At 64.9% G+C, this 45192-nt stretch carries 37 protein-coding genes and 1 pseudogene; 22 read left to right on the top strand and 16 right to left on the bottom strand.

What is annotated here, in order from left to right; translation table 11 throughout:
* The 3 genes and pseudogenes from A5906_RS44580 to A5906_RS18245 all read right to left on the bottom strand — a co-directional run.
* Nucleotides 1-592, bottom strand: a pseudogene (locus A5906_RS44580) (S8 family serine peptidase); the annotation flags it as partial.
* A 15-nt stretch (nt 593-607) separates the two neighbouring features.
* Entirely contained in the window at nt 608-1303 is a 696-nt protein-coding gene (locus A5906_RS18250; RefSeq protein WP_080136767.1) for a hypothetical protein, read from the bottom strand.
* Nucleotides 1300-1869 carry a sigma-70 family RNA polymerase sigma factor gene (locus A5906_RS18245; RefSeq protein WP_018647974.1) on the bottom strand — a complete coding sequence of 190 codons (570 nt, stop codon included), beginning with the start codon at nt 1867-1869 and terminating at the stop codon, nt 1300-1302. The genes A5906_RS18250 and A5906_RS18245 overlap by 4 nt, the downstream gene beginning before the upstream one ends.
* 437 nt (nt 1870-2306) lie before the next feature.
* Here A5906_RS18245 and A5906_RS18240 point away from each other — a divergent pair, with 437 nt between their 5' ends.
* Both A5906_RS18240 and A5906_RS18235 read left to right on the top strand, forming a co-directional pair.
* Nucleotides 2307-3464, top strand: a complete 1158-nt coding sequence (locus A5906_RS18240) for a GGDEF domain-containing protein (RefSeq protein WP_080136766.1) — start codon at nt 2307-2309, stop codon at nt 3462-3464.
* Nucleotides 3465-3524: 60 nt separating this feature from the next.
* A complete protein-coding gene (locus A5906_RS18235; protein WP_080136765.1) occupies nt 3525-4625 on the top strand; it encodes a DUF2336 domain-containing protein in 1101 nt (366 codons plus the stop codon).
* An 11-nt stretch (nt 4626-4636) separates the two neighbouring features.
* Here the strand turns inward: A5906_RS18235 and A5906_RS18230 are convergent, their stop codons facing one another.
* Together A5906_RS18230 and A5906_RS18225 are read right to left on the bottom strand one after the other, a co-directional pair.
* Nucleotides 4637-5275, bottom strand: coding sequence for an NrsF family protein (locus A5906_RS18230; RefSeq protein WP_080136764.1), 639 nt, complete (start codon nt 5273-5275; stop codon nt 4637-4639).
* A gap of 2 nt (nt 5276-5277) precedes the next feature.
* Entirely contained in the window at nt 5278-5823 is a 546-nt protein-coding gene (locus tag A5906_RS18225) for a sigma-70 family RNA polymerase sigma factor (protein ID WP_080136763.1), read from the bottom strand.
* Here A5906_RS18225 and A5906_RS43080 point away from each other — a divergent pair.
* The 5 genes from A5906_RS43080 (at nt 5777) to A5906_RS18205 (ending at nt 10521) form a co-directional block, all read left to right on the top strand.
* On the top strand, nt 5777-5950 hold the full coding sequence (locus A5906_RS43080) for a hypothetical protein (protein WP_167523642.1): 174 nt from the start codon (nt 5777-5779) through the stop codon (nt 5948-5950). The genes A5906_RS18225 and A5906_RS43080 overlap by 47 nt on opposite strands.
* A 162-nt stretch (nt 5951-6112) precedes the next feature.
* A complete protein-coding gene (locus tag A5906_RS18220; protein ID WP_080136762.1) occupies nt 6113-6817 on the top strand; it encodes a hypothetical protein in 705 nt (234 codons plus the stop codon).
* A 147-nt stretch (nt 6818-6964) separates the two neighbouring features.
* On the top strand, nt 6965-7744 hold the full coding sequence (locus A5906_RS18215) for an enoyl-CoA hydratase (RefSeq protein WP_080136761.1): 780 nt from the start codon (nt 6965-6967) through the stop codon (nt 7742-7744).
* A 221-nt stretch (nt 7745-7965) separates the two neighbouring features.
* Nucleotides 7966-9363, top strand: coding sequence for a TolC family outer membrane protein (locus A5906_RS18210; RefSeq protein ID WP_080136760.1), 1398 nt, complete (start codon nt 7966-7968; stop codon nt 9361-9363).
* A 195-nt stretch (nt 9364-9558) separates the two neighbouring features.
* On the top strand, nt 9559-10521 hold the full coding sequence (locus A5906_RS18205) for an amidohydrolase family protein (protein WP_080136759.1): 963 nt from the start codon (nt 9559-9561) through the stop codon (nt 10519-10521).
* 13 nt (nt 10522-10534) lie between these two features.
* On the opposite strand, the gene A5906_RS18200 is transcribed toward A5906_RS18205, so the two are convergent.
* The 3 genes from A5906_RS18200 to A5906_RS18190 form a co-directional block, all read right to left on the bottom strand.
* Nucleotides 10535-13651: an efflux RND transporter permease subunit gene (locus tag A5906_RS18200; RefSeq protein WP_080136758.1), complete on the bottom strand. Its 3117-nt coding sequence runs from the start codon at nt 13649-13651 to the stop codon at nt 10535-10537.
* 51 nt (nt 13652-13702) lie between these two features.
* On the bottom strand, nt 13703-14947 hold the full coding sequence (locus A5906_RS18195; protein ID WP_080136757.1) for an efflux RND transporter periplasmic adaptor subunit: 1245 nt from the start codon (nt 14945-14947) through the stop codon (nt 13703-13705).
* Nucleotides 14948-15092: 145 nt separating this feature from the next.
* Nucleotides 15093-16493, bottom strand: a complete 1401-nt coding sequence (locus tag A5906_RS18190; protein WP_080136756.1) for a CoA transferase — start codon at nt 16491-16493, stop codon at nt 15093-15095.
* Between the two features lie 56 nt (nt 16494-16549).
* Between A5906_RS18190 and A5906_RS18185 the strand changes: the two genes are divergently transcribed.
* Nucleotides 16550-16837: a hypothetical protein gene (locus A5906_RS18185; RefSeq protein ID WP_080136755.1), complete on the top strand. Its 288-nt coding sequence runs from the start codon at nt 16550-16552 to the stop codon at nt 16835-16837.
* Nucleotides 16838-17012: 175 nt separating this feature from the next.
* Nucleotides 17013-17783: an SDR family NAD(P)-dependent oxidoreductase gene (locus tag A5906_RS18180; RefSeq protein ID WP_080136754.1), complete on the top strand. Its 771-nt coding sequence runs from the start codon at nt 17013-17015 to the stop codon at nt 17781-17783.
* 249 nt (nt 17784-18032) lie between these two features.
* Here A5906_RS18180 and A5906_RS18175 read toward each other — a convergent pair whose 3' ends face one another.
* The 3 genes from A5906_RS18175 to A5906_RS18165 are packed head-to-tail and all read right to left on the bottom strand — an operon-like array spanning nt 18033 to nt 23930.
* Nucleotides 18033-21572 (bottom strand): error-prone DNA polymerase, encoded by a 3540-nt coding sequence (locus tag A5906_RS18175; RefSeq protein WP_080136753.1) that lies wholly within the window; start codon nt 21570-21572, stop codon nt 18033-18035.
* Nucleotides 21569-23227, bottom strand: a complete 1659-nt coding sequence (locus A5906_RS18170; RefSeq protein ID WP_080136752.1) for a Y-family DNA polymerase — start codon at nt 23225-23227, stop codon at nt 21569-21571. The genes A5906_RS18175 and A5906_RS18170 overlap by 4 nt, the downstream gene beginning before the upstream one ends.
* Nucleotides 23124-23930, bottom strand: coding sequence for an ImuA family protein (locus A5906_RS18165; protein WP_080136751.1), 807 nt, complete (start codon nt 23928-23930; stop codon nt 23124-23126). The genes A5906_RS18170 and A5906_RS18165 overlap by 104 nt, the downstream gene beginning before the upstream one ends.
* 163 nt (nt 23931-24093) lie before the next feature.
* Here A5906_RS18165 and A5906_RS18160 point away from each other — a divergent pair, with 163 nt between their 5' ends.
* The 3 genes from A5906_RS18160 to A5906_RS18150 all read left to right on the top strand — a co-directional run bounded on the left by A5906_RS18160 (nt 24094) and on the right by A5906_RS18150 (nt 28498).
* Nucleotides 24094-25329, top strand: a complete 1236-nt coding sequence (locus A5906_RS18160; protein WP_080136750.1) for a putative DNA modification/repair radical SAM protein — start codon at nt 24094-24096, stop codon at nt 25327-25329.
* A complete protein-coding gene (locus A5906_RS18155; protein WP_080136749.1) occupies nt 25329-26771 on the top strand; it encodes a UdgX family uracil-DNA binding protein in 1443 nt (480 codons plus the stop codon). Before A5906_RS18160 ends, A5906_RS18155 begins: the two co-directional genes overlap by 1 nt.
* Before the next feature lie 98 nt (nt 26772-26869).
* Nucleotides 26870-28498: an inorganic phosphate transporter gene (locus A5906_RS18150; protein WP_080136748.1), complete on the top strand. Its 1629-nt coding sequence runs from the start codon at nt 26870-26872 to the stop codon at nt 28496-28498.
* Nucleotides 28499-28571: 73 nt separating this feature from the next.
* Here A5906_RS18150 and A5906_RS18145 read toward each other — a convergent pair whose 3' ends face one another.
* Nucleotides 28572-29744 carry a M20 aminoacylase family protein gene (locus A5906_RS18145; RefSeq protein WP_080136747.1) on the bottom strand — a complete coding sequence of 391 codons (1173 nt, stop codon included), beginning with the start codon at nt 29742-29744 and terminating at the stop codon, nt 28572-28574.
* A gap of 173 nt (nt 29745-29917) precedes the next feature.
* On the opposite strand from A5906_RS18145, the gene A5906_RS18140 reads away from it, so the two are divergent.
* From A5906_RS18140 to A5906_RS18110, 7 genes are all read left to right on the top strand, one after another.
* Nucleotides 29918-31537 carry a GMC family oxidoreductase gene (locus A5906_RS18140; protein ID WP_080136746.1) on the top strand — a complete coding sequence of 540 codons (1620 nt, stop codon included), beginning with the start codon at nt 29918-29920 and terminating at the stop codon, nt 31535-31537.
* A gap of 57 nt (nt 31538-31594) precedes the next feature.
* On the top strand, nt 31595-32425 hold the full coding sequence (locus A5906_RS18135; RefSeq protein ID WP_430642399.1) for an alpha/beta fold hydrolase: 831 nt from the start codon (nt 31595-31597) through the stop codon (nt 32423-32425).
* Nucleotides 32426-32648: 223 nt separating this feature from the next.
* Nucleotides 32649-33593, top strand: a complete 945-nt coding sequence (locus A5906_RS18130; protein ID WP_080136744.1) for a metallophosphoesterase family protein — start codon at nt 32649-32651, stop codon at nt 33591-33593.
* Nucleotides 33594-33612: 19 nt separating this feature from the next.
* The gene (locus A5906_RS18125; RefSeq protein ID WP_080136743.1) at nt 33613-33942 is read left to right on the top strand and encodes a cupredoxin domain-containing protein; all 330 of its coding nucleotides are present in this window, start codon (nt 33613-33615) and stop codon (nt 33940-33942) included.
* A 139-nt stretch (nt 33943-34081) separates the two neighbouring features.
* Nucleotides 34082-34630 (top strand): sigma-70 family RNA polymerase sigma factor, encoded by a 549-nt coding sequence (locus tag A5906_RS18120; RefSeq protein WP_080136742.1) that lies wholly within the window; start codon nt 34082-34084, stop codon nt 34628-34630.
* Nucleotides 34627-35394: an anti-sigma factor family protein gene (locus A5906_RS18115; protein ID WP_080136741.1), complete on the top strand. Its 768-nt coding sequence runs from the start codon at nt 34627-34629 to the stop codon at nt 35392-35394. The genes A5906_RS18120 and A5906_RS18115 overlap by 4 nt, the downstream gene beginning before the upstream one ends.
* 106 nt (nt 35395-35500) lie before the next feature.
* On the top strand, nt 35501-35686 hold the full coding sequence (locus A5906_RS18110) for a hypothetical protein (protein WP_080136740.1): 186 nt from the start codon (nt 35501-35503) through the stop codon (nt 35684-35686).
* Nucleotides 35687-35704: 18 nt separating this feature from the next.
* Here the strand turns inward: A5906_RS18110 and hpnO are convergent, their stop codons facing one another.
* Nucleotides 35705-37096, bottom strand: a complete 1392-nt coding sequence (gene hpnO, locus A5906_RS18105) for an aminobacteriohopanetriol synthase HpnO (RefSeq protein ID WP_080136739.1) — start codon at nt 37094-37096, stop codon at nt 35705-35707.
* A gap of 141 nt (nt 37097-37237) precedes the next feature.
* On the opposite strand from hpnO, the gene A5906_RS18100 reads away from it, so the two are divergent.
* On the top strand, nt 37238-37900 hold the full coding sequence (locus A5906_RS18100; protein ID WP_080136738.1) for a DUF2147 domain-containing protein: 663 nt from the start codon (nt 37238-37240) through the stop codon (nt 37898-37900).
* On the opposite strand, the gene hpnN is transcribed toward A5906_RS18100, so the two are convergent.
* On the bottom strand, nt 37868-40456 hold the full coding sequence (hpnN, locus tag A5906_RS18095) for a hopanoid transporter HpnN (RefSeq protein WP_080136737.1): 2589 nt from the start codon (nt 40454-40456) through the stop codon (nt 37868-37870). The genes A5906_RS18100 and hpnN overlap by 33 nt on opposite strands.
* Before the next feature lie 464 nt (nt 40457-40920).
* Between hpnN and ispH the strand changes: the two genes are divergently transcribed.
* The gene (gene ispH, locus A5906_RS18090; protein WP_080136736.1) at nt 40921-41847 is read left to right on the top strand and encodes a 4-hydroxy-3-methylbut-2-enyl diphosphate reductase; all 927 of its coding nucleotides are present in this window, start codon (nt 40921-40923) and stop codon (nt 41845-41847) included.
* A gap of 36 nt (nt 41848-41883) precedes the next feature.
* Nucleotides 41884-43044, top strand: a complete 1161-nt coding sequence (gene hpnH / locus A5906_RS18085; protein WP_080136735.1) for an adenosyl-hopene transferase HpnH — start codon at nt 41884-41886, stop codon at nt 43042-43044.
* Between the two features lie 227 nt (nt 43045-43271).
* Here hpnH and A5906_RS18080 read toward each other — a convergent pair whose 3' ends face one another.
* The gene (locus A5906_RS18080) at nt 43272-44621 is read right to left on the bottom strand and encodes a carbohydrate porin (RefSeq protein WP_080136734.1); all 1350 of its coding nucleotides are present in this window, start codon (nt 44619-44621) and stop codon (nt 43272-43274) included.
* Between the two features lie 151 nt (nt 44622-44772).
* Nucleotides 44773-45192, bottom strand: a 420-nt coding sequence (locus A5906_RS44575; protein WP_430642398.1) for an ABC transporter permease, incomplete at its 5' end; no start/stop codon positions are given.

The raw sequence follows: 45192 nt of genomic DNA, 5'->3' as shown, positions 1-45192 counted from the left end.
GCCGGCCGTCGGTGATGCGGAACAGGCCGAACGTCGCCCCGATCAGCGGAAAATTCTCGGATGCCACGCGCGCAAGGCCATGGCGGCGCGCAAGCTCGTCGGCCTCCGTCACCGACAGGGCGCCGTCGATCTCGGCGACGAATTCGCCTCCGAAGAAGCGCTGGTTCACCGCAACCGGCGTGTTGTTGCCGCGGCCCTTGCTGGCAGCCTTCTTGCCCGATTTTCCGCTGCCCTCGCCGCCAGCGTTCGGCTGCGCCAGGCATTCGCCGTCGGCATCGCGATAGGGCGCCGAGCAGCTCGGGTAGAGGTTGGGCGAGTAGCGCGCATAGGGCAGCACCGGCGTCGACCCGATCCGCGGCGAAGGGATCCGGGCGGTCGTCATCGGGCGCGAGCCGCGGTCGATGCTCACCGCCCGCGCGGCAATGCTGGGAGAGATCGTGGGCGTGCGCGAGGGGACGCTGATGGTGGGCGTGCGCATGATCGCCTGCGCCTGCGCGACCTCGACGCCGAGGCAGGCGGCGAGCAGCACCGCGGCCCCGACCGACGAGGCGTAGGCCCCGGCCCGCAACTTACTCTCGGACTTGCGCGTCATCGGATCAGAGGCGCCTTACGGCGCCGCGACGGCGAGGTTGACGAACTTCTCGCGCTGCATCCTGGCGAGCAGCGAGGCGAGTTCGTCCTGGCTCATCGCCTTGTCGAACTGGAGGCGGAACATGCCACCCTTGGCATCGCCGATGATGGACGCCTGGTAGCTGTCGAGCAATGCGGTGATGTCGGCAACCCGGGCCTCGGGCGTGAAGCGCACCAGCGCGCGGGCCGGCGCTGCGGATGCCCCGAGCTCGCGCGTGATCGGCGCGCCGGTCGAGAGCGAGGCGGTCTGGAAGGTCGCGGTCTGGGTCTTCATCAGCACCGCGCCGATGATGCCGGCCTGCAGCAGCAGCGCGATGGCGCCCAGGCTCGCCGACCAGGCGAGCGTCCGCGGCGACAAGCTCGCGAAGAAGGTCGCAATGCGCGCCGACAGCGGCAGCGAGCCGACAGCACGCGCCGGCTCGGCGTCGATCGCGGCGAACAGCTTCTGCATCGCGCGCGCCGACGGAGCGCCCAGGCTCTCGTTCAGATGGATGGTCTCTTCATACTCGCCGCGGATCGCGGCATACTGCCTGGCCAGCTCCGGGTCGCGCGCCAGCGCTTCCTCGACGCGGCGGGCATCGCGCGCGTTCAGCGTGCCGGCGGCGTGCCAGGGCAGCAGCAGTTCAATTTCACTGGGCTCTTGCTCCAGCATCTTCTTGCTCAAAGCCATCATGGCCAGCCTCGCTCAACGCCGGCTGCTTTCAGCAGTTCGGCCAGTTTCTTGCGCGCATAGAACAAGCGCGTCTTCACAGTGTTTTCCGGTATCCCGACGATTTCGGCGACTTCTTCCACGGATTTCTCGTGGTAGTAGACGAGATCGACGATTTCCCGATGTTCCGGCGAGAGGCCCGTCAGACACTCCCGCAACGCCGCACTGGTATCCTTCTTCTGCACCACCGTTTCCGGATCGTCGGACTGGTCCTCGATCGCGTTCGCGGCGTCCTCGTCCAGTTCAAAATCCTTCCTGCGCCGGAGCGCCGAGAGGGCCTTGAATCGGGTGATTGCCAGCAGCCAGGTGGAAACGGCGGATCGGCCCTCGAACTTGCCGGCTTGACGCCAGACGTCGAGAAAAACCTCGCTGATGAGGTCTTCCGCCGCCTGCTCGTCCCGCACGAGCCTCAGCCCGAACCTGTAGACCCTGACATGGTGCCGCCCGTACAGCACCTGCATGGCGAGCCGGTCACCTTGTGCGATCCTGGCGATCAGGACCTCGTCCGAAGCCGCCTGTGTCACGCTCAAAGCCCGTCTCGCAAGGTTGGTCGGGTCGATGCGGCGGAGGGTTCGACGGGAGGTGCAAAATTGTTCAACCTACCGCAGTCACACCGGAACCCATGTGATCTGCCCCACATACATGCGCTTTTTCTGCCCCGCCCGTGGCGGGNCCGCCTCAGTCCAGATCGGTAACATAATACTGAAACACTTTCCTGGGGACCGCCTGCCCGGCACGGGCGGGCTAATCAAGTCCGGTTCCATAGCAGTCCTGCACGACGTATGTCTCACGAACCCCCGCTTCGGCTCGACCGCATCGCAAACGATGCCTAATCGCCGGCAAATCCCCCCGTCCGGCCAATGTGATCCTGTTCTGCGCTGCACGCTTCGGATTCGATTTCCAAGGATACCAAACCTAAAGGCTTGCCACTTAGATTTTTGGGCTGACATCCACCATTGGCGGGACCATGAACACGGTCGCGACGTCGCTGCCCGAGAGGAATGCCGCTGAGGTCGCGGATCTCGTCCTCATGCCCGAGGCAGCGGCGCCGGAGGTCCGGGCGCGCCGGGCCTGGCAGCGCCGCCAGATGTATATCGGCCAGGTGGCGAGCTACTCGCTCGGCGCCTCCGTCCTCCTGCTCTATGCCCATGACGGTGTGATCTCGATCGACATTGCCTCGTTGTTCTGGGTCGGCGGCCTACTGATCATCGGCACCTTCACCGTGCTGTCAGAAGCCGGCGTCGGCGACAAATTCAGCGACCACTATCTCACCGTCTTCCAGATCTCGGCGCACATGGCGCTGCAATTCGTGTTCCTGCTGTCGGCCCCGACCATCGGCATCGCCTTCATCTGCGTGCTGTTCCTGATCTTCGCTTTCGGCACGCTGCGCATGACCTCGCCCCAGGCGATGCTGACCTGGGCCCTTGCGACCGCCGGCCTTGCCGCCGTGTTCCTCGCCTCCGACCTGCCGATCGGGATGCCTGTTGCGACCAGGCTGCAGCGGACCGCCTCGATGCTGTGCTTCGTGCTGGTGATCGGCCAGTGCGCCTTCCTCGGCTTGTTCGGCGCCACGCTGCGCAAGATCCTGTACCGGCGCAGCATCGAGCTGAAGGCCGCCTATCGGCGCATCGAGGAGCTGGCCGAGCTCGACGAGCTGACCGGCTCCTATAACCGCCGCTGCATCATGCGGCTGCTCGACACCGAGATCGAAAAGTCGAGGCGGACATCGACGCCCTGCGCGATCGCGCTGATCGACCTCGACTGGTTCAAGCGCATCAACGACGCTCATGGCCATCCCGTCGGCGACGAGGTACTGCGCACCTTCGCGATTACCATTTTCGCCAACATCCGCCCGGCCGACAGCTTCGGCCGCTACGGCGGCGAGGAGTTCCTGCTGCTGCTGCCGGACACCGACGGCGACGCCGCCTCGCGCATGCTCGAGCGCCTGCGCCGCGTCGTCGCCGACCTCGATTGGAGCGCATTTTCTCCGGGCATGCTGGTGACGATTTCAGCGGGCGTCGTGACGCTCCGCGACGTTGATACTGCCGACACCTTTCTCGCGCGCGCCGACAGCGCGCTTTATTCCGCCAAGGCGCAAGGGCGCAACCGCATCGCAACGAACTGACCAATCCATTTTCTCCCGGTGCGCCAGAGGCCGCCGGACCAAACGCTCCAGGACAGGGCAATGAGATCCAAACCCGAGAAATCATCCGAGAATCTGCTCGAGGAATTGCAGGCTGCACTCTCGCACGGCACCGTTGCGCGCCGGGTCGAAACGCTGCGCCGCGTCACCGATCTCTTCGTGGGCAACGCGGTGGATTATTCCGACGACCACATCCGCGTGTTCGACGATGTGTTCGAGTGCCTGATCGAGCAGATCGAGACATCGGCCAAGGCGCTGCTTGCCGACCGCCTCGCGCCGATCGCGGCCGCGCCGCCGAAGATCATCCGCACGCTCGCACTCGACGAAGTCATCGAGGTCGCAGGACCCGTTCTGTCGCAATCGGAGCGGCTGGACGAAGCCACCCTGATCGAGATCGCGCGCACGCAGGGCCAGGCCCATCTGAAGGCGATATCGCTGCGGCGGGTGCTGTCGGAAGCGCTGACCGACGTGCTGGTGACACGCGGCAACGAGGACGTCGTGCAATCAACCGTCAGGAATCCGGGCGCACGGCTCTCCGAGGAGAGTCTCACCGACCTCGTCACGCGCTCCGAACGCGACGACGACCTCGCCAGCTGCATCGGCCTGCGGCCCGACCTGCCGCGCCATCACTACCTGAGGCTGGTTGCGAAGGCCTCCTTGAGCGTGCGCAGGAAGCTCCAGGCCGCGCATCCGGAGCTCGCGGACGAGGTGTCGAGCGTGGTGCAGGAGGCGGCCCAGCGGATCCGCGCCGCCGCCATGACCAGGCAGACCGAGATGGCGCGCGCGCTGGTGAAGTCGCTGCACGAGGACGGTCGTCTCAACGAACTTGAGATCGCAAGCTTCGCCGAACAGGGCAAGTTCGACGAGACCAATGCCGGGCTCGCGGCGCTCGCGGGCGTTGCGGTCGAGACCGCCGAGACCATGATGATCGAAAGCCGAACCGAGGGCGTGATGATCCTCGCCAAGGCCGCGGGCATGCAATGGCCGAGCGTGCGCGCGATCATCGCCATGCGCGAGAAGCTTTCGGGCGGCTCGCCGGCCGACATGCTGGCGCTGCGCGACAGCTACGAGAGCCTGCGCTCATCGACCGCACAGCAGGTCCTGCGCTTCCACCGCATGCAGAGCGCGACGCCGGCGGCGTGATGCCGCCGGGTTTAATACCGCAAAACCCTCGATCCGACAGCCGCGCCGATCGCTGTCACCGCCGCGGTCGCGATGGTGTACCAGGTCGCGACGAACAGCGGCGAGTCGTCGGTGCAGTGCGAGGCGTAGAGCGTCGCGGCAAGCCCCGCCGCGACCAGGCCGGCAAGGGCACCGGCGAGCGCAGGGCGCGACGGGGCGCCGTGGCGCAGGCCGAACAGCGCGCCCGCAAGCAGCGGCAGCGACATCGCGGGGATCGCCATCAGGCAAGACCTGGAGTTCTTGCCCATCAGCCGCATCGTCATCGGCATGGCCGGCGCCATCATCGCCTCGCTGCCGATCGCAACTGCAAGCAGGCCGACGGGGAGCAGGAGCAGCCAGCCCCAGCCACGCAGCAGGGCTTCGGGCCGCGACAGATGCAGGCTGACGATGATCGCGGGGATCGCGAGCGACAGCGTCACCGCGAACTTGGTGTCGAAAAACGGGTTGTGCATGGCCGTCATCACGTCCGGCCGCACGCCGAGAAAGGTGGCGAAGATCAGGATCGAGAAAGGTGCCGCCACCAGCAGCGCCATGGTCAGCACGGCGCCGACGCGGGGGGCGCGATGGGCGTTGTCGGCGGCGAGCGTGCGAATGAGTTGGTCGGTATCCATGACTACTGGTCCCGCAGTTTGGCCGTCAGTGCTGCAAGGCCGCGATGCAGTGCGACACGCACCGCGCCTTCGCTCATCGAGAACTTCGCCGCCGTGTCCTTGATCGAGGCGGCCTCGACCGCGATCGACTGCAACACATCGCGCTGGCGCTGCGGCAGCGTGCCGAGCTGCGCGCTAACCTCTCCCGCCGAAGCCGTCTCTTGCGGCGCTTCGCCGGGCAGCGTCTCCGCGAAATCGTCGATGTTGACGAAGACGCGCCTGCCGCGTCGCCTGAGCGCATCGATCAGCTTGTTGCGGGCAATCGCAAACAGCCAGGGCGCGAAGGGCGCCTCGCTGTCCCAGGTGTGCCGCTTCAGATGCACCGCCAACAGTATCTCCTGCACGATATCCTCGGCCTGATCGGGAGGCTGCCCGGCTCGGGCCAAGCCTCGCCTTGCGGCAGCGCGCAGCACCGGCGTGACCGCCTTCAACAGGCGATGATACGCCGCATCATCGCCTGTCATGGCCGACCGCATCAGGCCGGTCCATTCATCCTCACGTCCGCGCACGCGCGCCCTCACCAAGCAATTCGGCCGCTTCTTCAATTTGTTACGCCGGCGCTTGCATCATCACGAATTCGTGATCGACGCCATGCCGGCCTCCGATGCGGCCGCGGAAATACGCGACGGCTCTTAACACCGATCGTTCCCCTCCGCACCCGGCGGCGGGCCGCGAGGGGACGGCTTGCCCCGCTTTTGGCCCGGTGTGGCCCGAAGATTCCCCTTTTCTGCCCCGCTGTCGTCACCTCGCGGCGTCTCTGTTCGGTCCGGGGATGGGCGAATTGGGGAGATCGTCAACATGATGAAAGCCAGCGGGCGCGCTGCCCTGATTCTTCTTGCCGGGCTTTTCCTGCTGTTCGGAAGCGCTGCACAGGCGGCGCCGGCTTCGGCTGCGGGCAGCCAATCGGACAGCGCCGGCAAACAGGCCGATGCGGTCAAGCCTAGCAAGCACCGATACCATTCTTCTCGCCGAACCAGCAGCAAGACGGCGCGGAAGTCGTCCGGCGACAACGCCGAGGGCAAGGACACCGCGGCCAAGGCCGGCGAGGCCAAGTCTGGCGAGGCCAAGTCTGGCGAGACCAAGACTGGCGACAAGGCCGATAGCGGCTTGCCCGCTTCGAGCCAGATGCCGTCGGAGGTCGCCAACGCCAATGCGCAGCTTGCCGCCGCCGATACGCCGCCCGCAGCCGCGGCCTCCGCCATGACCGGCCGCGCCAACAACAACGTCCAGGCGGCGGCCGATAATGCCGCGGCCCCGAATGCCGAGAGCCAGATCGTCGAGCCCGACCAGCCCAACGATCTCGACCGCGCCTTGCAACAGGACAATCCGCCCGGCCAAAAGGCGGTGCTCGCCGCGGCCGAGGCGCAGCCGCGTCCCGCGCCGGTGATGGCCAGCAGCCAGCAGAGCTCGGCCTGGGACCAGAGCTCCCTGATCGGCAAGATCTTCATCGGCGTCGGTACGCTGCTGACGCTTGCGTCCGCCGCGCGGATGTTCATGGCCTGATTTCGTTGCCTTACGTCCTGCCTGACGATTCGTCCGGAACGCGCGCTTCGCCTGTTCCGGACGGCCTGTTCCGGCAGAAACTTCGCCCCTTGAAGCCCACCGCGCCAGCGGGCACATTGCCCTCCCAATCAAAAGCGTGGGTGGAGCATGAGCACGTTCGAACACATCATCGTCGAAAGCACCGGTGCGGTCGGCATCATCAAGCTGAACCGGCCGAAGATGCTCAATGCGCTCTCCTTCGGCGTCTTCCGCGAGATCGCCGCGGCGGTCGACGATCTCGAGGCCGATGACGCCATCGGCTGCATCGTCGTGACCGGCAGCGAGAAGGCCTTTGCCGCCGGCGCCGACATCAAGGAGATGCAGCCCAAGGCCTTCATCGACATGTTCTCCGAGGACTTCGCCGCGATCGGCGGCGACCGCATCGCGCGCTGCCGCAAACCGACGATTGCGGCGGTTGCAGGCTATGCGCTCGGCGGCGGCTGCGAGCTCGCCATGATGTGCGATTTCATCATCGCCGCCGACACCGCTAAATTCGGTCAACCCGAAATCACGCTCGGCACCATCCCCGGCATCGGCGGCACCCAGCGCCTGACCCGCGCCATCGGCAAGTCGAAGGCGATGGATCTCTGCCTCACCGGCCGGATGATGGATGCAGCGGAAGCCGAGCGCTCTGGCCTCGTCAGCCGCATCGTGCCCGCTGACAAGCTCATGGACGAGGTCATGGCCGCGGCCGAGAAGATCGCCTCGATGTCTCGTCCTGCGGCCGCGATGGCCAAGGAAGCAGTGAACCGCGCCTTCGAGACGACGCTGGCCGAGGGCATGAGCGTCGAGCGCAACCTGTTCCACGCGACCTTCGCGCTGGAGGACCGCTCCGAGGGCATGGCCGCGTTCATCGAGAAGCGGAAACCGGTGAACAAGAACCGGTAACGCGGGCGAGCGGTCAGGCTGGTGTAAGGCTCTGCCGTCTCCCTGCAAAAATGCTGTGACGCCCCTGCAACAAGCACGGAATACATGGGGGTTTTCCCCGCGGCGGTTTGCCTGCGGGACCTCGGCTGGTTAAACAGTTAAGAGGCCACCGTCGGCGGGGGCGGACAGCCGGGGTTTAGCGGGACTACATGATTGGGCGTACCGCCAGAGCTGGTCGCGTGATGACGCGACGTCGATCGGGCGTGGGTCCTGTGCTTGCGACATGGACCACGCTGGCGCTGTCGTGCGCCCTGCCCGCTGCCGCGTCGGCAGAGGCCCTGCCGGAGGCATTGGCAAAAGCCTACCAGACCAACCCGCAGCTCAATGCCGAGCGCGCGCGCCAGCGCGCGACCGACGAGAACGTGCCGCAGGCGCTCGCGGGCTACCGGCCGCAACTCGTGGCGAGCCTCAGCGCCGGCCTGCAATCGGTGCGCAACCTTTTGCCGAACAACACCATCCAGACCGCCGATCTGAAGCCGTGGGTCATCGGCGTCACCGTGACGCAGACCCTGTTCAACGGCTTCCGCACTGCCAACAATGTGCGAGCCGCCGAGCTGCAGGTCCAGTCGGGCCGCGAGGCGCTGCGCAATGTCGGCCAGGGCGTGCTGCTCGACGCCGTCACCGCCTATACGAACGTGCTGGCGAACCAGTCGCTGGTGGAGGCGCAGCGCTCCAACGTGGCCTTCCTGCGCGAGACCCTTGCGGTCACCCAGCGCCGCCTCAACGCCGGCGACGTCACGCCGACGGACAGCGCCCAAGCCGAGGCCCGGCTCAACCGCGGCCTTGCCGACCTCAACGCCGCCGAAGTGGCGCTCGCGGTCAGCCAGGCGACCTATGCGCAAGTGATCGGCAATGCGCCATCGCAGCTCAAGCCCGCCGAGGTGGTCGACCGCTATCTGCCGAAGAGCCGCGAGGATGCGCTCTCGATGGCAATCCGCCAGCACCCGGCGGTGATGGCCGCAGGCTTCGACGTCGACGTCGCCTCCACCAATATCCGCGTCGCCGAGGGCGCGCTGCTGCCGAGCGCCAGCGTCCAGGGCAGCGCCAGCAAGAGCCGCGACAACGACCCGACGCTCGGAACCTTCGCCCAGGACCAGGCCTCGGTCGTCGCCAATGTCACCGTGCCGATCTATGACGGCGGCCAGGCGGCCGCGCAGACCCGGCAGGCCAAGGAGGTCGCGGCACAGAGCCGGCTGGTGCTCGACCAGGTGCGCAACCAGGCCCGCACGGCCGCGGTCAGCGCGTGGGTCGCCAATGAAGGCGCCAAGATCGCGGTCTCGGCCTCGGAATCCGAGGTGAAGGCGGCCACGGTCGCGCTCCAGGGCGTGCAGCGCGAGGCCGCCGGCGGACAACGCACCACGGTGGACGTGCTGAACTCGCAGGCCGACCTGATTCAGGCCAAGGCCCGCCTGATCGGTGCGCTGCGCGACCGCGTGATCGCCTCCTACACGCTGCTCAGCGCCGTCGGCCATCTCGACGTCAAGACCTTGAGCCTCAACACGCCGGACTATCTGCCCGAAGTGCACTACCAGCAGGTCCGCGACGCCTGGCACGGCCTGCGCACGCCCTCGGGACAGTAGCCGTCAAATCTCTCGGGTCGGTGCCGATGAAAGCCGCCGTATCCATCCGATGGGAGCTTCCGCTCCGGCGTGACGACGCTCGGTCGCGCGATTGCGGACCTTGTCGGGCAGCTATGCAACGACGCGGAGCGACTATCCGACTGATGTGATACTGTCCCGGCACACTTTCAAATAGAAAGATCAGGGAGAGAAACCGTGCTCAATCGACGCAGCGTCTTGCTTGCCTCCCTCGCCGCCGGAGTAGCCATGACCAACAGAGCCCACGCCCGCGCGGCGCAGCCTGCCACGCCGGTCAATTTCGACGTCCCTGCTCATGCTTGCGACTGCCACACGCACATTCATGGCGATGTCGAGAAGTTTCCGTTCTTCGCCGGGCGCGTCTACACGCCCGAGCCGGCAAGCCCCGAAGAAATGGCCGCCCTGCACAAGGCGCTGCATATCGAGCGCGTGGTAATCGTTACCCCGAGCGTCTACGGCACCGACAATTCGTCGACCTTGTTCGGCATGAAGGCACGCGGCGCCAATGCGCGCGGCGTCGCCGTCATAGACGACAAGACGACCGAGGCGCAGCTCGATGCGCTGCAGGCGGACGGTTTCCGCGGCATGCGTCTCAATCTCGCAACCGGCGGCGTCAACGATCCCAACGTCGGCAGGTCACGCTTCACCGCCGCTATCGAGCGCATGAAGGCGCGCGGCTGGCACGTGCAGCTCTACACCACGCTTCCCATGATCTCGGCGATCAAGGACCTCGTCGAGAGCGCGCCGGTACCTGTCGTGTTCGACCATTTCGGCGGCCTGGAAGCCGCGCTCGGCCTGGAGCAGTCGGGTTTCTCCGATCTCGTTGCGCTGGTGAAATCCGGCAAGGCCTATGTGAAGATCTCCGGCGCCTATCGCTCGTCAAAGCTCGCACCGGATTATCAGGACATGGTGCCGTTCGCACAGGCCCTGATCGCGGCGAATCCGGATCGCATCGTCTGGGGCACCGACTGGCCGCACCCGGATTCGAGCCGTGTCGAGGGACGCAAAGCCACCGACATCGCGCCGCTCTACCAGATCGACGACGCCCGCCTGCTCAATCAGCTTCCGGTATGGGCGCCGGATGCCGAGGTGCGCAAGAAGATCCTGGTCGACAACCCGGCGCGGCTCTACGGATTTTGACCGGCGCGGGACGTTAGCGCGCGCGGCGGGAGAAGAAGGAGATCAGCACCGGCAGCGTCACCAGGATCACGACCGGCGCCAGCATCATGCCGGTGACGACAACGACCGCAAGCGGCTTCTGCACCTGGGAGCCGATGCCCTCCGACAGCGCCGCCGGCAACAGGCCGACGCCGGCGACGACGCATGTCATCAGCACGGGGCGAAGCTGCAGCTCGCCGGTGCGGATCACTGCGCTCACCCGGTCCATGCCCTCTTCGATGAGCTGGTTGAACTGCGACAGGATGATGATGCCGTCCATCACGGCAATGCCGAACAGCGCGATGAAGCCGATCGCCGCGGACACGCTGAATGCGGTGCCGGTAATCAGCAGCCCCAGCACGCCGCCGAAGATCGCCATCGGGATCACGCTCATCGCCAGCAGCGTGTCGGTCATCGAGCCGAAATTGAACCAGAGAAGAACGCCGATCAGCGCCAGCGAGATCGGCACCACGATCGACAGGCGGCGGATCGCGTCCTGGAGATTACCGAATTCGCCGACCCATTCCATGTGCGAGCCGGGAGGCAGCTGCACCTGGTCGGCGATCTTCTGCTGCGCCTCGCGGATCGCGCTGCCGAGGTCGCGCTCGCGTACCGAGAACTTGATCGGCAAATAGCGTTCCTGCTGCTCGCGATAGATGTAGGCAGCCCCCGAGACGAGGCTGATGGTAGCGACTTCGCTGAGCGGGATCTGCGTGACGGTGCCGTTCGGCCCCGGCGCGCCGATGCGCAAGTTCTGGATCGCCTCGGCGCTCCGGCGATACTCCGGCGCAAGGCGCACGATGATCGGGAAGTGACGGTCGCTTCCCGGCTCGTAGAGATCGCCCGCGGTGTCACCGCCGATGGCGACCTTGATGGTGGCGTTGATGTCGCCGGGAGCGAGGCCGTAGCGCGCGGCCTTGGCGCGGTCGATGTCGATCTGGACGGTCGGCTGGCCGAGCGAGGTGAACACCGCAAGGTCGGTGACGCCCTGCACCGTCGACAGCACCTGCTTGATCTTGTTGGCGGTGTCGGTCAGCGCCTGGAGGTCGCTGCCGAACAGCTTGATCGAATTCTCGCCCTTCACGCCGGAGACGGCTTCGGAGACGTTGTCCTGCAGATATTGCGAGAAGTTGAACTCGACGCCGGGGAAGCGGTCATCGAGCTGCTTGAGCAGTGCCGCCGTCAGCTCTTCCTTGTCGCGTGTGCCGGGCCATTGGCTTGCGGGCTTGAGCGGCGCGAAGAATTCGGCGTTGAAGAAGCCGGCAGCATCGGTGCCGTCGTCGGGGCGGCCGTGCTGCGACACCACGGATTCCACCTCAGGCCGGGCCCGGATCACCTTGCGCATCTCGTTGACGTAGCTGTTGCCCTCCTGGAGCGAGATGGTCGGCGGCAGCGTGGCGCGGATCCAGAGATTGCCCTCTTCCAGCTTGGGCAGGAATTCGAGGCCGAGCAGCCGGCCCAGCGCCACGGTCATCACCACGAGGCCGACCGCGCCGCCGAGCACGATGTTGCGGTTGGCCACGGCCCAGTTCAGCACCGGCATGTAGATTCGGTGCAGGATCAGCATCACTTTGGTCTCGGTCTCCTCGACATGCGCAGGCAGGATGATGGCCGAGAGCGCCGGGGTGACCGTGAAGGTGGCAAGCAGGCCCCCGGCCAGCGCGTAGGCATAGGTGCGCGCCATCGGCCCGAAGATGTTGCCCTCGACGCCGGAGAGCGTGAACAGCGGCAGGAAGGCCGCGATGATGATCGCGGCGGCGAAGAAGATCGAGCGCGAGACGTCGGCCGCGGCGCTGAGGATGGCGTGGCTCTTCATGCCGAACAGCGTCTCGTTCGACATATGCTCGTGTTCCGACACCGGCGTCGTCTGCGTCAGGCGGCGGAAGATCGCCTCCACCATGATGACCGTGGCATCGACGATCAGGCCGAAATCGATCGCGCCGACCGACAACAGGTTGGCCGATTCCCCGCGCAGCACCAGGATGATCACCGCGAAGAACAGCGCGAACGGAATCGTGGCGCCGACGATCAGCGCGCTGCGGAGGTCACCGAGGAAGATCCACTGCAACAGCACGATCAGCAGGATACCGACCACCATGTTGTGCAGCACGGTGTGGGTGGTGAGCTCGATCAGGTCGCCGCGGTCGTAGATGCGCTCGATGCGCACGCCGGGCGGCAGGATGCTGGAGTTGTTGATGGTCTGGACGAGCTGATGGACGCGCTTGATGGTCGGCGAGCTCTGCTCGCCGCGGCGCATCAGGACGATGCCCTGCACAATGTCGTCGGACTCGTCGAGGCCCGCGATGCCGAGGCGGGGACGTTGTCCCACGGTGACGGTGGCGACGTCCTTGACAAGCACCGGGTTGCCGCTGGTCTGCGAGAGCATGGTGTTGGCGAGATCGTCGATCGAGCGGATCAGGCCGACGCCGCGCACCACGGCCGACTGCTGGCCGATGTTGACGGTGTTGCCGCCGACATTGACGTTCGCATTGCCGACCGCCTGGAGCAGTTGCGGCAGCGTCAGGCCGTTGGCGACCAGCTTGTTGAAATCGACCTGAAGCTCGTAGGTCTTGCTCTTGCCGCCCCATCCGGTGACGTCGATGACACCGGGCACGGCGCGGAAGCGGCGCTGCAGAATCCAGTCCTGGATGGTCTTGAGGTCGAGTACGCTGTAGTTCGGCGGGCCGACCAGGCGGTAGCGGAAGATTTCGCCGATCGGGCTCAGCGGCGAGATCTGCGGCTGCACGTTGCCCGGCAACGGCGCGAGCTGCGCTAGGCGGTTCAGGACCTGCTGCAACGCCTCGTCATAGGTGTAGGCGAAGGAGAACTGGAGCTTGATGTCGGAGAGGCCGTAGAGCGAGATGGTGCGGATCGTCGTGAGGTTCTTCAGGCCCGCGACCTGGGTCTCGATGGGGATCGTGATGTAGCGCTCGATTTCCTCGGCCGACAGGCCCGGGCTCTGCGTCACGATGTCGACCATCGGCGGGGTCGGGTCGGGATAGGCCTCGATGTTGAGCTGGTTGAACGCGATCAGGCCGCCGATCAGCACGGCCACGAACATGCCGACCATCAGGAAGCGCCGGTTGACGGCAAGGGCGACGAGGCGATCCATTCAGGTCTTCAGTTTGTCTTCAGTTTCGTCTGCAGTTTCTTGGGTCGTCGATCAGCTGCCGGACGCCGCGCGGTCGATGAACAGGCTGCCCTTGACGACGATCTGCTCGCCGGGTTTCAGGTTGCTCGTGACTTCGACGAGATTGCCGTTGATGAGGCCGATCTTGATTTCGCGCAGCTCGACCGACTTGTCCTCGCGCGCGACCCAGAGACGGACCTTGTCGGCTTCGTAGATCAGGGCCTGCTTGGGCACCGCTGGCGCCGCACGATCGGCGGCCGAATAGATCGTGACGTTGGCGAACATCTCCGGCTTGAGCAGGCCGTCCTTGTTGTCGATGGTGGCGCGGACCAGGAGGCGGCGGGTGCTCGGATCGATCGCCGCCGCCACATAGTTGATCTTCGCGGTGAGTGGGCGGCCCGGCAGCGCCATCACGTTGACGGAGATGTCCTGGCCGATGCAGACCGCAGCCGCATCGCTCTCGCGCACGAAGGCGGTGAGCCAGACCGTCGAGAGATCGCCGATCACGAACACCGGATCGCTGGCGCCGGAATTGACGTACTGGCCCGGGCCGATCTTGCGTTGCACGACCGTGCCGGAGATCGGCGAGTAGATCGTGATCTCCCGATTGATCGCACCCTTGTCCTGGAACGCCTTGATGGTCTCGTCGGTGAAGCCGAGGATGCGCAGCTTGTTGCGCGCGGCCTCCAGCGCGGTCACCGAGGAGCGCATGTCGTTCTGCGCCTGGACCTGGGTCGCTTCGGCCTGCTGATAGTCCTTCAGCGGAATAGCGTGGCCCTCATAGAGATCCTTGGCGCGCTTGAACTGGATGTCGGCAAGATCGATCGCCGACTTCGCCTTGTTCTGCGCGGTCATCGCCGCGATGAAATCGTTCTGGGCCTGCACGGTGTCGGCGGCCTCGATTGTGAACAGCGGTTGACCTTGCGTCAGGGTCTCGCCCGGCTTGGCGAGCAGCTTGGTGACCCGGCCCGCATAAGGCGAGAACACCGGCGTCGAGCGATCCTCATCGACAGCGACCTTGCCCTCGGTGACATATTCGGCCCGGAAGGACCTGGCCTTGACCGGCTCGATCGTCAGCGTCGCCCACTCGGACGGCGTCGGCGTGAAAGTCTGCGCGTTCCTGCGCGACTGGCTGGAAATCTCGGAGTGGCTCTTCTCCTTGACGCCGGCACGTAGAAAGCCGTAGGCCCCGCCGCCGGCAAGGGCTAGTAAAACTACGGATGCGATCACCCGCTGTTTTGTAAGCACCTGCAATCGCTTGGTATTTTCAACTACCATGGGGCCCGGTCGTGTCTGCGACGATCTCGGCAGACGCCTGCCTTATCGGTCGCGCTAATAGTGCCGAATTAGGATTTCAAACAACCTAAAAAACGCTTCGCGCCTTTCCGTTTGCGTTAAAATTTTGCGACGCGTCAGCCCCGTGTCAGCTTCGAGGCGGCCACTGTGCCGGATGGCTGCCGAGTGGCATTGCCGGACGGCTCCATTGCGCCGGCGTCTTCGACAGCAGCGCCGAATGCTGCACCGCTTTCAACGTACCAAAGCCAGATGACATGCTTTCGATGAACGCAGCATGTACAGCTTCACCCGTAATTTCCGGGGTGTTCAGTCCGCCCTCGAGCCGGCCGAGATTCCATAGCCAGCGTCCGGTCTGCGCCAGCGATACGCGGACGTGCCAACTGCCGCCTTCGCGCGCCTGGCGTGCTCTGGCCATCATCGCGCCGAACGCCATCAGATAGCCGGTGGCATGGTCGAGCATCTGCGCCGGCAATTCCTTCGGACCGTCGACACCCGCGGCCTCTCCCTCGGCATGGTTGAAGCCGGTCGTGGTCTGCACCAGCGAGTCGAAACCGCGCCGCTCGGCCCAGGGGCCGGCATGGCCATAGGCCGACAGCGTCACATAGACGATGCCGGGACTGATCGTGGCGACCTCTTCGGGCGCAAAGCCGATCGCGGCGAGCGCGCGCGGGCGATAGCCCTGCGAGAAGATGTCGGCATCCTTGAGCAGCGCGCGCAATTGCGCCCTGCCCGCCTCGCTCTTCAGCTCGATGAAGGTGGTGAGCTTGCCGCGGCCGGTATCGATGGTGAGCCAGGGAATCGCAGGTAGCTCGGGCCCTGACACCAAGAGCACATCGGCACCGTGCGCCGCGAGCGTGCGGCCGGCGACGGGACCCGCGATGACGCGGGAGAGATCGAGCACGCGGAGGCCAGCGAGCGGACGATCGCCTTTCGGCCACGGCCTTGGCGGGGCTTCGCCGATCCTCTCGATCGAGAGCAGCGGCAATTGCGCGAGCGCATGCGCCTGCGGCAGCGCCGACCATTCGTCGCAAGAGCGCATCAAAGCGACGACGCCGCCTGCTGCGTAAGCCGCGGTCTCGAAATCCTCGCCCTTCCACTGCATCAGCGCGGCCTGCACCTGCTCGCGTTCCGCCTCGCAGGCAAGCACCTTGCAGACGGCATCGCGGTGATGCGGGAAATTGGTGTGGCAGCGGACGAAGCGGCCATCGCCGGTCCTGTAGACGCCGGCGATGGCGTCCCAAGCCGGTGGCGGCGGCTTGTCGTCGAGGCGCAAATAACGCTCGGAACGGCATTCGGCCACGGCGTGGCGCAGGTCGACAGAGACGTCCTGCATCTGCCCGCTGCGCAGCCGCCAGATCTCGGCGGCGGCGAGGCCCGCCGCGGCAATGGTGGTTTGGCCGGCAACCGCGACGCGAAACGATGACGGGATCTGCGGCTCCTCACCGGTCAGCCGCACGCGATCGAGCGCGGCGGCATCGCCGCCCGCGGTGGTCCAGATGTCCCTGAGAATAGCGGCGGGACTTTGCATGGCCGCTTCGCTCCCTTAATTTTCACGACCATCCCATGAGCACATAAGGAAATGCAATGGCCGCCATCGATCCTCTCACCGCAGGCGCCGTGTTCGTCGCAACGGCGGCCACCGACGCGGTCTATGTGATGTTCACTTCGGCCGTTGTCGCGCGCAAGCGGGTGCCGGCGGCTACCTGGAGCGCGATCTGGTATTTGCTCTCCTCCTATGCCGTGATCAGCTACACCGAAAACGCCTTCTATGTCGCCTTCGCCGCGACCGGCTCCTGGGTCGGCGCCTATGCCTCGCTGACCTTCCTGCACCGCCCGCCCGGCGGCCCGCCTGTGGGAGCGGCGCCGGAGTGAGGAGGTCCCGCCTCTCTTCGCGTCATTGCGAGGAGCCCTTGCGACGAAGCAATCCAGAAATGCATCCGCGGAAACAGTCTGGATTGCTTCGCTGTGCTCGCAATGACGAATTGGAGAGTTCAGCATACCCGCCGAAGCAGCTACACTGCACAGCACCAACAAAAAGGAGCCAACAATGGATCTCGGTCTCAAAGGCAGGAACGCCGTCGTGCTCGGCGGCACGCGCGGCATCGGGCGGGCGATTGCGGCGACGCTGGCCGGTGAAGGCAGCAATGTCGCGGTGTGCGCGCGCAACGCGGATCAGGTCGCGGCAACCGTCGCCGAGTTGAAGGCAAGCGGAATCCGCGCCACAGGTAGCCCGCTCGATGTCACCGACGGTGCGGCACTGAAAAGCTGGATCGAGAGTGCCGCGAAGGAGCTCGGCGGCATCGACATGCTGTTCTCAAATGCCGGCGCTATGGCACAAGGGCACGATGCCGCGTCCTGGGAGCAGAATTTCCGGCTTGACCTGCTCGGCGCCGTGCATGCGTTCGACGCCGCGCGGCCGTTCCTCGAGATAAGCGGCGCCAGTAGCGGCGATGCGGCCTTCGTGATCGTCTCGTCGATCGCCGCGGCGCAGGCGGACACGGCTAGCTCCTACGGCCCGATCAAGGCCGCGCTGATCCACATGGCCAAGGGCCTGGCACGGCAATATGCGAAGAAGAAGATCCGCGTGAATGTCGTCTCGCCCGGCACCGTCTATTTCAAGGGCGGCGTCTGGGAGATGGTCGAGCAGAACATGCCCGAGCGGTACAACGACGCAATGAAGCGCAATCCGACGGGCCGCATGGCAACGCCGCAGGAGATCGCGACCGCGGCGGTGTTTCTGGCGAGCCCGGTGTCGGGATTCACCACGGGATCCAATCTCGTCGTGGACGGCGCGATCTCGAACCGGGTGAATTTTTAGAGCACGCTGTCATCCCCTGGCTTGACCGGGCGATCCAGTATTCCAGAGGCGGCTGTGATTGAGCCGAGGGGCCGCGGCGTACTAGATACCCCGCCTTTCGCGGGGTATGACGATTGAGAGTGTGGCGCGCAATCGCTCGACAAACTCGTCATTGCGAGCGCAGCGAAGCAATCCAGAATCTTTCAGCGGGAACAGTCTGGATTGCTTCGCTGCGCTCGCAATGACGACGTGGCGGCAGCCTGCACAATCTCAATGAAAATCCCGCGACGGCGGCAGGATGCGGACGTTGCGGGGGTGGCGGATTTTTTGCGCTGGCATGTCCGCAAGCGCCCGGGGGTCTTCGTTGAGCGGTTCGACGACGGTCGCACCTGCCGGCACCGGATGCTTGCCGCCTAGCGCGTCGTTGGCGAGGCCGACCAGATCATGCGAACGGTCGATCATGCGCTGGGCGATGAGATGCGTCACCTTTTCGGGGCTGCTCTGGATATAGCCCTGAACCTCGATGAGGCGCGCGCCCATCACCTCTTTGCGGTACTGCTCCATGACCTTGGGCCAGACCACGACATTGGCGATGCCGGTTTCGTCCTCCAGCGTCATGAACACGACGCCGCTGGCGCTGCCCGGCCGCTGCCGCACCAGCACCACGCCGGCGCAGCGGACGCGGCGTCGCTCGTTCTCATGGTTGATCTCCTTGCAGGCGACGACGCGCTCGCGCGTAAACATCTCACGCAAGAATTCCATCGGATGGCCCTTCAGCGACAGCCGGATGGTCTGGTAGTCCGCGACCACCTGCTCGGAACGCGGCATCACGGGCAGCGGCTGTGCGCCTTCGTCCGGCTGCTCGCGCGCGGTCGCCGCCTCGAACAGCGGCAGCGGCACGTCGTCGGGCAGCCGCCGCACCTGCCAAAGCGCCTCGCGTCGGTCGAGCCCGAGCGAGCGGAACGCATCGGCATCCGCAAGCAGGATCAGCGCGCGCTTGGGCAGGCCGGTGTCGCGGGCGAAATCCTCCAGCGAGGTGAAGGGACGGCGGTTGCGGGCTGCGATGATGCGGTCGGCCCAGTCGAGCTCCACCGCACTTAAGGCGGCCCGGGAGGTGGTAGGGCTCTCTCCCCCCTTGTGGGGGAGAGTTGGAGAAAGGGGTAAGCCACGACCACCGCCCGTGCGTCTCACCCCTCTCCCTAACCCTCCCCCACAAGGGGGGAGGGAACCCATCCGTTCGTGCGTCCCTGACTCATGTTCATCAACGCTTCGCTTGCGCAGGGCCTGAGCCCTCTTCAACCTCTCCTCATCCTCATCCAGCCAGTGAAATCCATCGATCTGGCGGAAGCCGAGGCGCACGGCGCAATATTTTCCGTCAGTGTTCTCCAGCGTGTTCTGCGCAAAGCTGAAGGACACGTCGATGTCGCGGACCTCGACACCGTTCTTGCGGGCATCGCTGACGATCTGTGCCGGGGCGTAAAATCCCATCGGCTGCGAGTTCAAGAGGCCACAACAGAACGCGTCGGGGTGATGGTATTTCAGCCATGAGGAGATGTAGACGAGCTGGGCGAAGCTCGCGGCATGGCTCTCCGGGAAGCCGTAGGAGCCAAAGCCCTTGATCTGGTCGAAGCAGCTTTTGGCGAAATTGGGGTCGTAGCCGCGGGCGACCATGTTGCCGATCAGTTTCTCCTCGTATTGACCGATGGTGCCGACATTGCGAAAGGTCGCCATCGAGCGACGCAGGCCGTTGGCCTCCTCGGAGGTGAAGTGCGCGGCCTCGATCGCGATCCGCATCGCCTGCTCCTGGAACAGCGGCACGCCCAAGGTTTTGTGCAACACATTGTAAAGCTCGTCCTTGTCACCGTGGTCGGGTGACGGAGACGGATAGCTCACTTTTTCCAGCCTGTTCCGCCGCCGCAGATAAGGATGCACCATGTCGCCCTGGATCGGCCCCGGCCGGACGATCGCGACCTCAATGACGAGATCGTAGAAGGTCCGCGGCTTCAGGCGCGGCAGCATGTTCATCTGGGCGCGGCTCTCGACCTGGAACACGCCGAGCGATTCTCCGGCGCACAGCATGTCGTAAACCCTGGGATCATCCTGCGGGACACTCGCCAGCACAAAACGCTCACCCTTATGATCCGCGATCAGATCAAAACATTTCCTGATGCAGGTCAGCATGCCCAGTGCGAGCACGTCGACCTTCATCATGCAGAGCGCGTCGACATCGTCCTTGTCCCATTCGATGAAGGTGCGGTCGTCCATCGCGGCATTGCCGATCGGCACATAGGTGTCGAGCCGGTCCTGGGTCAGCACATAGCCGCCGACATGCTGGGATAGATGGCGCGGGAATTCGATCAGCTCGGTCGCAAGCTCGACCGCAAGGTTGATCATGGGATTTTGCGGATCGAGCCCGGCCTGCCGGACCTGCATGTCGTTGAGGCCCTTACCCCAGCTGCCCCAAACGGTGTCGGCGAGCGCGGCAGTGACGTCCTCGGTGAGGCCCAGCGCTTTGCCGACATCGCGGATGGCGCTGCGCGGGCGATAGTGGATGACGGTGGCGATGATCGCGGCGCGATGGCGGCCGTAGCGACGGTAGACATATTGCATCACCTCCTCGCGCCGCGAATGCTCGAAATCGACATCGATGTCGGGCGGCTCCAGCCGCTCCTTGGAGATGAAGCGCTCGAACAAGAGGTCCACCTTGGTCGGATCGACCGAGGTGATGCCGAGCACGTAGCAGACGGCCGAGTTCGCCGCCGAGCCGCGGCCCTGGCACAGGATGTTCTGGCTGCGCGCGTAGTGAACGATGTCGTGCACGGTGAGGAAATAGTGCGCGTATTTCAGCTCGGCGATCAGCGCGAGCTCTTTCTTCAGGGTGGCGCGCAGCTTGTCGTCGATCTCGCCGCCGAAATATTTATCGACCCCCGCCCAGGTCAGATCCTCCAGATGCCCCTGCGCGGTCTTGCCCGGCGGCACCGGCTCGTCGGGATACTGGTATTTGAGCTGGTCGAGCGAGAAGTCGATCCTGTCCGCAAAGCGGATGGTCTCCGCGATCGCGTCGGGGAAATCGCGGAACAGCCGTGCCATCTCGCGGGGTTCCTTCAGGAAGCGCTCGGCATTGGCTTCCAGCTTCCGCCCCACAGCTTCGATCGTGGTCTTCTCGCGGATGCAGGTCAGCACGTCCTGAAGCGGCCGGCGGCTGGAATCGTGATAGAGCACCTCGTTGGTCGCGAGCAACCGCACCTTTGCCTTGGCGGCGAGATCGTCGAGCCGCGCCAGGCGCCGGCGGTCGTCGCCGCGATAGATCAGGCTCGCCGCCAGCCACACGCCGTCGGCGCGGCTGGCTTTGAGCTTTGCCAGCACATTCATCGCCTGCGCGGGCTCAAAACGATGCGGCAGCGTCAGGATCAGGAGCTGGCCTTCGGAAAACTCCAGGAGATCGGCGAAAGTGAGATGACACTCGCCCTTCTCGATCCGCGTGATGTCGTCGCCGCGCTTGCCCCGGGTGAGGAGCTGGCACAGCCGGCCATAGGCCGCACGGTCGCGCGGATAAACCAGAATATCGGGTGTGCCGTCGACGAAGACGATGCGCGCGCCGATCAGCAGCTTCGGCTTGTGCAGCACCTCGTCATTGTCGAGTTCCTTGTAGGCCCGCACCACGCCGGCGAGCGTGTTGTGATCGGCAATGCCGATCACCGGAATTTCCAAGGCGCTGGCCTGATGCACATAGGCGCGCGGATCAGATCCGCCGCGCAGGAAGGAGAAATTGGTGGTGATGCCGATCTCGGCATAAGCGGGCGTCGTCATGCGAAGAGACCGTGCACATACCAGCCGGGAGACGCGGGACTGCCGTCGGCGTCGAACACCTCGCCCTCGTAAAGACCATCGCGAAAGATCCAGAAGCGCAGGCCTTCGGCATCCTCGATGCGGAAATAGTCCCGCGTCAGCTGCTTGCCGTCCTGCCGCCACCATTCCATGGCGATGCGCTCGGGCCCTTCCACCCGCACCACCGCGTGCAGCGCGCGGCGCCAGGTGAACTGATGGGGCGGACCATCAGGCACGGTCGCGAACGGCACCTTGATCGGTTCCGGCTTGTCGAACAGCCGCAAGGGACGCAGCGGTGGCTCGCTCTCGACGCGCGCCGGCCATTCGGCCTGCATCGCGGCCGTGAGATGATGCTGCGCAGGCGCAGCCAGCACCGCGCTTTCGGGGATATGAGTGTCCTGCGGCAGGTGCACGACGACACGTTTTCCTCCGATGCGCGCGGCGATGCGGTCGATCAACGCGGCAAGCTCATCATTGTCGTGGACATGGGCGTCGAGGTCGCGCTGCTCCTGCACCACGATCTCGGTGCGGCTCGCCGACAGCCGCACCATGTCGAAGCCGAAACCGGGATCGAGCGGATCGGCGAGCGCATCGAGGCGCTCGCGGAACAGCCGGTCGATGACCGCGCTGCGCGTCACGGGACGCCCAGTCTCGACCATGATCGCGCGCACCACGCCGTCGGTGCGGAAAAACGCAGCTTCGAGACGCCGCGCGCCCTTGCCCTGCTTCTCCATGGACGCAATCAGCGTGTCGGCCAGCCGCGACAGCGTCATTGCGATCATGGTGTCGGTCGCGATCGGCTCGGCAAAGCGTTTCTCGACGATATAGTCGGGCAATGGCTTGCGCGGATTGATCGGCGCATCGCCCTGCCCCAGCGCATGCGCGAGCAGGGTCGAGAACCGCGCCCCGAACCGCGCCGTGATCTCGGAGGCGTTGCGCGATGCGACATCGCCGATGGTCTTCAGGCCGGCGCGACGCAGGCCGGTGGTGATGGCCTCGCCCGCACCGAGCGCGGAGACCGGAAATGAACTGATCGCCTCCGCCTCCCCGCCATCGGCCACGATGATGCCTGTCGCCTGCCGCGTCAGCGTGCGCGCGCAGACCGACGTGCCGGCGATCGCCGCGCTGACGGCAAAGCCCTGACGCGCAAGGGCACGAACCAGCGTCTGCAACAGTGCCGCTTCGCCGCCGAACAGATGCGCGCAACCGGTGATATCGAGGAACAGCCCATGCGGCGAATCGAGCGCCACCAGCGGCGTGAAACGGTCGCACCAGTCGGCGATGTCGCTGAGCGTCTTGGCATCGGCCACGACATCGGCATCGAACACCCGCAAGTCCGGGCACATCGCCCGCGCATTGGCGAGCGGCTGGCCGATATGCAGACCCAGACGAGACGCCGCATCGTCCAGCGCATGGATCACCAGCGCGTTGTTGTCCTTGAGGACGACAATGCTCGGCTCGTTTCTTTGTTTTGACGCGTTTTCTTCACGCGAACCGGTACCCACTTCGCTTGAAAACGCTTTGGCTTTGGCCTTATGCAGTCCGGCGCTGCCAAGGAACCGCTGGATCCGGTCGATGGGCAGGCGCGGCAGCCACAGGCTGAGAATACGTCGACGGTTCGCTGAACTGGCACTCATCACAATTCCATTCCATGATCCACCGGCCGCACGGGCCATGACGATTGCGCAAGAGCTCGGCATCGAAGCGTGGCGCGCCCCAGGCGCTCCAAGGCGCCGCAGGCATTGAAGCTGAGCCCGGCGGCGAATGCGCCGCGCGCAGCATCCATCGCGTCTCCGCAGTCGAAGGCAGCGGCTGCGCGGCCATGCGCAACAAGAGGCCGGTGACGCCGGAGCCTTGCGCGGCCAGCGTCAGCTTGCGGCTCGCCACAAGATCGAACTGCCTGACATCGCCCCAGAGCTCGAGCACGACCGCACCCAGCGCATCGCAAGCGAGCGCATCGGCCGAGGTGCGCAGCGCGCTCTCGACATCGGCGGCGCGCACCATCACCACCCGGCGCGGATCGAGACCGAGCTCGGCGAGCCCGCTCATCGACAGCGCGCCGGTCTCGATTTCCGAAAAATCCTGCCGCACCCACAGCAGTGGCCGCTGCGCCGAGACGCGCCCCGCAAGCCCCATGACAAAGCCCGTTCCGGCCGCGCCCTGGCGCCCCTCGCAAAACACCTCGTGAATCGCCGCGCGCGCGAGCCCGCCTTTCAGCACGCCATCGACCTCGTTATGACCGAGCGCGACGCGATCCTGCTGATGCACGACCTCCGCCGTCTCGATGCGCTCGATCTGGCCGCGCAAGGTTGCAAGCGCGCTTTGGCGTGCGCCGCTCATATACGCCGCTCCTTCAGAGGTGATTGCCGATGGCTCTCAAAAAGAGAACCAGCGGCTGGCTCATTTGTTCATGATATGTTCTAATATAAAGCTAACGGGGTGCGGAGAGTCAATCGAATTGGTGCGCTCCGGGATTCATCAGCAGAATCAAAGGGATTTAGGGATGGACGTGCAACGCAAGCTGGAGATCCTAGCCGACGCCGCCAAATACGACGCGTCCTGCGCTTCCAGCGGCACCGAGAAGCGGGATTCCAGCGACGGCAAGGGCATGGGCTCGACCGCGCCGGGCATGGGCATCTGCCATTCCTACGCACCGGACGGACGCTGCATCTCGCTGCTCAAGGTGCTGCTGACCAACGCCTGCAACTACGATTGCCTCTATTGCGTCAACCGCGCCTCCTCCAACGTGCCGCGCGCCCGCTTCACCATCGACGAGGTGGTCAAGCTGACGCTCGACTTCTACCGGCGCAATTACATCGAAGGGCTATTCCTCTCCTCCGGCATCATCCGCAGCCCCGACTACACCATGGAGCAGGTGGTCAGCGTCGCGCGAAAGCTCCGCGAGGAGCATCACTTCCGCGGCTACATCCATCTCAAGACCATTCCCGAGGCCGACGACGCCCTGATCGCGGAAGCCGGCAAATATGCCGATCGTCTCTCCATCAACATCGAGATGCCGCAGGAGACGAGCCTGCAGCAATTCGCGCCCGAGAAGGACGTGCGCGCGATCCGTCGCACCATGGGCCGGCTGCGGCTGAAGCTCGATGAAGCCGAGGACAGCCGCAGCGCGAAGACGAAGGCCAAGCCGCAGCGCTTCGCACCGGCCGGACAGAGCACGCAGATGATCGTCGGCGCCGATAGCGCCTCTGATCACACCATTCTCCACACCAGCGCCAATCTCTACGGCTCATACAGGCTGCGGCGCGTCTATTACTCCGCCTTCAGCCCGATCCCTGATGCGAGCCGTGCTTTGCCTCTGGTACAGCCCCCGCTGCTGCGCGAGCACCGGCTCTACCAGGCCGACTGGCTGATGCGATTCTATGGCTTCGACGTCGGCGAGATCGTCGATGACAGCGCGATGCTGCCGCTCGACATCGATCCCAAGCTCGCCTGGGCGCTGCGCCATCGCGACCGCTTCCCGCTCGACGTCAACCGCGCCAGCCGCGAGGAATTGCTGCGGGTGCCCGGCTTCGGCACCAAGGCGGTCGAACGCATCATTGCGACGCGGCGCACCACCACGATCCGCCTCGCCGATCTCGCGCGGCTGCATGTGCCCCGGCACAAGGCGCTTCCGTTCATCGTCCTCAGCGATCATCGCCCCTCACCGCATCGGCTCGATGCCGCCGGGCTGATCGAGCGGTTCAAGCCGAAAGCAACGCAACTGGGATTTGGCTTCTGATGCAGTACATCACCCTCGATACCGAAACCGATTTCGACGGCTGGCGCAAAGCCGCGCGCAGCCTCGTGCTTCACCACGTGGGACCGGAGGATGTCACCTGGACCGTGCAGGACGGCGAAGCCGAGTTGTTCGCACCGCCCGCACCGTCTCCGATCCTCGAGGTGAACGACGGCACTTTCAATGTGTCTGCAAAATTCGTCGAGCTCGCCAAGGCTGCTATCCTGCACCGCGATGGCGAGCGTTTCGCGATCCTCTACCGCCTGCTGTTCCGGCTGAAGGACAATCACGACCTCATCGAGGTCGCGACCGATCCCGACGTCGCGCAGGTCACGGCGATGGCGAGAGCCGTCCATCGCGACGAGCACAAGATGCACGCCTTCGTGCGCTTCCGCGAGATCGGCCGGGAACGCGACGCATACTACGTCGCCTGGTTCGAGCCGGAGCATCACATCGTCGAGCTCGCAGCCCCATTCTTCGCAAAACGCTTTGCCGACATGCCGTGGTCGATCCTGACGCCGGACCTCTGCGCGCATTGGGACGGCCATGCGCTTTCGTTCACGCCAGGCGTCAGCAAGAGCGAAGCGCCTGGCGAAGACCGGCTGGAGGAAACCTGGCGGCGCTACTACGCCAGCATCTTCAATCCGGCCCGGCTCAAGGTGAAGGCGATGCAGGCCGAGATGCCGAAGAAATACTGGAGGAACCTGCCCGAGGCTTCGATCATTAAACCCCTGATCGAGGACGCCGAGCGCATGACCGGCGCCATGATCGCCAATGCCGCAACCGATCCGCACAAGCCTCAGAAGCGGCCGGAGGCTCCGATGACACGCAAGACTGCTGCCGACGATCTCGAAGCGCTCCGCGAGGAAGCCGCCCATTGCCGCGCCTGTCCGCTCTACAAGGACGCGACGCAGACCGTGTTCGGCGAGGGTCCCAAGAACGCCAACATCATGCTGGTCGGCGAGCAGCCCGGCGACAAGGAAGACCTCGCCGGCCATCCCTTCGTCGGCCCGGCCGGGCAGATGCTCGACCGCGCGCTGGAGGAAGCCGGCGTCGACCGCAAGAAGGTCTATGTCACCAACGCCGTGAAGCACTTCAAATTCGTGCCGCGCGGCAAGATCCGCCTGCACCAGAAGCCGAATACGCCGGAGATCCGGGCATGCCGGCAATGGTTCGAGCGGGAAGTTTCGACAATCCAGCCCGATCTCATCGTCGCGATGGGCGCCACCGCCGCGCAAAGCGTGTTCGGCAAGATCACTCCCATAGGCAAGACCCGCGGCCGGCTGATCGATCTGCCCGACGGCCGCAAGGCGCTGGTCACGGTGCACCCGTCCTATCTGCTGCGGCTGCCCGATCCGGAGGCCAAGGTACTGGAATATCAGCGCTTCGTCGAAGATTTGAAGATCGCCGCCGGCCTGCAGAGGAAATCCGCGCGCGCGGCCTAAATAGCGGCGGAAAAACGGCTTTCAACCGCTGCTTGTCATCCAGCCTTCAAATCCATCGCGGACAATACCCTTACCTGAAAGTTAAGGGGCGTCCTGACATGACTGATGTAGCATTCGACCGCGCGGTAGCCGATCCCGCGCCGATCCAGCCGGCCTCGCGGCCCAATCTCGACAAGGGCTTCAATCCGCTGACGATGATCCTGTTCTTCGGCATTCTCGCCGCGGGCCTGCTGTTCGTCGCCTACAGCATCTATATCGACGTCAACGCCACCGGCACGCGGGTCACGACCTTCCTGCCCTACATCCTGCTGTTCGTCGCGCTGCTGATCGCGCTCGGCTTCGAGTTCGTCAACGGCTTCCATGACACCGCCAACGCGGTGGCGACCGTGATCTACACCCATTCGCTGCCGGCTGAAGTCGCGGTGATGTGGTCCGGCTTCTTCAACTTCCTCGGCGTGCTCTTGTCCTCCGGCGCGGTCGCCTTCGGCATCGTCTCGCTGCTGCCGGTCGAGCTGATCCTGCAGGTCGGCTCCAGCGCCGGCTTCGCCATGGTGTTCGCGCTGCTGATCGCCGCGATCCTGTGGAATCTCGGCACCTGGTTCTTCGGCCTGCCCGCCTCCTCCTCGCACACGCTGATCGGCTCGATCATCGGCGTCGGCATCGCCAACGCCGTCATGCGCGGCCGCGACGGCACCTCCGGCGTGGACTGGAGCAAGGCCACCGAGATCGGTTACGCGCTGCTGCTGTCGCCGCTGGTCGGCTTCGCCTGCGCCGCGGTGCTGCTGCTCGTGCTCAAGTTCATCGTGCGCAACCCGGCCCTCTATGCTGCGCCCGAAGGCAACAGGGCGCCGCCGCTCTGGATCCGCGGCCTCCTGATCCTGACCTGCACCGGCGTCAGCTTCGCCCACGGCTCCAACGACGGCCAGAAGGGCATGGGCCTGATCATGCTGATCCTGATCGGCACGGTGCCGACCGCCTATGCGCTCAACCGCGCGCTGCCGGAATCCCAGGTCGCCCAGTTCCAGAAGACCTCGGATGCTGCCTCAAAGGTGATCTCGGCCAAAGGCGCCGGCCACAGCATCATCGGCGACCCCCGCCCGGCGGTGACGCAGTACATCACCTCGCACCACATCAGCGAGGGCACCTATCCCTCGCTCGCCGTGCTGGTGAAGGATGTCGGTGACCAGGTTGCCAAATATGGCACACTGAACAAGGTGCCGGCGGAAGCCGTCGGCAATACCCGCAACGACATGTACCTGACCTCGGAGGCGATCCGCTTCCTGATGAAGGACAAGGAGAACGATCTCAACAAGGAGGAGATCGCGACCCTCAACGGCTACAAGGGCTCGCTCGATGCCGCCACGAAGTTCATTCCGAACTGGGTGAAGATCGCGGTCGCCATCGCGCTCGGCCTCGGCACCATGATCGGCTGGAAGCGTATCGTCATCACCGTGGGCGAGAAGATTGGCAAGTCCCATCTCACCTATGCGCAGGGCGCTTCCGCCGAGCTCGTGGCCGCGGCCACGATCGGCGCCGCCGACGTGTTCGGCCTGCCGGTCTCCACCACCCACGTGCTGTCGTCCGGCGTCGCCGGCACCATGGCCGCGAACGGTTCGGGCCTGCAATGGTCGACGATCCGCAATTTGCTGATGGCCTGGGTGCTGACGCTGCCCTGCGCGATCATGCTGTCGGCCACGCTCTACGTGATCTTCTCGCGGATCTTCTGAGCGATCGCATCAGTCAAAAACAAAGGGCCCGTGCGATGCGCGGGCCCTTTTCGTTCGTGCGAAGAAATCGGCCCTAAGACGCCGCCAGCTGTTCCTCGACCAGCTTCACCCAATACGACGTGCCGAACACGATCGCCTCGTCGTTGAAATTGTAGGCGGGGTGATGCAGGCCGGCGCTGTCGCCGTTGCCGCAGAAGATGAAGGCGCCGGGACGCGCTTCCAGCATGTAGGCGAAATCCTCGCCGCCCATCAGCGGCGGCATCTCGTGCACATTGGCTTCCCCGGCGACTTGCCCCGCAATACGCCGCGCCACCTCGGTCTCGGCGGCATGGTTATTCACGACGGGATAATTGCGCTTGTAGTGCAGGTCGATCTTGGCGCCGGTGATCTGCGCCACGCCCGCCACCACCTCATGCACGCGCTTCTCGACCAGCTTGCGCACCTCCGGCGACAGCGTGCGGATCGTGCCCCTCAGCGTCGCCGTCTGCGGAATGACGTTGCGGGCGTTGCCGGCGTGGAATTCGCAGATCGAGATCACGGCCGATTCCAGCGGATCGACGCTGCGCGCGACGATCGACTGCAGCGCCGTGATCACCTGCGCGCCAACCAGCACGGAATCGATGCATTTATGCGGACGCGCGGCATGGCCGCCGAGGCCCTCGATCATGATATCGACCTCGTCGGTCGCCGCCATGATCGGACCGGGACGGATTGCGAACGAGCCGACCGGGATGCCGGGGCCGTTGTGCATGCCGTAGACCTGCTCGATGCCGAAGCGCTCCATCAGGCCGTCCTTGACCATGGCCGCGCCGCCGGCGCCGCCCTCCTCGGCCGGCTGGAAGATCACGATCGCATCGCCGGCGAAATTGCGGGTCTCGGCGAGGTAGCGCGCGGCCCCAAGCAACATCGCGGTGTGGCCGTCATGGCCGCAGGCGTGCATCTTGCCCGGTGTCTTCGAGGCGTAAGGCAGGTTGGTCTGCTCCTCGACCGGCAGCGCGTCCATGTCGGCGCGCAGGCCGATCACCTTGAGCCCGTCACCGGCCGGCTTGCTGCCCTTGATCACGCCGACCACGCCAGTCTGGCCGAGGCCGGTCACGACCTCGTCGCAGCCGAACTCGCGCAGCCGCTCCGCGACGAATGCTGCGGTGCGGTGAACGTCATACAGCAGCTCGGGATGCTGGTGGATGTCGCGGCGCCAGGCCTGAATATCGGGTTGGAGGTCGGCGACACGGTTCACGATGGGCATGGAGGATCTCGAGCTTTGTTGGAATACAGGACTGTCTACCATGCAAGCGCCAGTCCACCTAACCACTGCGGATCGGGGGGAGCCCTGCCCTCTCGTCATGGCCCGACTTGTCCCGAACCGCTGCGTCTGCCTATTAGGACGGAACATCAAGTGACCATCCGGGTGGAGACAGAATGCCAAGGCGGCTCGAAGGTGAATTTGACTACATTGTCGTCGGAGCCGGCACGGCCGGCTGCATCATCGCCAACCGGCTCTCGGCGGATTCGCGCAATCGGGTGCTCATCCTCGAAGCTGGTGGCGACGACAACTGGATCTGGTTCCACATTCCGGTCGGCTATCTCTTCGCGATCGGCAATCCGCGCTCGGACTGGATGTTCAAGACCGAGGCCGAGCCGGGACTGAACGGCCGTGCGCTGGCCTATCCCCGCGGCAAGGTGATCGGCGGCTGCTCGGCGATCAACGCCATGATCTCGATGCGCGGCCAAGCCGCCGACTACGATCACTGGCGTCAGCTCGGCATGACCGGCTGGGGCTACGATGACGTGCTGCCGCTTTTCAAGCGACTGGAGGACCACTTCCTCGGAGCCAGCGAGCATCATGGCGCAGGTGGCGGCTGGCGCATCGAGGCGCCGCGGCTGTCATGGGCCGTTCTCGATGCCGTGGGTGATGCCGCAGAAGAAATGGGCATCAAGCGCATCCCGGATTTCAACACCGGCGACAACGAAGGCACCAGCTATTTTCACGTCAACCAGAAGCGCGGCCGACGCTGGTCCTCGGCGCGCGGCTTCCTCAAGCCGGCGCTGAACCGTCCCAATTTGCGGCTCGAGAAGCACGTGCTGGTCGACCGCCTCATCATCGAGCAGGGCCGCGCCGTCGGGGTGCGCTTCATCCAGAACGGCGAAATCATCGAGGCGCGTGCCAGGCGCGAGGTGATCCTTTCGGCCGGCGCGATCGGCTCCGTGCAAGTGCTGCATCGCTCCGGCATCGGGCCTGGCGACTGGCTGTCGCCGCTCGGCATCGACATCGTCATGGACAAGCCGGGCGTCGGCCGCAATCTGCAGGACCATCTGCAGCAGCGCGCGATCTACAAGGTCGAGGGCGTGCGCACGCTGAACGAGACCTACTACAATCTGTTCCGCCGTGGCCTGATGGGGCTCGACTACGTCTTCCGCCGCCGTGGGCCGCTGACGATGGCGCCGTCGCAGCTCGGCATCTTCACGCGCTCCGATGCGACGCGCGCCCGTGCCAATATACAGTTCCACGTGCAGCCGCTGTCGCTCGACAAGTTCGGCGATCCCCTGCACCGCTTCCCCGCCGTCACGGTCAGCGCCTGCAATCTGCAGCCGACCTCGCGCGGCACCGTGCGGCTGCGCGCGGCAACGCCCGACGAGAAGCCGATCATCGCGCCGAACTACCTGTCGACCGATGACGACCGCCAGGTCGCCGCCGACGCCATTCGCACCACACGGCGCCTGATGCAGCAGAAAGCGCTGGCAAAATATCGCCCGAGCGAATATCTGCCCGGCCCCTCTGTCGGCGACGACGACGCCTCGCTGGCAAAGGCCGCCGGCGATATCGGCACCACCATCTTCCACCCCGTCGGCACCGCCAAGATGGGCACGCCGAACGATCCGATGGCGGTGGTAGACGAACGCCTGCGCTTCTACGGCCTGTCCGGCCTTCGCGTCATCGATGCCTCGATCATGCCGACCATCACCTCAGGCAACACCAACACGCCGACGGCGATGATCGCGGAGAAGGGGGCGACGATGATTTTGGAGGATGCGAAGTAGCAACCCATCGCCATGATCAACCGCTTTTCAGTCGGCCCTGCCCACGCGGAAATCGCCATGTTGCAATGGGGCGAGAGCGGCAAACCGCCCGCCCTCCTCCTGCACGGCACCGGTTTCGTCGCCGACGTCTGGGACGAGGTCGCGCGCGAGCTCGCATCGACCTACACCGTTTACGCGCTCGACCGCCGCGGTCATGGCGCCAGCCACAAGCCTGACGTCTATCATTTCCTGGATTTTGCCGAGGACGTCTGCCGGGTGCTCGATGCGCTCGGGCTGCGCGACGTCTATGGCATCGGCCACAGCGCAGGGGCGACCGATCTTCTGCTCGCGACAAAGCTACTACCCGGGCGTTTCGAGCGCCTGTTCGTGATGGAGCCGACCATCATGGATCCACGCGCGGCACGTTCTGGAGGATTAAGTGAGGAATCCCTCTTGCAAGTCCAAGGCGCGTTGCGCCGTCGGGCCGAGTTCGACAATGCCGACGCTGTCTTCGAGCGCTACCGCACATCGCCGACATTTGCGGATTGGACCGAGACCTCGCTACGAGCTTATGTGCGCCACGGCTTCGTCACCCTCGACAATGGCCGGGTCCGGCTCTGCTGCACGCCCGAGATCGAGGCGGCGATGCTGCGTCCGATCTACGAGGCGATGACGCAGGTTTACGTTGGCGATGTCCGCGGCAATCCGTTTACAGCGCTTGCCGAAATCGATTGCCCGGTGCGCGTGACGACCGCCGCGAAGTCGTGGCCGATCTACAAGGAGATGGCAGCGCGCGCGGTCTCGCTGATTCCTCGCGTCAGTACGCTGGTCTTCAAAGGGGCCGGGCATTGTGTGGCGCAAGAAGAGCCGGCAGCCGTGGTGGATGCAGTAAGGGAATTCGCAAGATAAGTCTCCTACGCCGGACGCGCTACAGCGTGCAACGCTGCTGCGCAGAGCCGGGGCACGGACTGGCCGATCGCATGGGTCCCGGCTCTGCGGTGCCGCCAAGAGGCGCTGCACCGCGTCCGGGACACGAACACCCTCACGAAATCGTCATCGCATCCGGGAATAAGTCCCTCCCTGCCCCGATCACCTCCCCGAAGCCCAATTCCGGGCGACGTGGAGAGGCGCGATGAGCGGACAAGATCACGGGGAAGACGGCGTCAGCCGCCGCAAGGTGCTGGAGTGCATGACCTGGGCCGGCACCGGGGTGCTCTGGACCGTCACGGGCGGCGTGCCGCGCTCGCTCGGCATCATCGATTCCGCCGAGGCCGCAACGGCGGCGACGCCCGGCATGAGCTTCCTCCAGATCAGCGACAGCCATGTCGGCTTCGACAAGCCGGCCAATCCCAACGCGCTCGGCACGCTGGAGGAGGCTGTGAACAAGATCAACGCGATGCCGGCCAAGCCGTCCTTCATGATCCACACCGGCGACATCACCCATCTGTCGAAGGCCGCCGAGTTCGACAACGCCGAGCGCATCATTTCGCAGACCAAGCTCGACGTGCACTACGTCCCCGGCGAGCACGACTTCATCGACGAGGAGGTGAAGCTCTATCGCGAGCGCTACGGCCGAGGCACCAAGGGACACGGCTGGTATTCGTTCGACGCCGGCGGCGTGCATTTCGTCGGCCTCGTCAACGTCGTCGACCTCAAGGCCGGCGGGCTCGGCAATCTCGGCGCCGAGCAGCTCGCCTGGCTCGAGGACGATCTGCGCGGCAAGTCGAAATCGACGCCCATTGTGCTCTTTGCGCACATTCCGCTCTGGACCGTCTATCCCGAATGGGGCTGGGGCACCGAGGACGGCGGCCGCGCGCTCGAATACGTCAAGGGTTTCGGCTCAGTCACCGTGCTGAACGGGCACATCCACCAGGTGATGCAGAAGGTCGAGGGCAACGTCACCTTCCACACCGCGCGCTCGACCGCCTTCCCACAGCCCGCCCCCGGAGCCGCCCCCTCGCCCGGCCCGATGAAGGTCGAGGACGCGAGGCTTCGCTCCATGCTGGGGGTCGCCAGCATCAACTTCAAGCAGAACGAGCAGCGGCTCGCGATCATCGATACGCCGCTGCAGGGCTAAGGCCGAACGGAAGCTGACAATGAAGACTCTCAATCGCCGCGACTTTGCTGTCGCCGTGGTGGCCGCCATCCTGCTGCCCGCAACAAAAACCCGCGCTGCCGACGACATGGAGGTACACATCGACAACTTCGTTTTCCAGCCGGCCGAGCTCAAGATCAAGGTCGGCACCACCGTAACCTGGACCAACCGGGACGACATCCCGCACACCGTGGTGTCGGCCGGCAAGTTCAGGTCCAAGACCCTGGACACCGACGACAAGTTCTCCTTCACCTTCACCAATGCGGGCGACTACAAATATTTTTGTTCGCTGCACCCGCACATGACGGGGATGATCAAGGTTGAGTCATAACTCGAACCAAGGCATCAACGTCTTGCCCGGCCGGTGGTCCCACGCCGGCCGGGCTCGTGCGCCCGCGGTAACGCACCCGGGCGGGACGAACAGGGACGAAACGAAGCCACGGGCAGAACAAGAGGCAAAGCGAGGAGCGATGCCCGCCACCGACGATCTGCAGAAGGCACGGCGCTTCCGCGAGGCGGCGCTGCCCTATCTCGACGACGTCTACACGCTCGCACGCTATCTGTTGCGCGATGCCTCCGACGCCGAAGACGCGGTGCAGGAGTGCTATCTGCGCGCGCTGAAGCATTTCGACAGCTATCGCGGCCCGGCGATGAAACCCTGGCTGTTCGCCATCCTGCGCAACGTCTGCAACGCCGAATACGCGCGGCGCGCGCACCGCCCCAGCGCGATCGAGGATACGCCCGGCGCCGCCGAGCAGACACCGCTCTGGCATGAGACCGAGGCGAGCCCCGAGACCGAAGTGCTGCGCAGCCGCGATGCCGGCGCGATCCGCAAGCTGATCGACGCGCTCGCCGAGCCGTTCAAGGAAACATTCGTGCTGCGCGAGATCAACAACCTGTCCTACCGTGAAATCGCCGAGGCCGTCGGCGTCCCCGTCGGCACCGTGATGTCCCGCCTCGCCCGCGCCCGCGCCATGCTGCGCGCAGCCTGGATGGCGGAAGAGGAGCAAACGAAATGACCTGCGACGAAGCAAGGATTCTGCTTCACGCGCTGCTCGACAACGAGCTCGATGCCGGCCACGCGCGCGAGGTGGAAGCCCATATCGCCGGTTGCCCGGCCTGCGCTGCGGAGCTTTCGGCGCAGCGCGAAATGCAGCGCGTGCTCGCAGATACCAATCTGCGCTACACCGCGCCGGCGGACTTGCGCGCTCGCATCGAGGCTTCGCTGCCGCAGCCGCAGCGCCAGCAACCGAGCCGCCGCTCCGTGCTGCGCGGCTTTGCGATGGGCTCGGCCGTCTCCGCGCTCGCGGCCTCCGGCGTCATCGCCGTGGTGCTGCGCCAGGACGACCAACAGCGCATCCTGTCGGAGGTTGTCTCCGCGCATCTGCGCTCGCTCCAGGCCGGCCACCTCACCGACGTGGTCTCGACCGACCAGCACACCGTCAAGCCCTGGTTCAACGGCAAGCTCGACGTCGCCCCGCCCGTGATCGATCTCACCGCACAAGGTTTCACGCTGGTCGGCGGCCGCCTCGACTATATCGATGCCCGCGCCATCGGCGCCGTGGTCTACCGGCGCCGGCAACATGTGATCAATCTGTTCGTGTCGCAAACCGCGAGCACCGAGCACCGGCAGCCGAAAACCCAGACCATGCAAGGCTTCAACTGCCGCCGCTGGGGCAACCGCGGCCTGAACTTCTGGGCCGTCAGCGATCTCGGCGCCGACGAGCTCGCCGAATTCGTCGACAAGTTCGAAGCGGCGATGAAGGCGAATGTTGAGGGGTAGTTGGCGGCAGCGGGCGAAGCTCCGTGCCATGGTTCAGAGAGGTGATGCCTCTCACAGTCCTCGCGAGCGCAATTCGGCAGATTGCAGTTCCACAAGGAGGACAGACATGGTTCCGTCACTGATTATCTGCGCCACGTTCCCGTCGATGTTCGCGGCGGGCTGCGCTGCATTGCTCGCCTTCAAGGAGCGCAAGCAATGGATTTGGTTCGCGCTCCTGTCCGTCATTGCCGGCTTTGCTGGCCTGATCACGCTGAACATGCTTCATATCTGGGACTACGCCGGCCGATGCTGAGGCGCAGTCGGCGGAAGATCAGGCCGACCGCCGCACCGCGTTGTCCACCAGCGTCTTGCCGAGCGACCAGATCGCGCCGGGGACCTTGTGGCTGCCGGCGATGACCTCGTCGAACGCCTTCTCGATCCAGCTGCAGTCTTCCTCGGTGATGGTGAGCGGCGGCAGCAGCTTGATGGTGTGGCTGCCGTGGCCTGCGACCTGCGTGAGGATCTTGTGATCCTTGAACAGCGGCACGGTGATGAGCTGGCAGAACAGGCCCTTGTTGGCGGTCTCCAGCACGTTCCAGGAGGCGCGCAGGCGCAGCGATTTCGGCGGGCCGAATTCGATGCCGATCATCAGGCCCTTGCCGCGGACTTCCTTCAACAGCTCGTAACCGGGCACCATGCGCGTCAGCGCCAGGCGCAGCTCGGCGCCACGCTTGGCGGCCGACTCGATCAGCTTCTCGGACTCCATCACGTCGAGCGTGGCGATGCCCGCGGCCATCGCAAGGTCGTTCTTTGAGAATGTCGAACCGTGCACCACGGCGCGGTCCATCTGATTAAAAATCTTGTCGAAGATGGCCTTGCGCGTCAGCACCGCGCCGACCGGGACGTGGCCGCCCGAGAGCGACTTCGACAGCAGCACCATGTCGGGCTCGACGTTCCAGTGCTCGACCGCGAGGAAGCGGCCGGTCCGGCCCATGCCGGTCTGGATCTCGTCGGCGACAAACAGCGTGCCGTATTTCTTGCAGAGTGCGGCAGCGCCCGGCAGGAACTCGTCGGTGGGCATGTTGACGCCCTTGCCCTGGATCGGCTCGACGATGAACGCCGCGACCTCGCGCGAAGCCAGCGCCTTTTCGAGCGCAGCCAGATCGTTGAACGGGACCGGGGTGCAACCCGGCAGCAGCGGCTCGAAACCGGTGCGGAAGTTCGAATCACCCGTCAGCGACAGCGCGCCATAGGTCAGGCCGTGGTAGCCGTGGGCGCAATAGACGATGCCGGGGCGCCCCGTCGCGCCGCGCGCGAACTTGATCGCGGCCTCGACGCATTCCGCACCGGAATTGGCAAAGAACGCCTTGTCGAGATAGGGAACATATTTCAGGAGGCGCTCGGCCAGCACCCCGGCGAGCGTGGAGACGTCGAACTGGACGAGGTTGGGCAGGTCGGCATCGAGCACGCTTTTGAGCGCCTCGCGCATGACCGGATGATTGCGCCCGATCGCAAACACGCCAAAGCCGGACAAAAGATCGAGATAGCGCGCCCCGTCGCGGTCGTAGAGGTACTGCCCCTGCCCCTTCTGGAAGCCGACGTCGTAGCCGATGGTCTTGAGAACCCGAACGAACTGCTCGTTCAGATACCGATTATGCAGGGCGCTGCGCTGGGCCTGCCGGTCCGCGAACAGCTGAGACATGTCTGGATTTGGACTGTGCATCCGCTACATACTTCGGTTGAGGGCCGTCTCGTCAACTGAAAACGGACCGTTACTGAAAACGGTCTGTGCGGCCTTTTGCCCTTTTTCGGACCATCTTCGCAAGCACAGCTTTAAACCATGTTGCACTGCCAAGGAACACTCATGCGTTTGGCCCTTTACACCGGAATTATACTGTCTGGCGGTTGCATCTGCCTGAACCCGGCGCTCGCCGCCGATCCCACCGGCGACTGGCGGGTCGCCGACGGCGTCGCCAACATCCGCGTCGCCCAGTGCAATGGCAGCATGTGGGGCGCCGTTTCCTGGGAAAAGAAGCCCGGCGGCCGCGACGAGAACAACCCGGATGTCTCGAAAAAGAACAGGCCGACGCTGGGCATGCCGACCCTGCTCGACATGAAGAAGAAGGCCGGCGCCGATCAGTGGGAAGGACAGGTTTATAACGCGCAGGACGGCCAGACCTACAGCGCGACCATCACGCCTGTCGGCACCGACCAGCTCGAAATCAAGGGCTGCGTGATGGGCTTCCTCTGTGGCGGCGAGACCTGGACCCGAGTCGGGCCGCCGATCCCCTTGAGCCCCGCCAACGCCATGGCCAAGGGCACGCCGAAGGCGCCCGGCGCGGCGCCGAAGGCCCAGGGAACACAACAAGCACCCCAACAAGCAGCCCAGCCCCCCCAGGCCACGACGGGCGCCACGGCCACTGCGCCGGCCGCGAAAACCGCTGCGACCAAGCCCGGTCAGAAGAGCGCCGCCGATCCTGTCGGCGACATCTGCCTACTCCCTGAGATTGCGGGGCTTGCCCATTAGGGCCGGCTGGAACAACAGCACCGCGGCGAGCGTCGTTACCAGCGAGAGCGCCAGCAGCTTGCCCATGCTGGACGTGCCGGGATGGCTCGACAGCCACAGGCTGCCGAAGGCGGTCGCCGTCGTCAGCGCGCTGAAGAAGATCGCGCGTGTCAGGCTGGTCTGAAGCAGGTTTGTTCTGCCCGAGCGCCAGGCCACGACGTAGTAGATCTTGAACGCGACGCCGACGCCGAGCAGCAGCGGGAACGCGACGATGTTGGCGAAGTTGAGCGGCAGGCCGATCAACACGCAGATTTCGAGCGTCACGGCACCAGCGACCAGCAGCGGCACCAGCGTCATCAGCACGTCCACGAAGCGGCGCAGCGTGATCCACAGCAACAGGCCGATCACGAGCAGCGCGTAGATGCCGGCGTGAATGAACGCCCTCACCACGGTGTCACCGGACTTCAGGATCGAGACCGGACCGCCGATCGCGGTCGGCTCGGCAGCGAGCACCGCAGCCGCAAATTTGCGCAGCGTGTCGTTGTCGTTGGGATCGCCCTTGGGCAACGCCTCGACGCGGATGACGCCGTCCTTGCTCTTCCAGGCGCTGACGAGATCGGGCGGCAGTGAGCTCAGAGTGACGGGACCAGCCTGCAGCGCGTTCCTGAGCTGGTCGAACACGATCTTCATCGGCGTGACGAAGACGTCCTGCGCCTTGTTGCGCGTGGCCTCGTCGCCATTGGCGAGCTTCTCGAGCGCATCCGCGAGCCGGCGCGATGCTACTGCACCCGGGCCCTTGGCGTCACCGGCGGTGCGGCGCAGATTGTCGACCGAGGATTTCAGCGACTCCACGTTCTCCTGGTCCGTCGGCGCCGCATCGATCTGATCGGGATTGAGCGCAGGATTCAGCACCTTGGCGCCCTGCGCGATCAGCTTCAGCTTCGGCTGCTGGTCCTGCGGCACGAAGCTGTCGAGCGACATCACGCGGAGCACCTCGGGCACCTTCTCCAGCCTCGCCTGGACCTGCCTTGCCTGCTCTTCCGACGTAGTCATCACGTTGATGGCGTTGGCGCCGGTGTTGGGATCCTTGCGTAGGTCGAGGAAGGTCGCGATCGACTCGGCGTGCGGATTGCGCAGGTTCATCGGGTTGAAGTCGAACTTCATGAAGTAGAGCAGCGGCAGGCCGGCGAGCGCGAGCAGCAGCGTGCCCCCGACCACCAGCACACGGTGCCTTTCCAGAAAGTGATCGAGCGGCGCCAGAAAGGCGTAGCCCACCGGCTCCATCTCACCGGGCGGGTTCAGAAGCTTCAGCAGTGCCGGCAGAACGGTGATCGAGGAGAGGAAGGCCACCAGCATGCCGACGCCGGCGATCTGGCCAAGCTCCGCGATGCCCTTGTAGTCAGTCGGCATGAAGCAAAGGAAACCAGCGGCGGTGGCCATCGCGGCCAGCGACAGCGGCACCGCCGAGCGTTTCGCAGCCAGCACCAGCGCACCCCTGAGGTCGTTGTGCTTGTAGCGCTCCGAACGATAGCGGACGCTGTACTGAATGCCGAAATCGACGCCGAGGCCGACGAACAGCACCGCGAAGGCGATCGACAGCAAATTGAATGATCCGACCATCATCAGGCCGGCGGCCGTCGTGATCGCGAGCCCGACGAACAGATTGACGAACACGGCGAAGATGATCTTCGACGAATGCAGCGCCAGCCACAGGATGAGCAGCACGACAAGGACGGTGCCGACGCCGTTGACGACGGCGCCTTCCTGGACGGTCGCGTATTCCTCGTTCGCGATCGGGACCGGACCGGTCAGGCGCACCCGCGCCTGGAATTTGGTCGGAAAATCCAGATCGGCTGCCGCTTTCCGGATCGCGTCGGTGGCGCCCTTGCCGGGCTCCAGCGCGTTGTAGTCGAGGATCGGCTTGAACTCGATGAAGGCGCGCTTGTCGGAATCCGACAGCGGCTCGTCGCTGACGAGCTCACGCCATGAGAAGCTCGCCTTGCCCTTGTTGAGCACGGTCTCGACCGTCTGCGCGATCTGGTTGAACGGCCGCGCGGTGTTGTCGAGCTTGACCTGGCCGCGCTTGACGCCGGCAAGTCCGGTCTCCAGCGCGCCGGTCAGGCCGCGGATCGAGGGGTCGCCCGCCATGATCTCGATCAGGGGCGCTGCGGATTCGAACTGGCTGGTGGCCTTGGCGACTTCATCGGTCGGCAGGAACAACAGGCCGTTCTTCTCGAAGAACTCGCCGGTCCCCAGCTGCTGCATCGACTGGAAGTTGGTCTTGTCGTCCCTCAGCTTGGCAAAGAGCGCATCGGCCGCTGCGGTCGCCATCTCCGGCGTCCTGGCCTCGACGACCGCGAGAATCGTCGCATCGCGGTCAAAGGCGCGGTCGAACTGCTGGTCGCGCTGCCGCCAGTCGAGATTTTGGGCAATCAGCGAATTGATGTCGGTGTTGATGGCGAAATGGCGCGCAGCGTAATAGCCCGCGGCCACCGACAGCAGGAGCCCGAGAACGACGACGAGGGAGGCAAACCGGGTGCAGGCCCTGACGATGGCGACGACTACGCTTTGCAGCACTTCTTTTCTTTCTGCGGTTAACAGCTTGCCGGAAACGCCCGCTGTTTATCGGAGTTCCCGAGCGAAACCTATTGCTGTTTTGGGTGGTTCTCGCCGCAAGAAGGTTCGAGGTAAACGGCGGAAGGCCGGGGAAAAATCATGCGGGGCGGTCGGTATAGCCGGGGAGTTGAGGCGGGAAAGTGACGAAGGGGTGAGCACAAATGTCGCCATTGCGCACGGTAATTCCTATACTATGGTACCGCAAAATCCGGCGGACTGGGAACCAAGGTTTCATCTGATCTTTCCTTTCTGCCGATTTTTTGACACAAAGTGCTGTGCCTCCATGCGCCGGAGCCCCGACGGGGGTGGGCGGCTACCGCGTGCGCAAGGCCAATGGTGCGTTTATTGCAACTCATTGGTCGGTCTCGGGGTGCCGCTGGGGACTTGCGAAAGCGGATTGGTGCAACTTGCGTGATGGGCGTCCTATGGAAGTTTATCTTGCGCAGCCGCGCGGCTTCTGCGCGGGCGTGGTACGTGCGATCGAGATCGTGGAACGGGCCCTGGAGAAGTACGGCCCGCCCGTCTACGTGCGCCACGAGATCGTCCACAACAAATACGTGGTCGAGAGCCTGAAGAACAAAGGCGCCATTTTCGTCGAGGAGCTGTCCGAGGTACCGCCGAAATCGGTCACGGTTTTCAGCGCTCACGGCGTCGCCCGCAGCGTCGAGGAAGAGGCCGCCGCGCGTGATCTTCCGGTGCTCAATGCCACCTGCCCGCTGGTCACGAAAGTTCACAATCAGGGGAAGCGGTACATCTCCAAGGGCCGCACCCTGATCCTGATCGGCCATGCCGGGCACCCCGAGGTGGAGGGCACGATGGGCCAGGTGCCCGGCCCCGTCCTGCTTGTCCAAAGCGTTGAAGAGGTTAAGGCCCTGACCCTGCCGGCGGATAGCCCAGTGGCCTACATCACCCAGACCACCCTGTCGGTCGACGACACCAGGGACATCATTGCGGCCCTCCAGGCCCGCTTTACAGATATTCAAGGCCCGGATATCCGGGATATCTGCTATGCGACACAGAACCGCCAATCTGCGGTAAGGGACTTGAGCAAGCTGGTCGACGTGATCTTGGTGGTGGGCGCTGCCAACAGCTCGAACTCGAACCGGCTCCGCGAAATCGGCACTGAGGCCGGCGTCGCGAGTTATTTGATTGCCGACGGCAGCGAGCTCAATCCGGCGTGGTTGAAAGATGCCAGGGCTGTCGGCGTCACGGCCGGCGCTTCGGCGCCTGAGGTACTCGTGGATGACGTGATCGAAGCGATGCGGCGGATCGGACCGGTCAAGGTCCAGGTACTCCCCGGTCGCGAGGAAAACATCGAATTCCGGCTTCCGGCCCAACTGGCCGCGAGCTGACCCACCCGAATTGAAAAGCCCAGAAAGAAACGTGTAATGGCAATCCCCTTCTTCAAGGAAATGCGTATCGGCGGCTATTTGCTCAAGCAGAAACTGCTTGGCCGCAAGCGCTATCCGCTCGTGCTGATGCTGGAGCCGCTGTTCCGCTGCAACCTCGCCTGCGTCGGCTGCGGCAAGATCGATTATCCCGATGCGATCCTCAACCGGCGCATGACGGCGCAGGAGTGCTGGGACGCCGCCGACGAGTGCGGCGCGCCGATGGTTGCCATTCCTGGCGGCGAGCCGCTGATCCACAAGGAGATCGGCGAGATCGTGCGCGGCCTCGTCGCGCGCAAGAAGTTCGTCTCGCTCTGCACCAACGCGCTGCTGCTCGAGAAGAAGCTCGATTTGTTCGAGCCCTCCCCCTACCTGTTCTTCTCGGTGCATCTCGACGGCCTGCGCGACCACCACGACAAGGCGGTGTCGCAGAAGGGCGTGTTCGACCGCGCCGTCTCCGCGATCAAGGCCGCCAAGGCGCGCGGCTTCACTGTCAACGTCAACGCCACCATCTTCGACGGCCATCCGGCCGAGGAGATCGCGAAGTTCCTGGACCTCACCGTCGAGCTCGGCGTCGGCGTCTCGATGTCGCCGGGCTACGCCTATGAGCGCGCGCCGGACCAGGAGCACTTCCTCAACCGCACCAAGACCAAGAAGCTGTTCCGCGACGTCTTCGCCATGGGCAAGGGCAAGAAGTGGAATTTCATGCATTCCGGCCTGTTCCTCGACTTCCTCGCCGGCAACCAGGAATACGAGTGCACGCCCTGGGGCATGCCCGCGCGCAACATCTTCGGCTGGCAGAAGCCCTGCTACCTGCTCGGTGAAGGCTACGCAAAGACCTTCAAGGAGCTGATGGACACCACCGACTGGGAAACCTACGGTACCGGCAAGTACGAGAAGTGCGCCGACTGTATGGCCCATTGCGGCTACGAGCCGACGGCTGCGACCGCAGCGCTCAACAACCCGCTGAAGGCGATGTGGGTGTCGCTGCGCGGCATCAAGACCACCGGCCCGATGGTGCCGGAGATCGACATGTCCAAGCAGCGCCCGGCGCAGTACATCTTCTCCGAGCAGGTCCAGAAGAAGCTCTCCGAGATCCGCAAGGACGAAGCCGCCGCCGCGCAGGCGAAGGCCGCGCAGAAGGCTTCGACGGCGGCGTAAGCGCAGGCTACGAACATCGAAACACAAAGGCCCGGTCGCATCGCGACCGGGCCTTTTCTTTTATTCAGTTTCGCGTTCGCGGCGTGGGTTTCGCCGGGCAGCGATCACGTCGAGATGACTGAAGTCTCGGTTGCACGGCGGCTCCGCCAAGAGCGGGGCCGCCCCATGTTGCGCTTCCGCCGGGGCGGGCATGCCCCGGCTTTCGCATCGGAGGCGTTAGCGTCACATCAGAAATGGACCTCGGTGCGCAGGCCGAGAACCACGGCATTGTCGGTCTTCACGCCCGCGCCGTTATAGCCGCGTCCGCCGGGATTGATCACATATTGCGCGTCGAACTTGAGGTTCATCCAGCCGGTCGCCTGCCATCCGTACCAGACCTCGAGCGGGACTTCGTTGCCGCCGGCGTTGGGGCCGAAGGCCGCCGAATTCACGTGAGTCGTGCCCACTGCGAAGCCGACTTCGTCCTGGGGACGCCAGGAGAACGTTCCGGTATGCCGGAAGCCGAGGGCGATCTGGTAGTCCTGGTACGAGGTCCGGTGATCGGCAACGGTCGTATTGAGGAAGGTATACCAACCCACCGCACCGGGGCCGTCGACGGTCAGCCGTTGCAGGATCGACTCGTAGACGCCGTAGCGGCCCCTTTGACTTCCGAGATTTTGATCCGGGACGCCTCCAACGCCGGGGATGGTGGAGATGATACCGGGAAGGCCACCATCAATGGTCGACGCGCTGTCGTACCAGCCACCAAACCTCCAGGTCCCGTTCAAGGGCGCCTTGGGCGCCCAGACCAACTCCACCGGCACCAGCACGCCGCTGGCGGGGGTCGAGTGAGGAACGCCCGGCAAGAAGTAGACGGTCGGATCTGACGTCGTCAGGTAATTCGGATTGGCATCGTAGACGCCGACCGAAATCGTGAATTCCGGCGCGATCTTGTAGTGGACGACACCAGCCCACTGGCTCACCGGCCAGTTGTAGATGTAGCCGCCCTGGATGTTGCCGGGCTGGCCGCCGCAGAAGGTCAGGTTGATGAACTCGCACAGGCCGAAGAAGAAGTCGGAGCCGACCGGCAGACGGCCGCCCTTGAGTTCAAGCCGATCATCGAAAAGCTTCTGCGAGTAGTAGAGCTGCGTCAGCCGCAGAATGTTGCCGCGGCCGAACACTTCGTTGGTCAGCTGCAAGGCGGGAATGCCCGCCTGATCATTCAGGTTGCGGCCGAAGCGATCGACCAGCGTAAGGCCGACGGTACCGCCCTGGATGCCGGCAAGCTTCCCCATGTCGAACTTCGCGCCGAACCACAACTGACCAGCGTTCGCCGCAGTGTTCTTGCTTCCGCCCGTGAGGTTACCGACGGATTCGTTACCCAGCGTCAGGCCCAGCTCGATGCCCCGCTCCTTCAGCTGTGTCCTGCCGAGATCGCCGAACAGGTATGGCCTCGTCCAGAAATCATCGGTTTCAGCATAAGGAACCGGCGCAGCTTTCGTCACCATATCCGCCGCATGCGCTCCACCAGCCATCAGCGATGACAAGGCGATCCCCACACCGCACGCACATACGGTGTTCACAAACCTGCGCAACATTTTTCTCGTCCTCCCGCCGTCTCAGGCTTTGTCATTCTTGCCTCACGTTCCCGCCAAGCCCTCGAGCCCGGAACGCGCTCCTTCTCCAACACACACCGCCACAGCCGCGCGCCCACGAAGCTGCTTTGTGTCACCTGGAGCCTGGATCCCATCATGCCTGGTCGCCTGTCCTCACCGGCAGCGCGTCCACGCCGCGCGGTGCTGCGCCCTGCTGTCCTTCAAATGCCGATCTCGTCGGCGCCGTGCGGGCGAGGCCAGCCAGCGCCATCTTGCGCCGCCGCCGGGCCTGCAACTGTTGATCCGCCAACACGCCGATCAGAATCACCGTCCCCATCACCGCGAAGTTCAGGGAATTGGGGATGCCCAGGATGTTCACGAGGTTCTGCAGCACCTGCAGCAGCGCAGTCCCCAGCACGATGCCAAGGATGGAGCCTTCGCCGCCACGCAGGCTGCACCCGCCGAGGACGGCAGCCGCGATCGCGTAGAGCTCATAGAAATTGCCGAACGAGCTCGGGGACACCGAGTTGGTGTAGAACACGAACAGGACCGTCGAAACTCCGGCGAGCCCGCC

It is taken from the genome of Bradyrhizobium sacchari (assembly GCF_002068095.1).
Taxonomy (GTDB): Bacteria; Pseudomonadota; Alphaproteobacteria; order Rhizobiales; family Xanthobacteraceae; genus Bradyrhizobium; species Bradyrhizobium sacchari.
The sequence above is the reverse complement of the archived record's forward strand: the minus strand, read 5'-3'. Positions and strand labels throughout refer to the sequence as shown.

What these genes read in the sequence shown, in the direction of transcription:
- A5906_RS18250 (WP_080136767.1), bottom strand. Translation starts at nt 1,303, where the DNA reads ATGATGGCTTTGAGCAAGAAGATGCTGGAGCAAGAGCCCAGTGAAATT.
- A5906_RS18240 (WP_080136766.1), top strand. Translation starts at nt 2,307, where the DNA reads ATGAACACGGTCGCGACGTCGCTGCCCGAGAGGAATGCCGCTGAGGTC.
- A5906_RS18235 (WP_080136765.1), top strand. Translation starts at nt 3,525, where the DNA reads ATGAGATCCAAACCCGAGAAATCATCCGAGAATCTGCTCGAGGAATTG.
- A5906_RS18230 (WP_080136764.1), bottom strand. Translation starts at nt 5,275, where the DNA reads ATGGATACCGACCAACTCATTCGCACGCTCGCCGCCGACAACGCCCAT.
- A5906_RS43080 (WP_167523642.1), top strand. Translation starts at nt 5,777, where the DNA reads ATGGCCGACCGCATCAGGCCGGTCCATTCATCCTCACGTCCGCGCACG.
- A5906_RS18220 (WP_080136762.1), top strand. Translation starts at nt 6,113, where the DNA reads ATGATGAAAGCCAGCGGGCGCGCTGCCCTGATTCTTCTTGCCGGGCTT.
- A5906_RS18215 (WP_080136761.1), top strand. Translation starts at nt 6,965, where the DNA reads ATGAGCACGTTCGAACACATCATCGTCGAAAGCACCGGTGCGGTCGGC.
- A5906_RS18210 (WP_080136760.1), top strand. Translation starts at nt 7,966, where the DNA reads ATGACGCGACGTCGATCGGGCGTGGGTCCTGTGCTTGCGACATGGACC.
- A5906_RS18200 (WP_080136758.1), bottom strand. Translation starts at nt 13,651, where the DNA reads ATGGATCGCCTCGTCGCCCTTGCCGTCAACCGGCGCTTCCTGATGGTC.
- A5906_RS18195 (WP_080136757.1), bottom strand. Translation starts at nt 14,947, where the DNA reads ATGGTAGTTGAAAATACCAAGCGATTGCAGGTGCTTACAAAACAGCGG.
- A5906_RS18190 (WP_080136756.1), bottom strand. Translation starts at nt 16,493, where the DNA reads ATGCAAAGTCCCGCCGCTATTCTCAGGGACATCTGGACCACCGCGGGC.
- A5906_RS18185 (WP_080136755.1), top strand. Translation starts at nt 16,550, where the DNA reads ATGGCCGCCATCGATCCTCTCACCGCAGGCGCCGTGTTCGTCGCAACG.
- A5906_RS18180 (WP_080136754.1), top strand. Translation starts at nt 17,013, where the DNA reads ATGGATCTCGGTCTCAAAGGCAGGAACGCCGTCGTGCTCGGCGGCACG.
- A5906_RS18175 (WP_080136753.1), bottom strand. Translation starts at nt 21,572, where the DNA reads ATGACGACGCCCGCTTATGCCGAGATCGGCATCACCACCAATTTCTCC.
- A5906_RS18170 (WP_080136752.1), bottom strand. Translation starts at nt 23,227, where the DNA reads ATGAGTGCCAGTTCAGCGAACCGTCGACGTATTCTCAGCCTGTGGCTG.
- A5906_RS18165 (WP_080136751.1), bottom strand. Translation starts at nt 23,930, where the DNA reads ATGAGCGGCGCACGCCAAAGCGCGCTTGCAACCTTGCGCGGCCAGATC.
- A5906_RS18160 (WP_080136750.1), top strand. Translation starts at nt 24,094, where the DNA reads ATGGACGTGCAACGCAAGCTGGAGATCCTAGCCGACGCCGCCAAATAC.
- A5906_RS18155 (WP_080136749.1), top strand. Translation starts at nt 25,329, where the DNA reads ATGCAGTACATCACCCTCGATACCGAAACCGATTTCGACGGCTGGCGC.
- A5906_RS18150 (WP_080136748.1), top strand. Translation starts at nt 26,870, where the DNA reads ATGACTGATGTAGCATTCGACCGCGCGGTAGCCGATCCCGCGCCGATC.
- A5906_RS18145 (WP_080136747.1), bottom strand. Translation starts at nt 29,744, where the DNA reads ATGCCCATCGTGAACCGTGTCGCCGACCTCCAACCCGATATTCAGGCC.
- A5906_RS18140 (WP_080136746.1), top strand. Translation starts at nt 29,918, where the DNA reads ATGCCAAGGCGGCTCGAAGGTGAATTTGACTACATTGTCGTCGGAGCC.
- A5906_RS18135 (WP_430642399.1), top strand. Translation starts at nt 31,595, where the DNA reads ATGTTGCAATGGGGCGAGAGCGGCAAACCGCCCGCCCTCCTCCTGCAC.
- A5906_RS18130 (WP_080136744.1), top strand. Translation starts at nt 32,649, where the DNA reads ATGAGCGGACAAGATCACGGGGAAGACGGCGTCAGCCGCCGCAAGGTG.
- A5906_RS18125 (WP_080136743.1), top strand. Translation starts at nt 33,613, where the DNA reads ATGAAGACTCTCAATCGCCGCGACTTTGCTGTCGCCGTGGTGGCCGCC.
- A5906_RS18120 (WP_080136742.1), top strand. Translation starts at nt 34,082, where the DNA reads ATGCCCGCCACCGACGATCTGCAGAAGGCACGGCGCTTCCGCGAGGCG.
- A5906_RS18115 (WP_080136741.1), top strand. Translation starts at nt 34,627, where the DNA reads ATGACCTGCGACGAAGCAAGGATTCTGCTTCACGCGCTGCTCGACAAC.
- A5906_RS18110 (WP_080136740.1), top strand. Translation starts at nt 35,501, where the DNA reads ATGGTTCCGTCACTGATTATCTGCGCCACGTTCCCGTCGATGTTCGCG.
- hpnO (WP_080136739.1), bottom strand. Translation starts at nt 37,096, where the DNA reads ATGCACAGTCCAAATCCAGACATGTCTCAGCTGTTCGCGGACCGGCAG.
- A5906_RS18100 (WP_080136738.1), top strand. Translation starts at nt 37,238, where the DNA reads ATGCGTTTGGCCCTTTACACCGGAATTATACTGTCTGGCGGTTGCATC.
- ispH (WP_080136736.1), top strand. Translation starts at nt 40,921, where the DNA reads ATGGAAGTTTATCTTGCGCAGCCGCGCGGCTTCTGCGCGGGCGTGGTA.
- hpnH (WP_080136735.1), top strand. Translation starts at nt 41,884, where the DNA reads ATGGCAATCCCCTTCTTCAAGGAAATGCGTATCGGCGGCTATTTGCTC.
- A5906_RS18080 (WP_080136734.1), bottom strand. Translation starts at nt 44,621, where the DNA reads ATGTTGCGCAGGTTTGTGAACACCGTATGTGCGTGCGGTGTGGGGATC.